A 56,571-nucleotide genomic window follows, 5' to 3' on the forward strand; every position below is an offset into this window, starting at 1 on the left:
GGCGGAACGCCGGGTCGACCGCGTACGACGTCGGCCGGGCGAGGTAGTCGGTCTCGTACTGGAAGGTCGTCCCCTGCAGCCGACCGCGGCTCCGCTGGAACTGCGCTCGTCCGACGAACACCGTGGTGTCGTCGAGTTCGATGTGCACTTCGACCTCGTCGCGACCCGTCATCGGATCCGCTTCCGGAGGAGCATGTCCGCCCTCGCCCTGCCGAGATCGGTGCGCAGCGGATCCAGCGCCTCGGTGAGGGTGTCGAGGATGCCGAGCGCGCGGGCGACACGGAGCACGATGTGGAAGCCGACGCTCGGATCACCGTGCTCGAGCTTCCGGAGGGTGTCTCGGGTGATGTCGGCGCGGTCCGCGACCTGCTCGGCCGTGAGTCCGAGGATCCTGCGCCAGCCTGCGAAGTCCGCGCCGATGTCCCGAGCGGACCGCGCGACCGCTGTGGGCAGTGCTCGCCCGGTGCTGCTCCTCGGTTCGTCCATGACGACCACAATACGCACTAACGGCATTAAAGACGAGTACCATCGTCATTGTTGGTCAAGAGGACTGGGGCTGCTGCTGGGTGATGCAGTGCAGGCCGCCCCCGCGTGCGAAGACCTCGCGGGCGTCGACCGACCGGATCTCACGGCCCGGGTACACGTCCGCCAGGATGCCCCGTGCGCGGTCGTTGGCCGCTGCCTCGGCGTCGCCGAAGGCACACGCGATGACCGCGCCGTTCACCACGACGTGGTTGACGTAGTTCCAGTCCACCGGGCCGTCGTCGTCGGTCAGCGTCGCCGGCGCCGGGATCTCGACGACGGTCGCGTCGGTGGCGGCCTCGATGGCCCGCCGGACCTGCGGCATGACGACGTGGTCGGGGTGCGCGGCGTCCGGCTGCGCGTGCAGCAGGACGGTCGCCTCGTCCGTGAACGTCGCGATCATGTCCACGTGTCCGCGGGTCCCGAGGCCGTCGTAGTCCCGCGTGAGCCCCCGGGGGAGCCAGATCACGTCCGTCGCCCCGATCGTCCGCGCGAGCTCCTCCTCGACGCGGGCGCGGTCGGCATAGGGGTTCCGCCGCGGGTCGAGCTGCACGGTCTCCGTGACCATCACCCGTCCCCCGCCGTCGACGTGGATCGCCCCGCCCTCGTTCACCAGGAGCGACGGGATCCGCTCGACACCGGCGGCCCGTGCGACCGTCGCGGCGATCTCCGCGTCCCGGGTCCACGTCGCCCAGGCGTTGGCGCCCCAGCCGTTGAAGACCCAGTCGACGGCGCCGATCGCTCCGGTCTCGTCGTCCACGACGAAGGTCGGTCCGATGTCGCGCATCCAGAAGTCGTCGAGCGGGGCTTCGAGCACTTCGACGGCGCTCGAGAGCAGCCGCGCAGCGTCCGCACGGGCGACCGGGTCCACCACGATGGTGACCGGCTGGTACTCGCTGATCGTGTTCGCGGTCGCGGCCCATGCCTCGCGTGCCGCCTCGGCGCTCGCCGCGTCGTCACCGAGCGTGTGTCCGGGACGGGGGAACGCCATCCAGGTGCGTTCCTGCGGAGCAGTCTCCGCCGGCATCCGCCAGCTCACGACCGCACCGCCGTCGCCGTGTGGTCGGCGGTCGTCGCGGTGGCGGTCCCGTCCGTGGTCGGCTGGTCCGGTCGGGAGGCCAGGGTCGCCTCGACCGCGCCGTACCCGTCGCGGACGGGGTCGACCGCACCCACCAGTCCGTCGTACAGGTCGGGTCGCCTCGTCAGGTAGAAGGGGAAGAGCCGCAGCCACTCCGTCCGGGCGTCGAGGTCGAGGTCGGCGACCAGGACCACGCTCGCGTCGCGAGGGGCCTCGGCGAGGACCCGACCGAACGGGTCGGAGATGAACGACGAGCCGTAGAAGGTGATGTCGCCCTCGTCGCCCCACCGGTTCGGGACGACCATGAACTGGCCGGCCGTGATCCCGTTCGCCACGATGACGTGCCGCCAGATCGAGGCGGTGTCGAAGTCCGGGAACGTCGGTTCGGAGCCGATCGCCGTGGGGTAGGCGAGGACTTCGGACCCGGCGAGGCCGTAGGAGCGTGCGACCTCGGGGAACCACTCGTCCCAGCACGTCGGCAGTCCGACACGGGCACCGAGACCGGTCGGCTCGTACACCGGGAACGCATCGTCGTCGGCGCCCGGGCGGAAGTAGGTGTCCTCGTAGTACCCGGCGCTGATCGGGATGTGGGTCTTCCGGGTCCGGCCGACGAGCGTGCCGTCCGGGGCGACGAGGATCGCCGTGTTGTAGCCGCGGGGGTCGTCGGGCTGGTCGTCGTCCGCCGGGCGTTCGTAGAGCGAGGCGTGCACGAACAGGCCGTGCTGCTGCGCCTGGTCCCGGGCGAAGGTCATGGTGGGTCCGTCCGCGAGGTCCTCGGCGAGGTCCTTCGGCACGCCGCTCGCGGGGGTGTCGCCCGGGTACCGGAGCAGCGTCAGCTCGGGCAGGAACACCGCGCGGGCGCCGTTCGCCGCCGCTGCCGCGATGCCCTCCGCGAGCTGTCGGCGGTGCGCCTCGGGATCCTCGAGCCAGCGCATCTGCACCAGGGCGACACGGGTCGACCGGCGGGGTTCGCCGGTGTCCTCGTGGAGGGGGGAAGCGACCGGGGGAGCGATGACGACGTCCATGGCGCCATTGTTGACCACGCGATCAACTACCGCAAGGGGTCACCGTGGTCGAACGCTGCGAGGGCATCGGCCAGCATCCGGTGCCCCTGGTCCTCGAACCGCTCGTCGCCGACCGCGTACGCCCACACCGCGGTGCCGACGGCTTCGCGGAGCTGGAGCCAGCGCCAGGCCTCCGGGTCACGTGGGTCGTCACCGTAGCCGTCGAAGAAGGCCCGTTCGAGCGCCGGCTCGTGCTGCCAGTGCAGGACGGCGAGCCGTGTCAGGTCGAGGGCTCTCGGGCGCAGGGCGAAGCGCCCGAAGTCGATCATCCGCAGGCGGCCGTCGTCGACGATCCAGTTCCGGGGGTGCCAGTCGCCGTGCGTCGGTACGAGGGTGACCGGGCCGGCGTCGAACGACAACAGGTGGGCTCGTGCCCGCGCGGCGATGTCGTCCGGGATCCGGTGCTCCGACGCCAGCGCGTCCAGGGCCTTGCGGGACTCGCGGACCAGGAAGTCGTCGGACGGGGCCGCGTTCTGGTCGTGGAAGCGGCGGAGGAGCGCGCCAGCCTGGCGGTGCACGTCCGGTGACGTCTCGTCGGGGCTGCCGAGGGCGAGGTGGCCGGGGACCCGGTCCAGCACGAGGACGCGGCGTTCCTCGTCGGCTGCCACGAGTGCCGCGGTGTCGCCGGTGCGCACGAAGGGGGCGGTCCACCGGCGGTGCGCGAGGAGCTCCCTCGGGAAGTGGGTGTTCTCCGGGCCGGCGGCCTTCACCGTGTACTCACCCGCTGTTCCCGCGACGTGCAGGACGACCGTGTCGAGGAGTCCCCACGAGTCGTTCGCCAGCACCCGTGCCCCTGGCACCGAGGCGCGGACGACCTCGACCTGCTCGTCGCTGAGACCTGTGCTCCCCCACCGCATCCCGAAAACCTACTCGCCTGCCCAACCGCGCCGATTGACGGGCCCCTGGTGTGCCGTATCGTTTCCCGCAAGAGCGTCGGGCTTGGACCGACGTGCATACCCCGGGAACCCCTCGCGCTGCGAGGGGTTCCTTGTTTCTGCGAGGCGCCCCGCATCGAAGCCGGAAGTGTCCGAAGGGCGCAGCCGTCACCCGGGCGTCCAGGTCGCACCGACCGGGGCGGCGTTGCCTGGTCGGCGTCAGATCTCAGGAGGACACATGAGCAAGACCTGGTTCATCACCGGCGCATCGAAGGGCTTCGGCCGCGAGTGGGCGGAGGCCGCCCTGGAACGCGGGGACTCCGTCGCCGGCACCGCCCGGAACACCGACGACGTGCAGGCCCTCGTCGAGCAGTACCCGGACACGTTCCTCGGACTCCAGCTCGACGTCACGGACCGTGCCGCCGACTTCGCCGCGGTGCAGCGGGCAGCCGAGCACTTCGGCTCGCTCGACGTCGTCGTCAACAACGCCGGCTACGGCCACTTCGGCATGATCGAGGAGCTCACCGAGGACGAGGTCCGCGGCCAGCTCGAGACGAACCTGTTCGGTGCGCTCTGGGTCACCCAGGCGGCGCTGCCGATCATGCGTGCCCAGGGCTCCGGGCACGTCATCCAGGTGTCGAGCATCGGCGGGATCAGTGCGTTCCCGACGGTCGGCGCCTACCACGCGTCGAAGTGGGCGCTCGAGGGCTTCTCGCAGTCGCTGTCGCAGGAGGTCGCCGGCTTCGGCATCTCGGTGACGCTGGTCGAGCCCGGCGGGTTCTCGACCGACTGGTCCGGCCCGTCGTCGAAGAAGAGCGAGGAGAACCCCGCCTACGCGGCGGTGCGAGAGGCCGCGTCGAAGCGTCCGTCGGCGGCGGACCCCGGCAAGCCCGAGGCCACCCGCTCCGCGATCCTCAAGGTCGTCGACGCCGAGCAGCCCCCGCTCCGGGTGTTCTTCGGCAAGGCGCCGCTCGGCATCGCCGAGAAGGACTACGAGTCGCGTCTGGCGACGTGGCGCGAGTGGCAGCCGGTGTCCGAGGAGGCGCACGGCGCCTGACGCGGGCCGTCAGGCGATGATGTTGACCGCGCGCGAGATGACCAGCGCCATCAGGATGAACCCGCCGACCGACTGGTAGGCCATGATCATCTTCGCGCGGACGGTCATCGGCATCGTGTCGGTCGGGCTGAACGCCACCATGTTGGTGAGCCCCACGTAGAGGTAGTCGAGGTACACCGGACGCCACGACGCCGTGCGCTCGTCGGTCTCCTGGGGGAACTGGAAGTCCGCCTCGTCGGACTTCCAGAGCCCGGGACGCCGCCGGGCCACGGGGCCGCCGCGGTCGAGCTCCCAGTAGACGAGCCCGAAGGCGATGATGCTGCTGACCCACACCTGCAGCGCGGTCAGGAGCACGGCGCCGCCGTCCGCGTGCCCGTTGAGGAGCTCCATGACGGTACGGATCACGGTGAGCTGGTTCGCGACGGTGAGCATGATCGCGAGGCCGAACGACAGCCAGCGTGACCAGGTCGTCTCGCGCGACAACCGCCGCGGGTTGAACACGATCAACGGCATGAGCAGCAGGACGCCGAGCAGCGGGACGACCCACGACGGGAAGAACAGCACCTGGCTCGGCAGGAACAGGGCGAGCGCGAGGTTGACCAGGATCGCGGCGGCCACCGGGAAGCGGTGTTCGTGCTGGTGTCTGACCTTCGGCGGGCTCACGCGCCGAGTGTAGATGCCAGTTCCGCCGGCGTGACCTGCCTGCCGAGGATCCGCGACGCCGCACGGAGCCCCGAGTTCAGCGCCCCGTGCACCGTCGCGGGGTCGTCGCCCCACGTGGCCTCGCCGGCGAGCTGCACGCGTCCGGACGGTGTCCCGAGCAGGTCGTGGTCGTCGGTCGACGCGCCGACGTGCAGGTACGAGTACGAGCCGCGTGCGAAGGGGTCGGCGGCCCAGCGGGTGATGCGGAACGCCGTCGGGTCGGGGACGGCATCGCCGAACATGCGGCGGAGCGCGGTGACGCCCAAGGCCACGATCTCGTCGTCCGTCAGGGTCTCGATCCGCCGTGCGCCGGCACCGCCGAGCAGCGCGGCGAGCACGGGCTCCCCGGTCACCCGGGACATGTCGTACCAGGAGTGCCAGTCGACCCCGGCGGGCCCCTGCTGCCGGATCACCCACGTGTCCCAGAACTGCTCGGGGAACCGCAGGAACACCTTGTCGTAGACGCCCATGCCGAGTCGGTCGAGCGCTCCGGCGGCCGGACCGGCCAACGGCGGGTCGAACACGACGTCACCGGCCCTGAGCACGCCGAGCGGCACGGTCACGACGACCTCGGCGGCGCAGAACTCCGAACCGTCGGTCGTGGTCACCTTGACCCGCTCGTCGTTCTGGTGGACCACGGCGACGACGGCGTCGGTGCGCACGTCCAGTCCGCCGGCCAATGCCGCGGCGTACTGCCCGTACCCGCCGGGGAAGACGACCTCGTCGCCGGGGACGTGCTCCTCCTCGAGCCCGTGGGCGTCGAGGTCGGTGACGGGGGCGCCGCAGAGGTCCTCCGACCGGTGGGCCATGTACTCCTGCACGCGCAGGGCGCGCGCACCGGTCCAGCCGAGCGACGCCAGCACGGCGGCGACGGCCTCGGCGTACGTGGTCCCGGGGGCGGCGTCCGCCACGACGGACTCCAGCAGCCCGTCGACGGTGTGCAGATCGGCCACGAACGCACCCGGGTCGGCCACCGGCGCTCCGGACGGGTCGTGCCAGGCGATCGGCCGCCCGTCGAACTGGAAGCTGCCGACGGTGAACTCGACGGTGTCGATCCCGAACGCGGACGCCAGGGACCACAGCGGGTTGCCGTCGATGCCGTGGATCCACGAGGCGCCGAGGTCGACGGGCACACCGAGCGCGGAGTCCGTCCAGGTGCGACCACCGATGCGGTCCCGGGCCTCGAGCACGACGACGTCGCGGCCGGCGAGGGCCAGGGCGCGCGCGGCGGCCAGCCCGGCGACGCCGGCTCCGACGACGATCACGTCCGAGCCCATCAGTGACCCCCGGTCAGCGGCGCCATCAGCCGGGCGGCGAGGCTCGCACGCCCGGTCAGCCGTTCCTCGCGGTCGGCGAGGTCGGTGGCGACGAGTCCGGCGTTCGCCCCGAGGAACCGCAGCGGCTCCGGCTCCCAGTCGGGGGAGCGGTGTCCCACCCACGGCAGCGCGGTCAGCGGCGTCGAGACACCCCGCACGAGGTCGGCGAGCGTCCGTCCGGCCAGGTTCGTCGTCGAGAGGCCGTCCCCGACGTACCCGCCGGCCGAGCCGACCGATCCGTCCCAGGTCACCGAGGCGCACCAGTCCCGCGGCACCCCGAGCGGGCCGCCCCAGGTGTGCGTGATCGCAGCGTCCGCCACCACCGGGAAGAGCTCGACGAGCGATCGGCGCAGGTGCTGGAAGACCCGGGGGACCCGGTCGTACCCGGGGGTGATCGAGGACCCCCAGTGGTAGCGGGCGCCCCGCCCACCGAAGGCGAGCCGGTCGTCGGCGGTCCGCTGCCCGTAGACGAGCAGGTGCCGGTAGTCGGAGAAGGTCTGTCCGTGTTCGAGGCCGATGCGCTCCCACGCGGACGCCGGCAGCGGCGCGGTCGCGATCATCAGCGAGTACAGCGGCAGGATCCGCCGCTTCGTCTGCTCCAGCGACGCGCCGTACCCCTCTGTGGCGACGACGACCGCGCCGGCCGAGACGGTCCCGCGGGTGGTGACCACACGCCCTGGAGCCCACGACACGGCGGGCGTGTGCTCCGCGATCACGACGCCACGGGCCTCCAGGGCGGCTGCGAGCCCACGGACCAACGCGGCCGGTTGCACCCGCGCGCAGTCCGGGGTCCACGCCACACCGAGGGTGTCCGTCGCGTCACCGCGACGACCGTCCCGGTAGGTCATGTCGTCGCCCCAGTCGGACGACGACGCGACCTCCGCGCGGGCCGCGCGGTCCTGGACCTCGGAACGTGCGTAGAGGACGGTGCCGCCCTTGACGTAGTCGCAGTCGATGTCGGCCTCGGCCGCTGCGCGACCGACCTCGTCGACGGTGTCGCGCATGGCCGCGCGCATGGCGAGCGCGGCCTCGCGGCCGTCGTGCTGCGCGATGGACTCCGCGGACCGCGGGAAGAGCGCCGAGCACCAGCCGCCGTTCCGTCCGGAGGCGCCGAACCCGGCGATCTCGCGTTCGACGACGACGATCTGGAGGCTCGGATCACCCTGGTGCAGGTACCACGCGGTCCAGAGACCGGTGAGTCCGCCGCCGATGATGCAGACGTCCGCCGAGCGGTCGCCGTCGAGGGGCGGCCGGGGCGTCAGGTCGTCGCGGCCGGATGCCACGAGCTGGTCCAGCCAGAACGAGACGCCCCGGTAGCCCGTCACGATCAGATCTTCGAGGACGCCTCGGACAGCACGCTCCGCAGGATCGAGGTGATCTCGCGGAACTCGGGCTGCCCGATGGTGAGCGGCGGTGCGAGCTGCACGACGGGGTCGCCGCGGTCGTCGGCGCGGCAGTACAGCCCCGCGTCGAAGAGCGCCTTGGACAGGAACCCGCGGAGCAGACGCTCGGACTCGTCGTCGTCGAACGTCGTCTTCGTGGCCTTGTCCTTCACGAGCTCGATGCCGTAGAAGTACCCGGCACCGCGGACGTCACCGACGATCGGCAGGTCGAGCAGGGTGTCCAGCTCGGCCTTGAAGAGCGGGGCGTTCTGCTGCACGTTCGCGAGCAGGCCCTCTTCCTCGAAGATGTCGAGGTTCTCCATCGCGACCGCTGCGGAGACCGGGTGCCCGCCGAACGTGTACCCGTGGTAGAAGGTCGTGTCGCCCTTCGAGAACGGCTCGAACAGCTTGTCGCTGATGATCGTGGCGCCGATCGGGGAGTACCCGGAGGTCATCGCCTTGGCGCAGGTGATCATGTCCGGCACGAAGTCGTAGGTGTCGCAGGCGAACATCGTGCCGATGCGGCCGAACGCGCAGATCACCTCGTCGGAGACCAGGAGCACGTCGTACTCGTCGCAGATCTCGCGGACCCGCTGGAAGTACCCGGGCGGCGGGGTGAAGCAGCCGCCGGAGTTCTGCACCGGCTCGAGGAAGACGGCGGCGACGGTGTCGGGACCCTCGAACTCGATCATCTCGCGGATGCGCTCGGCGGCCCAGTAGCCGAACTCCTCTTCGCTCTGCCCGGCGAAGCCCATCTCGTCGGCGCGGTAGTAGTTCGTGTTCGGCACACGGAGGCCACCGGGCGTCAGCGGCTCGAACATCTGCTTCATCGCGGGGATGCCGGTGATCGCGAGCGCTCCCTGCGGGGTGCCGTGGTACGCCACCGCACGCGAGATCACCTTGTGCTTCATCGGCTTGCCGCGGAGCTTCCAGTAGTACTTCGCGAGCTTGAAGGCGGTCTCGACCGCCTCACCACCACCGGTGGAGAAGAACACCTTGTTGAGGTCGCCGGGCGCCAGGTCGGCCAGGCGGTCGGCGAGCTCGATCGCGGCGGGGTGCGCGTAGGACCAGATCGGGAAGAAGCTCAGCGTCTCGGCCTGCTTCGCCGCCATCTCGGCCAGGCGCTTCCGGCCGTGCCCGGCGGCGACGACGAACAGGCCGGAGAGCCCGTCGATGTAGCCCTTGCCGTGGCTGTCGTAGACGTGGTGGCCCTCGCCGCGCACCATGATCGGCACGTCGGCACCGGCCTGGTTCGCACCGTGCCGGGCGAAGTGCATCCACAGGTGGTCGCGGGACTTCTGCTGCAGGGCTGCGTCGTCCACCGGGGCGAACGGGTCGTAGGAGCCGAGCCGCGTGGGCTGTTCGGTCTTCTGGTCGGAGATGGTCATCGCGTTCCCCAGTCGTAGAGCTGTTTGCGGAGTTGCAGGTAGACGAAGGTCTCGGTGCCGGTCACACCCGGGATGGCCCGGATCGTGCCGTTGAGCAGTTCGATGAGGTCGTCGTCGTCTTCGCAGACGACCTCCACCATGAGGTCGAAGCTGCCGGCGGTCATCACGAGGTAGTCGACCGCCAGGAGCTTCTCGAGTTCGTCGGCGACCTTGCGGGTGTCGCCGCCCACGCGGATGCCGATCATCGCCTGCCGGTGGAACCCGAGCTGCATGGGGTCCGTGACCGCGACGATCTGCATGACGCCGGTCTCGGTGAGCTTCTGCACGCGCTGCCGGACCGCCGCCTCGCTGAGACCGACCGCCTTGCCGATCTCGCCGTACGGACGGCGCCCGTCCGCCTGGAGCTGTTCGATGATGCGCTTGGAGATGTCGTCGATCGGTCCCGGACGTCGTGGTGCTGCCGCCATGCCGGACAGCATGGCAGCGCCGTCGTCGAGAAAGCAAGGGATTCCGTTGTGAACAACGTGTTTCGCGACGATTTCCGTTGTTACAAGTCTTCCGAACCATGGGAAAGCGTGCCAGTATCGCCGCCATGCTGGACAGCACGAACACGTCGACGGCCACGGCGACGCGGGAACTCCGGAACTTCGTCGGAGGCGCGTCCGTCGAGTCACGCTCGGACACCGCGTTCGGCCTGGTCGACCCGACGACCGAGGCCGAGTACGGCAGGTCGCCGATCTCCACCGCCGCGGACGTCGACGATGCCTTCACCGCCGCGAGCACCGCGTTCGAGACCTGGCGCCGCACGACCCCGGGGGAGCGCCAGCTCGCGCTGTTCCGGATCGCGGACGCGATGGAACAGCGTGCGGAGGAGTTCGCGGACCTGGAGTCACTCGACACCGGGAAGCCCCGCGCCACCCTGGTCGAGGACGAGATCCTGCTCTCCGTCGACCAGATCCGCTTCTTCGCCGGAGCCGCCCGGAACCTCGAGGGCCGGAGCGCCGGCGAGTACATGGCCGACCACACGTCGTTCGTCCGGCGCGAGCCGATCGGCGTCGTCGCCCAGGTCACCCCCTGGAACTACCCGCTCAACATGGCGGTGTGGAAGTTCGCCCCGGCGCTCGCCGCTGGGAACACCACCGTCCTGAAGCCCAGCGACACGACGCCCCTGTCCACGCTGCTCCTCGCCGAGGTCGCCGCGGAGTTCCTGCCGCCCGGCGTCCTCAACGTCGTCGTCGGGGACCGGACCACCGGCGCCGCGATGATCGACCACCCGACGCCGCAGCTCGTGTCCATCACGGGGTCCGTCCGCGCCGGCATGGAGGTCGCCCGCGCCGCCGCCGGTGACCTGAAGCGCACGCACCTGGAGCTCGGCGGGAAGGCCCCGGTGATCGTGTTCGACGACGCCGACATCCCCGCCGCGGTCGCCGGCATCGTCGCCGCCGGGTTCTTCAACGCCGGGCAGGACTGCACCGCGGCCACCCGGCTGCTCGTGCAGGACGGCATCCACGACGAGTTCGTGGCGGCGCTCGCCGAGGCGGCCAGGACCGACGCGCAGACCGGCCCGGACGCCTCGACCCCGTACTTCGGCCCGGTCAACAACGTGAACCAGCTCACGCACGTGCAGGACTTCATCGACACGCTCCCCGACCACGCCACGATCGAGCTGGGTGGTGCGCGGCAGGGCGACGTCGGCTACTTCCACCAGGCGACGATCGTGTCCGGGCTCCGGCAGGACGACCGCGCCGTGCAGCAGGAGATCTTCGGCCCGGTGCAGACCGTCCAGCGGTTCAGCACCGAGGCGGAGGCGCTCCGCTGGGCGAACGGTGTCGAGTACGGCCTGGCGAGTTCGGTGTGGACGACCGATCATGCGCGGGCGATGCGCTTCGCCCGCGACCTCGACTTCGGGTGCGTGTGGATCAACACCCACATCCCGATCGTCGCCGAGATGCCGCACGGCGGCTTCAAGCACTCCGGCTACGGCAAGGACCTGTCCCAGTACGGGTTCGACGACTACACCCGCATCAAGCACGTCATGTCCTACATCGGCTGAAGCCGACCACTCCCTGGAGGCACCATGGCAATGACCGGCACGTTCGCCGAATCGGGAGCCGACCTGCGGCTCGAACAGATCACGAAGGCCTTCCCGGGCCACACGGCGGTGGACGCCCTCGACCTCACGGTCCCCGCTGGATCGTTCTTCGCCCTGCTCGGCCCGTCCGGCTGCGGCAAGACCACGACCCTGCGGCTCGTCGCGGGACTCGAGGAACCGACGAGCGGCACGATCACGATCGGCGGGAAGGACGTCACCGAGACGAAGCCGTACCAGCGGCCCGTGAACACGGTGTTCCAGAACTACGCGCTGTTCCCGCACATGAGCGTGCTCGACAACGTCGCGTTCGGGCTGAAGCGCCGACGGATCCCGGACCCGATGACGAAGGCCCACGAGGCGCTCCGCCTCGTCGAGCTCGAGGCCTCGGCGTCCAAGCGGCCTGCCCAGCTCTCCGGCGGCATGCAGCAACGCGTCGCCCTCGCCCGGGCGATCGTGAACCGGCCGGCGCTGCTGCTCCTCGACGAACCGCTCGGCGCGCTCGACCTGAAGCTCCGGCACCAGATGCAGCTCGAGCTGAAGACGATCCAGGCCGAGGTCGGGCTGACGTTCCTGCACGTCACCCACGACCAGGAAGAGGCGATGACGATGGCCGACACGGTCGCCGTCATGAACGGCGGCCGGATCGAGCAGATGGGCAGCCCCCAGGACCTCTACGAACTGCCGAAGACCGCGTTCGTCGCGAACTTCCTCGGCCAGTCGAACCTGCTCGAGGGCGACGTCCGTGGAACCGAGGGCGAGCTCATCGTCGTCGCGACCGCCGCGGGCACCATCGCCGTGCCGGCCGCGCGTGCCGTCGCGACCTCCGGCCGCGTGGTCGTCGGGGTGCGCCCCGAGAAGCTCAAGATCCGCACCGCGGAGCCCTCGCACGAGGCCGGACGCAACATCCTCGGCCCGGGACGCGTCGTCGACGTCTCCTTCTCCGGCGTCAGCACGCAGTACCTCGTCGACGTCCCCGGCGCCGGCCGGGTCTCCGTCTTCGCCCAGAACTCGAAGGGCGGGCCGCGGATCGCGACCGGCACCGAGGTCTGGCTCACGTGGGGCGTCGACCACGGATTCGGTCTGGAGGCACCCGACGCGTCCGACGCGAGCGTCACCACCCAGGCCGCGCCGGGCCTCCAGGCCGTGGAGACCGCCACCGCAGGTGCGGTCGCGTGAGCGCCCGACCCGACCTGGTGCGCGGACTGACGTCCGCCCGGGTCAGCCGGCGGGGGTTCCTGGCCGGAGGCGGCGCGGCCGCCGTCGCGGCACTCCTCGCCGGCTGCAGCATCAAGGGCTCCGCCGCCTCGATGGGTCCCCCCGTGGACTGGACCGCCTTCTGGAAGGACGCGAAGGCGACGAAGGAGCTCAACTTCGCGAACTGGCCGCTGTACATCGACTCCGACCACGGCAAGTCCGAGTCGCTCGCGCTCTTCAAGGAGGCGACCGGCATCGCGGTGGACTACCAGGCGGTGATCCAGGACAACGCGACGTTCTACGCCACCGTCTCCCCGATCCTCCGCGCGAAGGGCGCCACCGGGTACGACCTCGTCGTGATGACCAACGGGTACGAGCTCACCGAGATGATCAAGAACGGGTTCGTCTGCGAGCTCGACCACAGCCGGCTGCCGAACTTCGCCGCGAACGCGTCCGACTCGGTGAAGGACCCGAACTACGACCCGGACAACAAGCACTCCGTCGTGTGGCAGACCGGGTTCACCGGTCTGGCGTACAACCCGAAGTACACCGGGCGGAAGATCACCTCGTTCAAGGACCTCCTCGATCCCGCCTTCAAGGGCCGCGTCGGGCTGATGAGCGACAACACCGAGCTCGGGTCGCTGGCACTCCTCGCCCTCGGGATCGCGCCGGAGACGTCGACCGCCGCGGACTGGCGGAAGGCCCAGCAGTGGCTCCGTGAGCTGCGCCCGAGCGTCACCGGGTTCTACGACCAGAGCTACATCAACCGGCTCGAGAACGGGGACACCTGGATCACCCAGGCCTGGTCGGGCGACGTGTTCCAGGCGCAGCAGTCGGGGTTCCCGGACCTGGAGTTCGTCACCCCGGAGGAGGGGCAGATGACCTGGCACGACAACATGCTCATCCCCCGGCAGGCGGCGAACCCGGTGTCGGCGCTGGCCTGGATGGACTTCTACTACACGCCGAAGGTCGCCGGGATCGTCGAGGACTGGGTCAACTACGTCTGCCCCGTCCCCGCCGCCGAGGACTACGTCCGCGACCAGCTCGACGACGCGACGGTGGCGGACAGCCCGCTCGTGTTCCCCGACTCCTCGGTGTTGGAGAAGTCGCACGAGTTCCGCGTGTTCAAGAACTACGACGAGTACTCGGAGTGGAACGGCATCTTCAACGCGGTGGTGCAGTCGTGACCGCCGTCGCCCTGGGTGCCCCGCCCGCTGCACCCGTTCGTCGCGGGCGGCGTCGCAGCACGCCGTTCCTGCTCGCGCTGGTCGGCACCGCGTACCTCTGCGTCTTCTTCGTCATCCCGCTCCTGTCCGGGCTGATCGTCTCGCTCATGTCGGGGAACCCGGACGACGGGTACACGTTCACGTGGAACTGGGGGATCTACTCCTCGCTGTTCGTGAACCCGCAGGTGCCGTACCTCACGTTCCTGCTCCGCTCCCTCTGGTACGGCGCAGCGGCAACGGTCGTGACCATCATCGTCGGTTACCCCGTCGCGTACTTCATCGCGTTCCGGGTGTCCCCGCGGTGGAAGAACCCGCTGCTGATGCTCGTCTTCGTGAGCTTCCTGGTGTCGTTCATCATCCGCACCGACATGTGGGCGTTCGTGCTCGCGTCGCAGGGGCCCGTCGTCACCTTCCTGCAGGGGATCGGGCTCGCCGGCAAGGACTTCCACATCCTCGGCACCGGCGGGGCCGTGATCTTCGGGGACGCGTACAACGACCTGGCGTTCATGGTGCTGCCGATCTACGCCGCGCTCGAACGGATCGACCCGCGCCTCGGTGAGGCCGCGAACGACCTCTACGCCGGCAAGGTCCGGGCATTCTGGCACACCACGCTGCCGCTGTCCCGCTCCGGCATCTTCGCCGGTGTCCTGCTGGTGTTCATCGACTGCGTCGGCGACCCGGTGAACTCGGCGCTCCTCGGCGGCACGAACACGTACACGATCGGGCAGGCGATCCAGGACGCCTACTCCGGCAACCAGCAGTACAACGTCGCCGCCGCGCTCTCCACCGTGCTCATGGTGGTGCTCGGCATCATCCTGTTCATCTACGCCCGTGTGTCCGGCACCGACGACCTCGAGGACCTCGTATGACCGCCGTCGCACCACCCCGCACCACCGTCCCCGCGTCGCCCGTCTCCGCTCCGGTCGTGCACCGGCACGGCGTGAACCGACGCGGGCCGTGGCTCGCGATCGTGTACTGGGTGGTCATCGCGATCACGCTCGTGCCGATCATCTACATGATCGTGTACTCGTTCAACGACGCCCCGACGAACCGGTTGTCGTTCGCCTGGAACGGGTTCACGACGTACTGGTACGCCAACCTCGTGAACGTGTCGGGGCTCGGCGCGGCGTTCGTGACCTCGGTCGTCATCGCGTTCCTCGCCGCCATCGTCTCCGTCGCGATCGGCCTGCCGCTCGCGCTCGCCCTCGAGCGGTACAAGTTCCCCGGCCGTGGCGCCGTGAACGCCGTCGTGTTCGCGGACATCGCCGCACCGTCGATCGTCGTCGGCTCCGCGTCGCTGTCGTTCTTCCTGTCGATCGGGCTGGGGACCGGCTTCCTCACCGTGCTGCTCACGCACGTGGCGTTCGACGTCGCGTACGTCGTCGTGGTGCTGCGGGCGCGGATCGCGGGGACCTCACGCGCGCTCGAGGAAGCGGCCGGCGACCTCGGCGCGACGCCGTTCCAGGCGTTCCGGCTCGTGACCCTGCCGCTCTTGGCGCCGGGCATGCTCGCGGCGGGGCTGCTGGCGCTCGCCATGTCCATCGACGACTACGTGATCACCTCGTTCGTCGCCGGGCCCTCGGTGACCTTCCCGCTCTTCGTGTACGGCGCCGCGAAGGCCGGGATGCCGCCGCAGGTGCTGTGCTTCGGGACGCTGGTGTTCGCGGTGGGGCTGCTCGTCGCGCTGCTGAACGGGGCGCTCAACCGGCGGTTGGCGCGGACGCGCGGCTGACCGGTCGCCCCGGAACGTGCCGCACCGATCGAGGTCGGTGCGGCACGTCCTTGTCTCAGTCCTTCCGGACCAGGTCGACCAGGAGCCTGGCGGGCGGGCGATCGGGCCGGAGCTCGATTACACTGGACCCGAGCGTTACGACTCGGGAACGGCTGTTGCCCGTCCCGGCTTTCCACTCGGAGAGCAACCGAAGCCCATCACCGTTCCTGCGGTGGTGGGCTTCACGCTTGCCCCAGGGTCGCCACCCGGCGGTGTCACGACCCACACGGTCAGCCTATGTGGAATGTCACCGGATACCGTGCTCCCGTACGCTCGGTGCATGGACGCCACCGAGGTCGACGAGCGGGACAGCACGTGGGAGAACCACCACCCGCGGTTCCGCGTCTACGTGCAGGAACCCTCTGGCGAGACGTACACCACCGCGACGTACGACCTGACCGGAGCCGACGTCCTGCAGGCGATGGACTGGGCGCAGCGCCAGGCCGCGACTCGTTCGGACGCCGTCTGGGCGCTCGCGCTGGTCGGGCAGGACAGCCGCGGACTCCGTGGCCTCACGTGGCTCGTCGGCATGGACGCGAACGATCCGCCGTCCGACGACCACGAGATCGACCTCCGGTTGCGGATGACCAGCAGGACTGCCAGGCCCGTCGGTGTCCCCTCCCGCGACCAGTGGCGGCCGGAGGGCTCGAGTGCGGCCGTCGTGCACGCGAACCCGTGGTTCACCGTCACGGAGACGGTGGACGCCTCGGAGCGCAGCTGGTTCCGGCTCCGCTCGTCGGACAGCGTGATCGTCGCGGCCATGGTCGACGATCGGATCGTCTTCGTGCACGGCGTGCGGGACACCACCGGTCCCGAGCCGCGCTACGAGTTGCCGTCGGGTGGGATCGAGCCGAGCGACGACTCCGCGGCGGCCGCCGCCGCCCGTGAACTCCTCGAGGAGACCGGCGCTGTCTGCGGTGAACTCACCGAGGTCGGCACCTTCGTGGCCGAACCCGGGGTCTCGGACGTCCGGACACGGGTGTTCGTCGGGACGGTCACCGAGCGCCGCGAGACCGCACTCGAGCCGGGCGAAGACTGGACCACCGTCGAGCTCGAACCCTCAGAGGTCGACGCCGCAGTCTCGGCCGGGGAGGTCACCGACGGCGCGACGCTCGCCGCGCTGCTCTTGCTCAGGAGGCCGTGAGGAGCGCCTCGTCGCGGTCGGCCGCGGCGTCGTCCCGCAGCAGGCGGTCGGCGGTGCGGAGCGAGAGCGCCATGATCGTCAGCGCCGGGTTCGCGATGAGGGAGCTCGGGAACACCGAGTTGTCCACGATCCACAGGTTCGGCACGTCCCACGACCGCCCGGCAGCGTCCACGACGGAGCTCGCCGCGTCGGCACCCATCCGTGCGGTGCCGACGGTGTGCGCGGTCCGGTCGAGGACCCGCACGTCACGGCCGCCGGCAGCTTCGACGATCGCGGTCATCGTCCGGATCGCATGCCGTGTGATGGCTTCCTCGTTCGCGCCGGGGGAGAAGGACACCCGCGCCTTCGGTACCCCGTTGCCGTCGAGTTCGTCGCTGAGCACGAGCCGGTTCTCGTCGTACGGCAGGCACTCCGCGTTCATGCCGACACCCGCCATGGACGGGTAGTCCCGGATCGCGGTCACGAGGGCGGCACCGCGGAGTCCACCGCCCCAGACGAGTGAGGTGGCGAGGGTGAGGGGCTGCACACCGAGACTCTGGATGAGGTAGCCGCCCGCGAAGTCGGCGTCGGCGGGACGGACGAAGTCCTCGGTGATGATCGACGACGGGTACCCGCGGTAGGACCGCATCGACGCATCGAACGTCGCCCAGACCTGGGTCCCACCGTGCGCGGTGAAGTTCCGTCCGACCTGGTCGCTGCTGTTCGCCAGCCCGGTGTGCAGGAGCAGGCGCGGGGTCTCGATGCCACCGGCCGCGAGGACGAGTGCGCGGGTGCGCTGCCGGTGGTCTCGCCCGTCCTGGCGGTAGACGACGGCCTCGACCTCGCCGCGGGCGTCGAGTTCGATGCCGTGCACGAACGCCTCGGCGCGGATCTCGGCGCCGAACGCGACGGCGGCGGGCAGGTAGGTGGTGTCCATCGACACCTTCGCGCCGTTCCGGCACCCCTGGTGGCAGGAGCCGCAGGACACGCAGGCCTGGCGGAGCCCGTGGTGCTCCTGCATCCGGTCCTCGGTGGTGAGCCCCACGGGTGCGTCGGTCGCGGTGATGCCGACCTCGGCCGCGCCGCGGATCATCATGTCCGAGGACGCGTTCCGGGGCGGCGGTCCCATCCGGTACCGGCGGGCCGGGTCCCACGGGTAGTGCGCAGGGCCGGCGACGCCGACGTCGTGCTCGGCCTGTTCGATGTACCGGACGAGCTCGGCGTGGTCGATCGGCCAGTCCTCGCCCTGCCCGGAGTCGGTGCGGAGCCGGATGTCGTGCTCGTTCGGCCGCGGGGTGAACGCGCCCCAGTGCAGGGTGGAGCCGCCGACACCGGTGCCGCTGTTGTTCGGACCGAACGCCGTCGGTGCGGCGCCGCCGCTGATCCGCTCGTCCATCCAGTTGATGTCGCCGGGTGCGGCGACCTCGTCGGGCGTGTGGTCGCCGGGCTCGGTGTTCGGCCCGGCTTCGAGCGCGACGACCCGCAGGCCCTTCCGGGCGAGGGTTGCGAGCAGGGGTGCGCCGCCGGCTCCGGTGCCGACGACGACCACGTCGACGACCTCGTCCTCGGCGTACCGGCGCTGGTGGTCGAGTCTCATCGTGTGGCTCCCGCCGGTTCCCATGCTTCGCGCTGTCCCGCTCCGAGGAGCTGGAAGCCCTGCTTGCGGACGCCGTCGCCGCCGTTGGCGAAGCCGTCGTAGTCGATCTCCGACATCGTCGCGGGGTGCGCGACCCACTGCTTGACGAGGTCGACGCTGGCGTCCTCGGCCCAGACGCGGAGCTGCTCGGCCTCGAACGGGCCGCTGGAGGGGGCGTGTCGGCCCGCGGTGACGGCGTCGAGCACGGTGGCGAGGTGGTCGTCCCCCTGTGCCGCCTCCGGTTCGAGGGCGTCGAGACCGGCCCGGTAGGCGTCGACGTCCGCCGGCAGTCCGTCCGGCCGCCAGCCGTCGCCGAGTCCGGCAGCGAGCTGGGCGTCCACGCGGAGGGCGACGTCCACGGGGCGACCGCCCGGCTGCGGCACGACGACCCGCGCGACCGCCCGGAGCGTCGCCAGCTGGGTGTCGGTGAGCGCCAGGGGTGCCGCGTCCGGGTCGTCCGGGAGCGACCGCACGGCCAGGAGTCCGCGCGTCCGAGCGCTGACGCGGGGCGACGCGATCACGCGGGCGGTCGCCGCCGGGACCACGGGTCCACGGTCGACACGGCGGTCCCAGAAGGCGCGGATCCGCTCGGCGACCTCGTCGGGGCGCTCCCACGGCAGCAGGTGTGCGGCACCGGGCACGACGTCGAGCGTTCCGTTGGACCAGTGCGGCAGGTTCAGATCTCGCTGCGCGTCCTCGCCGAGGTCGCCGTCGGCGGCTCCGGCCAGGATCAGCGCCGGGACGGGGTTCGGCCCGAACGCGGCGGACCAGTCCTCGCGGCTGCCGCGGACGAGCCAGTCGGTCCAGGCCCGGGGGTCGGCGCGTTGTACGTCGTGCACGGCCATCGCGTGCGGTTCGGGTGACAGCTGGGCGTCGGTGTTCGCCGCGACGAAGGTGTCCGCCTCGTCCGGCCCGATCGTGCCGCCCTTCGCCCAGCCGAGCATCGAGCTCCGTCGTTCCTCGTCCATCGGTTCCGGGGAGAGCGGGGACGCGGCGAGGAGGACCACCGCTCGGAGGCCGAACAGGCCGTTGGAACCGTCGATCGTCCGGGATGCGACGACCGACGCGACCTTGCCGCCCATCGAGTGGCCGATGAGCACCCACTCGGTCGCACCGCTCCGGCCGATCGCCCGCTCCACCCGTTCGGCCATCTCCTCGACGGTGGTGCCCGTCGCGGCCGAGCTCCGGCCGAACCCGGGGAGGTCGATGCCGATGAGGTCCAGGGTGCCGGCGAGGCGTGCGCGCAGCGTGGCGAACTCCTCGGAGCTCGACCCGAGGGCGTGGAGGCAGAACGCGGTCGCCGTCATTCCTCCACTTCTACGTGATGCCCCGCGGTTTCTCACAGCGCGGCGTACCCCGCCGCGCGGACCACAGGTGTCGCGGGTAGGTTCCACACATGAGTGCAGAGCTGACGCTCGGCGCCGAGGAAGAGCTGCACCTCATCGACCTCGAGTCCGGCCGACTTTCCGCGAAGGCCCCCCGCCTTCTCCCCAAACTGCCTGCAGACCGCTTCGGCGCCGAACTGCAGCGCACGACGATCGAGACGAACACCCCGGTGGTGACGACCCTCGACGACCTCCGGCGTGTGATCGTGGACCTCCGCAGCGAACTCGCGACGGCGATCGCGCCGGCGGGCGTGACCATCGCCGCGGCGGGCACGGCGCCGCGGTCGGAGTACGCCGACTTCGAACTGACCTCCGGTGGCCGCTACGGCCGCATGCAGGAGCAGTACCGGATGCTCGTCGACGAACAGCTGATCTGCGGCCTGCAGGTACACGTCGGTGTGAGCGACCGCGACCTCGCGGTGCAGATCGCCCAGCGCGTCGCGTCGACGCTGCCCGTGCTGTTGGCACTGAGCGCGTCGAGTCCGTTCTGGAACGGCCAGGACACCGGGTACGCGTCGTTCCGGAGCATCATCTGGCAGCGCTGGCCGTCCGCCGGCAGCTTCGGTCGGGTCGAGAGCGCGGCGGAGTACGACAAGGTCCTCGACGACCTCATCGCCTCCGGTGTGATCGCCGACAAGAAGATGGCCTACTTCGACGTCCGACCGTCGTCGCACGCGCCGACGCTCGAACTGCGGGTCTGCGACGCCACCCCGGTCGTCGACGACGCGGTCCTCATCGCCGGGCTGTTCCGCGCCGCGGTGCGGAAGGCCGAGATCGCGGTCGAGTCCGGTGCCGAGTGGCACCCCCGCAGCGAGCCCCTGCACCGCGCGGCGATGTGGCAAGCGGCGCGGAGCGGGCTGAGCGGTGACCTCCTCGGCCTCGGGCAGCACCCGGAGCGGCTCCCGGCGGAGATCGCCGTGCGTCAGCTCGTGTCGCGCCTCCGCCCCGAGCTCGAGGAACTGGGCGACTGGGGGACGGTGAGCGACCTGCTCGAGGACACCCTCGCCCGCGGCAACTCCACCGACCGGCAGCGCACCGCGTACGCCGAGCGCGGTGAGCTCGACGACGTCGTGGCACTCGTGGTCGAGGACACGGCGGGAACCCCGTCCGGGCGGGACGACCACCCGGTGATCGCGATCCCGTCGTACCGGGTCCGTGCCGGTGACGAAGCCGTCGGACCGGGCGCTCGTCCCCGGCCGGCGTTCCGCGACCTCGCGGCCTTCTTCCGCGGGTGGGACCCCGAGACGACGATCGAGCACTGCACCGCGCGTGACGCCTGGACCCGGGAGCACGAGGTGGGCTTCGTCGTCGCCGGTGCGACGCAGGAGTTCGGCTGCGACCTGGTCCCGCGCACGATCAGCGCGTACGAGTGGTCCCAGCTCGAAGCCGGGCTGGGGCAGCGTGCCCGCGCGATCGAGCTGTTCCTCCGTGACGCGTACGGCGAGCGGCGGATCGTCGCGGACGGTGCGATGGACGAGCGCGACTTCGTCGGTGCGAACGGCTGGGACACGGACGCGTCCCGGCTGCCGAAGGACGCCGTCCGGGCGCCGGTGATGGGGTTCGACCTGGTCCGGAACGAGTTCGGTGGCTGGCGGGTGCTCGAGGACAACGTGCGCTCACCGTCCGGCGTCGCGTTCGGGGTGGCGCTCCGTGAACTCATGGACGAGGTGGTCCCGGACGCCCCGCGTCCGGCGGGTCTGCGCGACCCACACTCCGTCCTCACCCGCGTCCGCGACACGCTCCGCACCAACGCGACCGCGGTCACCGGCCAGGCCGACCCGGTGGTGGCACTGGTCAGCGACGGCCCCGCCGCCGGCGCCTGGTACGAGCACCGCAGGATCGCCGACGGGGCCGGACTGCGCCTCCTGACCGAGTCGGACCTGGACGTCCGTGACGGACGCGTGATCGAGGTGTCCACCGGCGACGTCGTGGACGCGCTCTACCTGCGCGTCGACCGTGACGCGAGCGCCCTGACCAACGACCGCACCCCGGACCTCGGCGCACGGATCCTCGACGCCGCCGAGGCGGGGCGCGTGTACCTGGCCAACGCGCCCGGCAACGCGCTCGTCGACGACAAGGCGATGTACGTCAACGTGCCGGACCTGATCTGGTACTACCTCGACGAGAAGCCGCTGCTCGAGTCGGTCCCCACGTACCGCACCAGCATCGAGGGCGAACGGCTCTCGGTGCTCGACCGTGTCGGCGAGCTCGTGACGAAACCGGTCGACGGCGAAGGGGGTCGTGACGTCCTGATCGGCCCGAGCGCGAGTGCTCCGGAAGTCGCCGAACGCCGCCGTGAGATCGCGGCGAACCCGGCCGGGTGGGTCGGGCAGGAAGTCGTCCAGCTCTCCTCGCACCCGACGATCGGTCCGGCCGGCCTCGATCCCCGGCACGTGGACCTGCGGGCGTTCGTCTACGTCACCGGCACCGGGCCGGACGACACGCACCTCGCCGACGTCGCGCTCACGCGCGTGGCACCGGAGGGCAGCATGGTCGTGAACTCCTCACGGGGTGGCGGCGCCAAGGACACCTGGATCATCGGCAAGGGAGAGGACCGCTGATGTGTGGACTCGCGGGCGAGATCCGGTTCGACGGGACGTCCCCGGACGTCGGTGCGGTCGCCAGGATGACCGGGTGCCTCGTGCACCGGGGTCCGGACGGTGACGGGCTGTGGGCGCGTGGGCCGGTCGCGCTCGGGCACCGCCGACTGTCCATCGTCGACCTCTCCACCGCCGGCGCGCAGCCGATGGTGGTCACCCGGCTCGGGCTGACCATCGCGTACAACGGCATGGTCTACAACTACCGGCAGCTCCGCGACGAGCTGCACGGCAAGGGCCACCGGTTCGACTCGACCTCCGACACCGAGGTGATCGTCGCCGCGTACGCCGAGTGGGGCACCGCGTTCGTCGAGCACCTCATCGGGATGTTCGCGATCGCGATCTGGGAGCACGCGAGCGGACGGCTCGTGCTGGCCCGCGACCGGCTCGGCATCAAGCCGCTCTACGTGGCGGAGGTCCCCGGTGGGCTCCGGTTCGCGAGCTCGCTGCCGGCGATCCTGGCGGGCAACGGCCCCGGGGGCAGCGTCGACACGTCAGTCGACCCGGTCGCCTTCGCGTCCTACATGAGCTTCCACTCGATCGTCCCGGCGCCCCGCACCATCCTCTCCGGCGTCGGCAAGCTCCCGCCCGCGACCGTCCGGGTCGTCGAACCGGACGGCTCGTCCACCGACACCACCTACTGGGAACCCCGTTTCGAGCGCGACCCGGCGAGGGCCGACTGGACCGACGAGGACTGGCAGCAGGCCTTCATCGACTCGCTCCGCACCGCGGTCGAGCGGCGCATGGTGGCCGATGTTCCCGTCGGGGTGCTGCTCTCCGGCGGCATCGACTCCTCCCTCGTGGTCGCCCTGCTCGCCGAGGCCGGCCAGCAGGACCTCGCCACCTTCAGCATCGGCTTCGAGTCGGCGGGCGGCGAGTCCGGGGACGAGTTCGAGTACTCCGACCTGGTCGCACGGCACTTCGGCACCGACCACCACCGGATCCGGATCCCGTCGTCGCGGCTGCTCGACGGCATCGACGGTGCCGTCGCCGCGATGAGCGAACCGATGGTCAGCCACGACTGCGTCGCGTTCTACCTGCTCTCGCAAGAGGTCTCCCAGCACGTCAAGGTGGTGCAGTCCGGGCAGGGCGCCGACGAGGTGCTCGGTGGGTACGACTGGTACCCACCGCTCGCGGACGTGCCGCGCGACCAGGCCGCAGAGGCGTACCGATCCGTCTTCATGGACCGCAGGTGGTCGTCGCTGCAGCCGATGCTCGGGGAGCGGTGGCGGAGCGACGACGACACCCCGTCGGCCTTCGTGGACCGCGAGTTCGCCCGCCCAGGAGCATCGACGAGCGTCGACGCAGCGCTCCGGAGCGACACGACGATCATGCTCGTGGACGACCCGGTGAAACGGGTCGACAACATGACGATGGCCTGGGGGCTCGAAGCGCGCGTCCCGTTCCTCGACCACGAGTTCGTCGAGCTCGCCGGGACCATCCCGCCGGCGCTGAAGCTCGCGGACGGTGGCAAGGGCGTGATGAAGCGCGCAGCACGCGGGATCGTGCCGGACGCGGTCATCGACCGCACCAAGGGTTACTTCCCGGTGCCGGCGATCCGCCAGCTCGAGGGCCCGTACCTCGAACGCGTCCGCGACGCGCTCATGGCGCCGGCTGCCCGGGAACGCGGGCTGTTCGACCCGGGTACGGTCGAGCGGATGCTCCAGGACCCGAACAGCACACGGACCGAGATCGGCGCGAACGCGCTCTGGCAGCTGGGCCTCATCGAGATGTGGCTGCAGCAGCAGGGGGTGCGGTGAGCGGGGCCGCTCCGGTCCGGCCGGGAGGCCCGGCTCGCGTCGACCCGTCGGGTGCTGCCGAGCAGACGGTCGCCACCACGGCCGCGGTCGACCTGGGCGAGCGGCTCACCGCCGCCTGGGGATCGTGGGGCCCGACCATGACGCGGAACGCGCGCCGGGTGGCGTTCGTCAGCGACCGGCACCGTACCCCCGAGGTGTTCGTGCAGGACGTCGTCGTCGACGGTCCGTTGCCCGAACCGGTGCGGATCTCGCTCTCCGATGATCCGGTCATCCGGGTCACGTGGTCCTCCGACGGCGAGTGGCTGGCCGTCGCGATCGCGACCGACGGCGGCGTCAAGCAGCAGGTCTGGGTCGTCCGGCCGGACGGCACCGACGCCGCGCAGATCGCCGGGTCCCGGTACCAGCACGCCGAACTCGGCCCCTGGAGCCGCAGCGGCCACCGCGTCGTGATCACGCTGCCATCCACCGAGGCCGACCAGCCCGCACGCTCGTACCTCGTCGACCCGGTGTCCGGCGACCGCGACGACCTGGCCGTCGGCGAGCTCATCCACATCCTCGACCTGTCGGTGGAGGAGCGTCTCGTGGTGCTCCGCGACGGCCAGCGCGGGCACGAGTTCGTCGTGGTCGTGGACCGTCTCACCGACGAGAGCCACCCGCTGCTCACCGACCCGCAGTCCGGGTCCGCGGAGATCGCGTTCCTCCGGCCGTCCCCCGCGAGCGAGACGAGCCCACTCGTGGCCTACGTCGCGACCGAAGCGGGCGCACCGCGTCGGCAGCTCATCGCCCAGCCGGTCGGCCCGCACGGATGGCGCGGCGAGCCCCGGCTGATCATGGGCCGCGCGGACGCCGAACTCGAGTTCCTCGACGCCGACGACGCCGGGCGGACGCTGCTCCTCGGCTGGAACGTCGACGGCCGGAGCGAGCTCGACCTCATCAACACGCACTCCGCCTCCCGGACCCCCGTGCCCGGCCTCCCCGGGTACGTCGTCACCGACCCCGTGCTCAGCCGCGACGGCCGGAGCGTCATCCTCACGGTCGAGGGACCGACCCGGCCTCGGGAGCTCTGGCGTCTCGACACGAACGAGCTGACGTGGAGCCGCGTGACCGACGTCCCGGCGCTGCCGTCCGTGGCGCTCGTCGAGCCGACGCTCGAGCGCTTCGCGGCCCGCGACGGGCTCGAGCTGACCGGATGGCTGTACCGGGCGTCCGAGCCCGGCGCGGCGATGATCCACCTGCACGGTGGGCCCGAGTCGCAGGAACGGCCGACGTTCTCGCCCCAGCACCAGGCACTCGCCGCGGCCGGGGTCACCGTGTTCGCGCCGAACATCCGCGGGTCCTCCGGGTACGGCACCGAGTTCGTGCACGCCGACGACCTCGGCCTGCGGTGGAACGCGCTCGCCGACGTCGTGGACTGCGCACGGTGGCTCGTGGCGAACGGGTACGCCGACCGTGAGCGGGTCGCGGTCGAGGGCCGCTCCTACGGCGGGTACGCGACGCTCGCCTCGCTCGCGTTCACGCCCGACGTGTTCGCGGCCGGGGTCGCGGTGTGCGGGATGAGCGACTTCGCGACGTTCTACCGGGACACCGAGCCGTGGATCGCGTCGGCGGCCGCGACGAAGTACGGGCACCCCGTCGACGACGCCGACCTGCTGGCGTCGCTCTCGCCGATGCGCGCCGTGGACGACGTCACCGCGCCGTTGCTCGTCGTGCACGGCGAACTCGACACCAACGTCCCCATCGGTGAGGCGCACCAGGTCGTCGCCGCCCTGCGTGAGCGCTCCCACGACGTGGCGTACCTGGAGCTCGAGGGCGAGGGGCACGAGTACCGCCGCGCTTCCTCGCGCGCCCTGCTCGTACGCGAGATGGTCGCGTTCCTGGCCGCTCGCCTCGGCTAGCGCCTGCGAGGGTCAGCGTTCGTGGATTCTCTAGGATCGAGGGTGTGACGACCACGGTGCCCGGCTTCCACGCGCAACCCATCACGCAGCGCGGCCTCCGTGACCGCGTCTACGACCGGGTGCTCGACGTCCTGATGGGCCACGACGTCGAACCCGGCATGCGCCTGTCGATCGACGGCCTCGCCCGGACGCTCGGCGTCTCACCGACCCCGGTGCGCGAAGCCCTCGTGCAGCTCGAACGGACCGGACTCGTGGTGCGCGAGGCGAACAAGGGCTACCGCGTCGCACCCCCGCTCGCCGGCGACCAGCTCGAGGCACTCTTCGACGCCCGGCTCATCGTCGAGAGCGGTGCCGTGGAGCTCGCGGCCCGCGGTGACGTCGCCGCACTGCGCGAGCGGCTGAGTGCGGCGCTCGCGGACCAGGCTGCCGTCGCGCGGGAGATCGCGTCGGTGGGGGTCGGTGCCGCGTCCGAGGAGCTGATGGCCCGGTTCTTCCGGAGCGACTGGCAGTTCCACCAGCTGGTCTTCGACGCCGCCAGGAACCCGTTCCTCCTCGAGATGTCGGAGATCATCACGACCCGAGTGCACCGGATGCGCCAGATCGTCGAGGGCGGTGGCGACGACTCCGACCGTGCCGTACACGAGCACCGCGCGATCCTGGACGCGCTCGCCGAGGACCCGGCGTCGGCCGTGGCCGCGATGCGGGTGCACATCGACGCGGTCCGGCTGCGGTCCCGCGCCGACGCATCGCACGCGGGCTGAGCCGCGTCGCCGTGGACGCGTCGCACTCGGGCTGAGCCGCGTCCACGTGGACGCATCGCACGCGGGCTGACCGGTCCCGCGTGCGCGTCCTGAGGGCACGGACGCCCGTGCCGAGGTTCGGGTCAGCGGCACGGGCGTCCTGATCCTCCGAGCCCGGACTCCTTCGGAGCCCCCGTACGGGGGGTTTGGTCGAGGTGGTTGCGCTCTGCCCCAGAGCATGTATCTTTCCTATAGGAAAGAGGTTCATCGCCGAACCGCGACATGCAAGGGAGCATTCCGTGAACCACGCACAGGACTGGGTCCAGCAGGACTGGGACACCGCGACCTGGACCGCCGAGACGTGGCCGATCGCCGCGTGCCTGCACGGCTTCCCGCCGGTCGGCGCCGACGGCACCGCCGTGCACGACGCCGCTCCGGAGGTCTGGGACGACATCCTCGGCCAGGTCGCCGCCGCGGGCTTCTCGCTCGCCGAACTCGCCGACAGCCACATCCGGCCCGCCGACCTCGAAGCCTCCCGCCGGGACGAGTTCTTCGACATCGCCCGGTCCCACGGGATCGGGATCCCGTCGGTGCACCTGCAGCGCAAGAGCGTCATCCAGCCGGGGCGCGAGGAGGACAACCTCGCGTACGCGCACCGCACGATCGACGCGGCGGCCGAGTGGGGCATGCAGGTGTTCTCGACCGGCCTGCACCAGCCGTTCAACGAGGCCCAGCAGCGTGCGCTCTGGTTCTGGACGGCGCAGGGACCGAAGGACCCGGACGACCCCGAGGTCTGGAACGCCGCGGTCAGCCGCCTCCGTGAACTCGGCGAGCACGCCGCGTCCGTCGGGCTGCCGATGGCGCTCGAGCTCTACGAGGACACCTACCTCGGCACCGCCGACAGCGCCGTCCGACTGGTCGAGGAGATCGGTCTCGACAACGTCGGCCTGAACGCCGACGTCGCGAACCTCATCCGCCTGCACCGTCCGGTGGAGGACTGGAAGGAGCTGTTCGCGAAGACCATGCCGCACACGAACTACCTGCACGTGAAGAACTACACGCGCGACGAGGCCGCCGACGGCAGCTGGGCGACGTCCGTCCCGAGCACCATGGAGACCGGGCTCATCAACTACCGGCAGGTCCTCCGCGACGCCGTGGCGAACGGCTTCCGCGGCATCCTCATGACCGAGCAGTACGGCGGGGACAGCCTCGGCGTCTGCGCCACGAACCAGCAGTACATCCGATCCGTCCTCGCGACCACGAAGCTCGGCGAGACCGCCGCGACCGCCGGGACGACCACCGAAGGAGCAACTCGATGAGCACCCTCGACATCGCCGTCGTCGGATCCGGCTACATGGGCGGCGGGATCGCCCAGGTCCTCGCCCTCGCCGGCCACACCGTCCGCATCGCCGACATCTCCGCCGAGATCGCCGCATCCAACCGAGCACGGCTCATCACCGAGACGGAGCAGTTCGTCGCGGACGGTCTGTTCCCTGCGGACGCCGTGTCCCGCGTCGACGCGCACCTCAGCGCCGCCGAGTCCATCGAGGAGGCGGTCGCCACGGCCGACTTCATCGAGGAAGCGGTCCCCGAGAAGCTCGAGATCAAGCACGACACCCTGCGCCGGATCAGCGCGGCCGCCCGCCCGGACGCGATCATCGGCTCGAACACGTCGACGATCCTGATCCAGTCCCTCGCCGAGGCCGTCACCGGCCCGGAGCGCTTCCTCGGCGTGCACTTCTCCAACCCCGCCCCGTTCATCCCGGGCGTCGAGCTCATCCCGCACCCCACGACGAACGACCACGCGGTCGAGGTCGCCGAGGCCGTCGTCGCCGCCACCGGCAAGCAGTCGGCGCGGGTGAAGGACGCGACCGGGTTCGTGCTGAACCGCTTGCAGTACGCCCTGTTCGAGGAGGCGACGAAGATCGTCGACGAGGGCATCGCGACGCCCGACGACATCGACACGATCGTCCGGACGACCTTCGGGTTCCGCCTGCCGTTCTTCGGCCCGTTCGCGATCGCGGACATGGCCGGACTCGACGTCTACGCGTTCTGCTTCGAGTCGCTGCAGACCCGATGGCCCGAGCGGTTCGCCACCCCGTCCTCGCTGCAGCAGCACGTCGACGCCGGCGAGCTCGGCACGAAGTCCGGCTCCGGGTACCTCGACGTCCCCGCCGACCGCACGCCCGAGCTCGTCGCCTACCGCAACCGCGCCTACGTCGCCATGCAGAAGCTCCTCGACGAGCTCGGCCCGGCACCGATCCACTGACCAGGAGGGAACGACCATGAGCAACCAGCGCAAGACCGTCGTCCTCACGGGCGCAGCCTCACCGCGCGGCATCGGCCGCGCCACCGCCCACCACCTCGCCGAGGCCGGCTGGGACATCGGGATCATCGACCTCGACGACGCCGCCTCGCAGGCGGTCGCAACCGAGATCCGCGAGCAGCACGGTGTCCGCGCGGTCGGCGCCGGAGCGAACGTCGCCGACGAGTCCGCCGTCCGAGCGGCCTTCGACACCATCGAGTCCGAGCTCGACCCGATCGTGGCCCTCGTGAACCTGGCCGGGGTCTCCTCGGCGCACGAGTACCTCGACCTGCCGGAGGGCGAGTGGCACCGGGTCCTGTCGATCAACCTCGACGGGGTGCACTTCGCCAGCCTCCGGGCCGCCGAGTCGATGGTCCGGAACGGCTACGGCCGGATCGTGAACCTGTCCTCGGTGTCGGCGCAGCGCGGCGGCGGCACGTTCAGCAAGACGCCCTACACCGTCGCCAAGGCCGGTGTGATCGGCCTCACGCGTGGGCTCGCCCGCGAACTCGGGCCGAAGGGCGTGACCGTCAACGCGATCGCCCCCGGGCCGATCGACACCGACATCATGGGCGGCACGCTCACCGAGGAGCGGAAGACCGCGATGGCCGCCGACGGGGTGCTCCCGCGCATCGGCACCCCGCGGGACATCGCCGCCGCGATCGCCTACCTGATCAGCGAGGACGCCGGGTTCGTCACGGGCCAGACGCTCAACGTCGACGGCGGCCTCTACATGCACTAGGGCCGACCGCCCGCGGAACGTGTGCCGACCCGGCGACGCGATCCGTGCCTCCCGTCCGGATCTCCGGACCCACCGAACTGCACCGTGCTCGCGAAGGAGCGAACCGTGTCCCTCCCCAACGCCCCCGCGCTCGGGTCGACCAACGACCCCGGCCTGAAGTCCGCCATCGGCAAGGCGACGAAGCACCTCATGCCGATGCTCGTCATCCTGTACTTCGTCGCCTTCCTCGACCGCACCAACGTCGGCTTCGCCGAGGAGGCCCTCAGCGTCGACCGCGGGATCTCCGACGCGGCCTTCGCACTCGGTGCCGGCATCTTCTTCATCGGCTACGCGATCTTCGAGATCCCGTCGAACCTGCTCCTCAAGCGGTTCGGTGCGCGGTTCTGGCTCGCCCGCATCGCGATCACGTGGGGCATCGTCGCCGCACTGTTCGCCTTCACGACGAACGACACGATGTTCATCGTGCTGCGGTTCATCCTCGGCGTGACCGAGGCGGGCCTGTTCCCCGGCGTGATCATGTACCTGTCCGAGTGGTTCCCGAACAAGGTCCGCGTGCGGATGTTCGCGATCTTCTACCTGGCGCAGCCGTTCTCGCAGATGATCGGTGCACCGCTCTCCGGCGGGCTCCTCAGCTTCGGCGACAAGGCCACCCCGTTCCACGGCTGGCAGGTGATGTTCGCGGGTGAGGGCATCCTCGCGGTGCTCGCCGGGATCGCGGCGCTGGTGTTCCTGACGAACAGTCCGCAGAAGGCGAAGTGGCTGGAGCCGGGGGAGAAGGACTCGCTGACCGCGGCGATGGCCCGCGAGGACTCCGCGCGGAGCGAGGACGGTCCGCAGGGCATCTGGCGGGCGATGGCGAGCGGCCGCGTCTGGTACTTCACGATCATCTACTTCTGCCTGCAGGTCGCCGTCTACGGGACGACGTTCTACCTGCCGCAGCAGGTCTCGTCGCTCCTCGGGCAGGAGGTCGGCTGGCAGGTCGGGCTCGTCTCCGCGATCCCGTGGCTCGTCGGGCTCGTCGCCTGTTACCTCGTCGGTTCCCGCGCGGACACCGTCGGCCGTCGCCGTCGCTGGGGCACGATGTTCTACATCACCACCGGTCTCTCGATCCTCGGGTCGGCGTGGGCGGGCGCGAACGGCCAGCCGATCCTCGGCATCGTGTTCATCACGCTGGCGGTCGCGAGCTTCCTGGCCGTCGGACCGATCACGTGGGCGTACCCGACCGCGTTCCTGACGGGTGCGGCCGCGGCCGCGGGCATCGGCCTGATCAACTCGCTCGGCAACCTCGGCGGGTTCGTCGCACCGATCATGCGCACCGCGATCAACGAGGTGATCCCCACCGACAGCGGGGCGTTCGGCATCGTCTCGCTCGGCGTGCTGGCGTTCGTGGCCGCCGTGATGATCTTCTGTACCAAGTTCTTCCGGGGGTCGCGTGCCGACGACCTCCTCGACACGAGCCACGTGCGCACGACCGATGCGGAGGCAGGACGATGACCCGACTGTTCAACGACCCGGCGGACTTCGCCGACGAGGCGGCCGACGGGTTCGTCGCCGCGAACCAGGCCTGGGTGCGACGGGTGCACGGCGGTGTCGCCCGTGCCACCGCCAGCCCCGACGGCACCGTCGCCGTGGTGATCGGCGGCGGCTCCGGCCACTACCCCGCGTTCGGCGGCCTGGTCGGACACGGCCTGGCAGCCGGGGCGGCGATGGGGAACCTGTTCGCCAGTCCGTCCGCGCAGCAGGTGGCGGCGGTCGCCCGTGCGAGTGAGCACGGCGGCGGGGTCCTGCTCTCCTACGGCAACTACGCCGGCGACGTCCTCAACTTCGACGCCGCCACCCGCGCCCTGAACGACGAGGGCATCGAGGTCAGGACCGTCCGTGTGACCGACGACGTCACGTCGGCACCGGCGTCCGAGGTGGAGAAGCGTCGCGGCATCGCCGGCGACCTCTGCGTGTTCAAGGTCGCCGGTGCCGCGGCGGAACGCGGGGACACCCTCGACGAGGTCACCGCCATCGCGAACCGTGCGAACGACCGCACGCGCTCGTTCGGGGTCGCGTTCTCCGGGTGTTCGCTGCCCGGGGCCGAGGAACCGCTCTTCACGGTCCCCGAGGGTCGCATGGCGATCGGGATGGGGATCCACGGTGAGCGGGGCATCGACGAGACCGACGTCCCGTCCGCGTCCGGCCTCGCGTCGCTGCTCGTCGAGAAACTCCTCGGCGAGCTGCCCGACGGTGTCGAGGTCGACGGTGCCAGGGTCGTGCCGATCCTGAACGGGCTCGGGTCGGTGAAGTACGAGGAGCTGTTCGTCGTCTACGCGACGGTCCAGCGGCTGCTCGAGGACGCGGGCGCCGTGATCGTCGAACCGGAGGTCGGGGAACTCGTCACGTCGTTCGACATGGCCGGGGTCTCCCTGACGCTGTTCTGGCTGGACGAGGAGCTCGAGGAACTCTGGGCAGCGCCCGCCGACACCCCGGCGTACCGGAAGGGCGGTGCCGTGCACCAGGAGCGTCTGCCCGAGGACGTCCTCGCCGCGGACGTCGCCGCACCGGTCGGCCCGGCGTCCGAGGACTCGCGGTCGTTCGCCGCCAGGATCGCGACCGCCCTCACCGCGGTCCGTCAGGTCCTCGACGAGCACGCCGACGAGCTCGGGCACATCGACGCCGTCGCCGGTGACGGCGACCACGGCATCGGCATGCAGCGTGGATCGGCGGCCGCCGACGCTGCGGCAGCCGACGCCGTCGCACGGGGTGCCGGAGCCGGCACCACGCTCGCGATCGCCGCGGACGCCTGGTCCGACAAGGCCGGTGGCACGTCCGGTGCGATCTGGGGCGCCGGCCTGGAGGCCATGGGTCGCGTCATCGGGGACGAGGAACGTCCGGAGCCCGCCACCGTCCAGAGCGCGGTGCACGCCGCGGTCGACGCGGTCCTGGCCTTCGGCGCGGTCGTCGGGGACAAGACCATGGTCGACGCCATCGTGCCCTTCGACGACGTGCTCACCGAACGCATCGCGGCGGGCGACCCGCTCGCCGGGGCCTGGCGGGCCGCGTCCGATGCCGCTCGGGAGGCCGCTGACGGCACCGCCGCACTGCTGCCGAAGATGGGCCGCGCACGGACGCACGCCGAGCACGCCGTCGGCACGCCGGACCCCGGGGCGGTGTCGTTCGCGCTCATCGTCGACGCGGTCGCGCCGTGACCACGATCGGCGTCTCGCTCAAGACCTACTTCGGCCACGCGCAGACGATCGCGTGGGCCGAGGCCGTCGCCGACATCGCTCGTCACCACCCGGCGGTGACGAGCGGTGCGGTCGAGCTGTTCGTGGCCCCGACCTTCCCGTCGCTCGTCCCGGTGCGCGCAGCGCTGATCGGATCAGGGGTGCTGCTCGCTGCCCAGGACGTGGCGGAGGAGGACGCGGGGCCGTTCACCGGTGAGGTCTCCGGCGCCGAGCTGGCCGAGGTCGGGGTCGAGATCGTCGAGATCGGTCACGCCGAACGACGGTCCCTGTTCCACGAGGACGACGCAACCGTCGCGCGGAAGGTCGCGGCGGCGTACCGCAACCACCTGCGGCCGCTGGTCTGCGTCGGGGAGGCGACCCGAGCCTCCCGTCAGAGCGCGATCGAAGACGTGACCGGGCAGCTCGACCGGGCCGTCCTGCCGGACGCCGCCGGTCCCGTGATCGTGGCCTACGAGCCGGTCTGGGCCATCGGCGCTCCCGAGCCCGCGCCGGACGACCACATCGTGGGGGTCCTCGCGGGCATCGAGGCGTACCTCCAGGCGCGGCCGGAACTGGCTGGCAGCGTCGCGATCTACGGCGGCAGCGCCGGACCCGGCCTGCTCACGCGGGGACAGGGCCGCATCGGTGGGCTGTTCCTCGGCCGGTTCGCGCACGACCCCGACGCACTCCGGTCCGTCCTCGACGAGGCGGAGGCGCTCACCGGCTGACGGTCACGGGCGGGCCCCGGCGAGCCCGTGGTCGTTCGCGTACACCACGAGCTGCACGCGGTCGCGCAGCCCGAGCTTCCCGAGCACGCTGCTGATCTGGGTCTTCACGGTCGACTCGGTGACGAACTCACGGCCCGCGATCTCGGCGTTCGAGAGCCCTCGCGCGGCCCAGCCGAACACGATCCGCTCCCGCTCGGTCAGCGAGCCGAACTCGGCGGGCTGCGGCCTCGGAGCCCGTTCGACGTCCTGGCCGAAGAGCTGGGCGAGGTCGTTCGGCGCGATCACCGAACTGCCCTCGTGCACCGCACGGACCGCGGCGAACAGGAACGACGGGGTCGCGTCCTTGAGCAGGAACCCGCTCGCACCGAGCCGGATCGCCGTCGCGGCAGCGGGGTCGAGGCCGAACGTCGTGAGGACGATGACGCGGGGGACCGGCTCCGACACCGCGCCGTCGAACAGCCGGCGGACGGTCTCGAGGCCGTCCATCCCGGCCATCCGCATGTCGAGCAGCATGATGTCCGGGCGGAGCTCGGGGATGCGTGCGAGCGCCTCCGCGCCGTCGGAGGCCTCACCGACGACCGTCATGTCGTCCTGTGCGTCGAGGACCACGCGGAGGCCGGCACGGAAGAGCGCCTGGTCGTCGGTGAGCAGGATCCGGATGGGTTCGGTCATCGTTCGGTCATCGTCCGTGGTCGTCTCGGTCATCGTGGGGTTCCGTCGTGCAGGGCGAGGGGGATGCGGGCGCGGGCCGCGAACAGGTCGTCGACGACGGCGGCGTCGAAGGAGCCGTCGAGCGCCGCGAGGCGTGCGCGCATGCCGTCGACACCCCGGCCGGACCCGCTCGTGGTCTCGCCCGACGTCCGCACGACGTTCTCGACCTCGAGCACCAGGTCGCCCGAGCGCCATGTCTCGCGCACCACGACCGGCAGCCCCGGCGCACCGTGGCGCAGGGCGTTCGTCAGCATCTCCTGGAGGACGCGTCGCGCCGCCGTCCCCGTGTCCTTGCCGAGCGGGCGAGGGGTCCCGCGGACGGTGTGGTCGACCTGCACCCCGGCTTCGCGGATGCCCTGCACGATCTCCTCGAGCGAGGCCGGGTCGACGCGGTCCCCGGACCCGTCGATGTGCCCGAGGACCTGTCGGACCTCGACCAGGGAGCTGCGCGCCGTGCTCGCGATGGTCGCGCTGACCTCCCGGATGCGGGCCTCGTCCTGCAAGAACGGCACCGAGTCCGCCTGGGCGATGATCACCGCCAGCGAGTGGCCGACGACGTCGTGGACGTCGCGGGCGATGGCTCCGCGGATGCGCTCCGACTCCGCCTCGTCGACGGCGCGGGTCGCGACCGCCTCGGCCTCGACGCGGCGCTCGGACTCGCGGTTCCGCGAGGTCCACGAGCGCACGGCCAGGCCGCCGGCCCACACCGCGAGCAGTGCCGTGACCGGGGCGGCCGCGGCGAGGAGCGCCTGGTCCGGCGGGCCGCTGATGATCAGGGCGAACCGGTACCCGGTGTACGCCAGGTAGACCGTCGCTCCGATCCCGGCGACCAGTGCCAGCACGCCGGAGAGCACCACCTCGGCCTTCGTGCCGACGATGGCCGACGTCCCGACCACGACGAAGAGTGCGATGTCGACGAGAGACGGTCGTTCGTAACCGGTGACCTGGACGAACCCGAGCAGGACGGTCGTGACCATCGCGCCGGACGGTGAGAGTCGACGGAGCGCGATCGCGGCCGCGGCGAGGAGGACCGCGGAGAGGCTGGCGTGTTCGAGCTCGACGTCCACCGGAGCGACGAAGACGAGTGCCGCGACGACGGCCCATGCCACGTCGACGACGATCGACCGCGTGGCGAGGGGTCTGAAGATCACCCACCGCTCCGTCACCACTGGATCATCGCACGGTCCGCGCTCCCGGTGACGGCTGCATCGAGCAGCGCAGCGACGAGTTCGTCGTACCCGAGGCCGACCGCGGCGAACATCCGCGGGACCTGCGACTGCTCGGTGAACCCCGGCGCGGTGTTCACCTCGTTGAGGACGACGCCCGCGGCGGTCACGAAGAAGTCGAACCGGGCGACCCCCGCACACCCGAGCGTCTCGTAGAGGCTCCGCGCTGCCTGCTCCAGCGCAGCGTGCGCTTCTGGTTCGAGCCGCGCCGGGACGAGGAAGGGTGCGCTGCCGTCGTACTTCTGCTCGCGGTCGAACACGGCTCCGTCGGCGACGGCGATCTCGAGCGTCGCACCGGCACGGAGCACGCCGTCCCGGTCGCGGAAGAGGGCGATGTCGACCTCGCTCCCCGTCACGAACTCCTCGACGAGCACCGCGTCCCCCGCGGCGAACGCACGGTCGAGTGCCGGAGCGAGTTCCCCGGGTGTCCGGACGACGGAGACGCCGTTGCTCGAGCCGCCGGTCGTCGGCTTGACCACGACGGGCAGCGGTTGGTCACCGGGCTGTTCGCTCGGACGGACGAGCGTCCCCGGAGCGGTCCGGACGCCGGCGGCCTCGGCGAGGAACTTCGTGACCCACTTGTCCATGCCGAGCGCACCGGCACGGACGGGGGAGCCGACGAACGGCGTGCCGAGCATCCGGAGGAGCCCGGCCACGGCGCCGTCCTCGCCGTCGACACCGTGCAGCGTCGGGAAGACGACGTCCGCGGCAGTGAGGACCGTGACCGCGTCGGGTGGGGACAGCGCCGGGCCGTCCGTGGACCGCCAGCCGCCCGAGCGGTCGATCGTGAGCGCGGACACCTCGTGCCCGAGGCGTCGGAGCGCGCGGGTGATCGCGGCGGCCGACGCGACGGAGACGTCGTGTTCGTCGTTCGCGCCGCCGCCGATGACCGCGACCCGAATGCGTCGTTCAGACACTGGCTGCCTCTTCCGTGTTCGTGCTCGTGCTCGTGTTCGTGTTCGTCCGGAGGACCCGGGACACCCGACTGCCGATCCGAGTCACGATCTCGTGCTCGATCGTGTCGGCCCACGCCGCCCACTCCGTCACCGTCGGTTCGCCGGCGTCGCCCGGCCCGAAGACGATCGCCTGCTCCCCGGGGCAGAGCACGTCGTCGCCCGTGTCGACCACGACAGAGTCCATCGAGAAGCGCCCCACGAGTGGACATCGGCGGCCGCGGACGAGCACCGACGCCCGTTCCGAGGCCGCCCGGGGCAGGCCGTCCCCGTAGCCCAGGGGCAGGAGCGCGAGGTTGGTCCGCCGATCGGCGACGTGGTCGAGCCCGTACCCGATGCCGGTCCCGGCGGCGAGCGGACGGGTGGCGATGACGGTCGTCGTCAGCGACAGTGCCGGGCGGAGTGCCGCGGAGGTGTGTGACGGGTCGATGCCGAACAGTCCCGCGCCGATCCGGTGCAGGTCGTACCCGGCCCCGACCCCGGTGATCGTGGCTGCCGTCGCGGCGAGGTGCCGCACCGATGGGGCCAGCCCGCGGCGCCGCGCTGTCCGGACCGCGTTCGCGAAGACCAGGCGCTCTCGCCGGTTCTGCTCGTGCTCCGGCCGGTCGGCCGAGGACATGTGCCCCATCAGACCGACCACCCGGACAGCTCCGGCTCGCTGTGATCCGCTGGCGAGTTCGCAGAGGGACGCCCAGGTGTCGGCAGGTGCGCCGTCCCGCGCCATGCCGACGTCGACGTGCAGGTGCACGCGGGCGCGCTGCCGGACGCGCAGCGCCGCGCGTCCGATCGCGTGCAGCAGCGCGGGGCTCGACACCGCGAGGTCGATGTCCGCGGCGATCGCCGACTCGAAGTCCGCGTCGACGGGGTTCAGCCAGCTCAGCACTGGTGCGTGCACGGCGGCCGCCCGGAGCCGCAGGGCCTCATCGATGGACGTCACACCGATGGACCGCGCCCCTGCGGCGAGCACCGCGCGGGCGACGTCCCCGTGGCCGAACCCGTCGGCCTTGAGCACCGCCATCACCCGCCCACCCGTGAGCGCGGTGAAGTACGCGGTGTTCGCGCGGATGGCATCGTCGTGGACGGTCAGTTCCGTCGTCGCGTGCTGGAGGGCGGTCATCCCGCTGACCCGTCGGGCAGCGTCGCGGGGCAGTCGCCGCCGGGAGTGGTGGCGAGTTCGAAGTGCCACATCTCGTTGGCGTACGTCCGGCAGAGCCCGAACCGCGAGCCGTGCTGGTCCATCCAGCTCATCGCGTCGGTCGGCCCGACGTCGACGGCCTGCCCGCGGACGTGCGAGGACTTCTCCGGCGTGTTCACCCACCGTCGCGCCGCTTCGAGGGACCCGTACTGCTCGATGCCCTGGTCGAGGAGCGCCTGCTGGTAGTGCTTGCTGCGCCACCCGGAGTTGACGAGTACGTCGACGCCGTCCGCCGAGGCCGCGCGGGTCGCCGCTTCGAGCGCGCGGCGGAGGTCCGCGTCGAGCCCCGTGATCGCGGGAGTGTCCTCGAGCTCGGAGATCGGCGCGCTGTCGATGAGCCCGTCGCGGGACGTGACGAGCACGCCGCCGATGGTCTCGCTCGCCGTCACGGTGACCGGGGCGGACGGAGCGTGGTGCGTGGGTCGGTTCGGCGCACCGGTCGCCGGCGCGTCCGCGATCCCGGTCCCGATCGCGCACCCGGCGAGGACGATCGTCGCGGTTGCGAGCAGGCCGGTCGCGATGGTCATCCTGGAGGGCTTGGAGGTCATGAGACCATCGTCCGACATACCGGATGCTGGAACATCGGCCGGAAGACCCAAGTCCTTCCGCCTCCCGGACGAGGCCGGACTCAGTCCACGAGCCGGGCAGCCCCTGACGTCAGATCGTGACGGACCCGAGCACCCGGTGCGCGATGGAGATCGACTCGCCCGACACCGCGGACAGCGGCGAGGACAGGAACGCGATGAGGTCGGCGATCTGCTCGGGGCTGGACTCGCCACCGGACCCGCGCTGGACCTCGGCCGCGGGCTCGTCGGTGACGGTGCCCGGGTTCACCACGTTCACCGAGACACCGGTCCCCGCGAACTCGTCGGCGAGGTTCTTCGCGATGACGCTCACCGCCGTGTTGCGGAGGGACGCCGTGATGTTGCCCGAGAAGTAGGCGTTCTGGCCGCTCACCACGACGACCCGGCCGAAGCCGTTGTCGCGCTGCGTCGGGAGCACGGCGTTCGCGACCCGGAGGAACCCGAGCGCCTTGCCGTCGATCGCCGACGCGATCTGGTCCGGGTCGGACTTCTTCGCGCGGTCGAGCGTCCCGGCGCTCGGCGCGGCCGTCACCACGAGGACGTCGATGCGCCCGTGCTGCTCGACCACCGAGGCCACACCGGCGTCGACCGACCCCTGGTCGGCCGTGTCGATCGAGACCCCGTCGTCGCCGGCGCTCCGGGATGCGACCACCACCGTGGCACCCTCGGCTCGGAGCCGATCGGCGACGGCACTGCCGATGTAGCCCTTCCCTCCGACGACGAGCGCGACACGGTCCTTGAGCTGGAGATCCATGCGTCGACGCTATCCCCGCGTGCGCGCTTCGGCCCGCAGTGCTCCCACGGCCTCGAACAGCGTTCGTTTCGTTCGTTTGACTCACAAGCGTGATGCCACGCCCAGAGCGGCCACGCAGGCGGGTCGGAGACCGCAGCCCCTCACGCCAGCAACGGTTCCAACCGCGCGACCGCCGCCCGCAGGGACGCCAGCGCGGAGCCGGGGGCCTCGATGCGGGAGGACGGCGCGGAGAGCGTCAGCCCCGCGACGAGCTCACCGCGCTCACCGAGGACCGGCAGCGCCAGGCACCCGAACCCCCGCGCGAAGGTCCCCACCTGCACCGCCGACCCACCACCCGCCGCGTGCAGCCGCCCCATCGCGCTCCGCCCCGGGGAGGACCGCAGCGCCGCCTCGTCGAGCAGCGGGAAGTCCGGGTCGACGTCGATGTCGGTGATCCCGGTGGCGTCGTAGCGGGCGAGGTGCACGCCGGCCCGGACGGCGGACCGCACGTCACCGAGTACCGCACGCACGGCACGGGGGAGCGGCGACGCGGCCGGCCCCGGTACGGCGGCGGATCCGACGCCCGCCAGCTCGGCGACCTTGTGTCCGAGTGCGAACCCGCGCAGGTCCGGCAGCCGCACCAGGTACTCGTCCTCGACGAGCAGCGTGATGAGCCGGTACGTGGTCGCCCGGGGCATCCCGAGCACGTCCGAGATCTGCTGTGCGGTGACGCCCGGTCCGGCGTGCGCGACCGCCTCCAGCACCGACAGGGCGTTCTGGATCGCCTTCGGTTGCCGCGCGCGGAGACCGGGTTCGCTCACCGCGCCTCCGACCGTTCCCCGGTGGCCGGTCCGGAGGCTCCCAGCAGGTCCGCCACGACGGGCACGTCGTACACGGCCCGGCTCGCACCCCGCCGCCACGGTCGCCGTCGGGTCGCCACCAGGAACGCGACGACCACCGCTGCCACCACCCCCACGGCGAGGACCACGGCCGGCCACCGGGACGACACCGCCTCGACCCCGAGGTACGTGACGAGGACGAGCGCGAGCATGGTCCCCGTCGCGACGGACACCACTGCGACCCGGGTGGTCAGTTCCCCGATCCGGCGCAGGAACACGGGCGCCGCGAAGCACGTCATGGCGTACGCGGCGATGTACCCGAGCGCGGCGACGACGAGCTCGGCCTCCATCAGGGACCACGTCGGGATGCCGAGGGCGAGGGCGATCACGGGCAGCACGGTGAGCACGGCGCAAGCGAGGAGCCCGGCGACGAACGGCGTCCGGAAGCGTGGTGACGTCCGGCCGAGGACCCGGGGGAGCACCCCTTCTCTCCCCATCGTGAACAGCACCCGGACGAGCGCCGTCGTCGAGGCGATCGCGCACGCCGCGAAGGACGCCGCGATGCCGACGTCGAGCAGCCACCCGATCCACTGCATCCCGTACGCGGTCGCGAGCTCGTTCACCGGGGAGGCACTCGTCCCGAGGTCGGCGCCCATCGCGGCGAACCCGAGCTGCTGCGCCGCCGCACTGACGAGGTACAGCGCGCCCGCGACGAGGACGGTCCAGGAGATCGCCCGTGGGATCGTGGCGAACGGCCTGCGCGCCTCGACCCCGAGGACCGACGCGCTCTCGAAGCCGACGAAGGCGGTGACGGCGAGGGCGGTCCCGACGGCGAAGTCGTCCGGACGGGTGGGGCCGAGCGCGATCGCGGAGACGTCGACGGGGTGCGCACGGAGCACGAGCGCAACGATGAAGACCACGATGACGGCGACGGAGAGCGCCTCGACGAGCAGGGTGAGGCGGGTGGAGAGCCGCACCCCGATCGCGATCACGGCGAACACCGCAGCGCCCATCACCGCGACCACCACCATCGTGACGAGGGCGTTGTCGCCGGCCGCCGGGACGAACCGGGACAGCAGGTAGTCCAGGTAGTAGCCACTGCCGGTGAGCGAGAACATCGCGATGAAGCCGTAGCCGAGGAGCAGTGCGGCGCCCGCGACGACTCCGGCGACCGGGCCGAGCCCGAGCGACACGTACGTGTAGAGCGACCCGGTGCCGGCGACCCGTCGGACGAACTGGTTCACCGTGCGCCCGACCAGGAACGACAGCGCCATCGCGGCGAGCAGGGACCACGTCGCACCGGATCCCGCGACGCTGGCGACGAGGACCGGGATCGTCGTCGCCGCCGCCGACGGTGCCACCGCGGAGACGGACTGCGCGAGCACGTCGACCGGTCCCACGGCACGGCGGGACAGCCCGTCGACCGGGGAACGCGTGCCGATGCCGGGCACCCGGGGCGGGTCGGCGATGGCACGGTCGAGCGCGGTCATGCGGCAACCGTACGGGGAGGTCGTTGCCCGAGTGTCTCGCCCGTGTTTCCGGTGCGATTCCGGCAAATGAGACACCGCGACGGCCGGCGTCCCATTCGGGTGCGACGGGGTTTCACGCCGACGGAACAGCGGCGCAACGGCGGCACGGGACCGTTGGGGCACCACCACCCGAGACCCACCGAACCGGAAGGCCCGCCGATGTCCAGCATCACGAAGGACCCCGCGTCACTCGGAGCCGTGCCGGCCCCGCACACCAGGACCATGCGCGGCTCGCTCGGCGTCACCGCGATCGTCTTCATGGTCGTCGCCGCGGCCGCACCCCTCACCGTCGTCGGCGGTGCCGCACCGCTCGGCATGCTGCTCGGCAACGGTGTCGGCTTCCCCGCGCTGTACGCCGCGTCCGCCGTGATCCTGCTGCTGTTCTCGGTCGGCCTGGCGGCGATGACCCGGCACATCCCCCGACCGGGGGCGTTCTTCACGTTCGTCGGGCACGGCCTCGGGCGCCCGGCAGGCGCCGGCGCCGCGACCCTGGCGCTCCTGACCTACACGACGATCCAGGTCAGCGTGCACGGGTACATCGGGTACCTCCTCGGCGTGACCGTCTCGGGTCTCGGCGGTCCGGACATCCCCTGGTACGTCTGGTCCCTCGTCGTCGTGGCACTCGTCGGACTGCTCGGCTACCGGCACATCGACCTGTCGAGCAAGGTCCTCGGCGTGCTGCTCGTCGCGGAGGTCGGCATCGTGCTGGTCCTCGTCGCGGCGATCGTGGTCCGCGGCGGCGCCGACGGACTCTCGCTCGCACCGTTCGAGCCGTCGGCGATCATGTCCGGTTCGCCTGGTGTCGGCCTGATGTTCGCGATCGCCGCGTTCATCGGCTTCGAGGCGACCGCGATCTTCCGCGACGAGGCGAAGGACCCGGAGCGCACCATCCCGCGGGCGACCTACACGGCCGTGATCGGCATCGGCGTCTTCTACACGCTGGCCTCGTGGGCGCTCGTGATGGCGTGGGGTCCGAACGGGGTGCTCGCCGAGGCCGCGAAGGACCCGGGTTCCCTCATCCTCACCACGGCCGCTCGGTACATCGGCGGTGCCGGCGAGGCCGTGCTGAACGTGCTGCTGCTGACGAGCATGTTCGCCTGCGTCCTGTCCTTCCACAACGTCATCACCCGGTACCAGCACTCGATGGCGAACGCGTCCCTGCTCCCTGCCCGCCTCGGCGCGGTGCACCGCAAGCACGCGTCGCCGCACACGTCGAGCATCGTGCAGACGATCACCGCAGCGGCCCTCATGGTGCTGTTCGCGGTGCTCGGCCTCGACCCGGTGCTCCAGGTCTTCAGCTGGTTCGCCGGCGTCGCGACCCTGGCCGTCGCGATCCTGATGGCCGCGACGAGCCTCGCCGTGATCGTGTACTTCCGCCGCACCCGCTCCGACACCCGCGTGTGGAACACGATCGTCGCGCCGGTCCTCGGGTTCGTCGGGCTGGTCGCCGCCGCCGCACTCATCTGGGCGAACTTCCCGACGCTCGTCGGCGACGTGGACGCGAAGGGAGCGAGCGTGTTCGGCGTCGTCAGCATCGTCCTCACCGGGCTCGTCGTCCTCGCGGCCGTCGTCGGCGTCGTCCAGGCCGTGGTGCTGCGCCGCACCCGACGTGCGCAGTACGAGGTGATGCTCGACCGCCTGGCGGTCGAGAGCTGACCCCGAGAACCCGACCCGAGCCTCCAGACCGAGCAGAAGGAACCACGCGCATGACCCTCACCGATCCCGTCACCACGACCACCCACCCGCTCGCGAACCTGTCCGCCGACGAGTTCACCGCGATCCGCGACGTCGTCACCGGGCACCCGGACTGGACCGACACCACCCGCTTCGCCTACGTCGGCCTCGAGGAGCCGCACAAGCGCGACGTCCTCGCCTGGCAGGACGGCACCGCCGCGCTGCCGGAGCGCGTCGCCCGCGTGATGCTCCTCGACATGGCGACCGGCCGGTCCACCGACAACCTCGTGTCGCTCACCACGGCGACCCTCACCACGACCGAGGTGCTCGACGGCTCCCGTGGCCAGCTCCCGGTGCTCATCGAGGAGTTCGACGCCGTCGGCGAGATCGCGTCGGCCGACGAGCGGTGGGTGGCCGCGCTCGCGGAACGCGGGCTCACCGTGGACGAGGTGAAGTGCGTCCCGCTCTCGGCCGGGTACTACGACTTCCCGGAGGAGCAGGGTCGCCGCATCCTCCGGGTCCTGGCGTTCAAGCAGGACCACCCCGCCGACCACGTCTGGGCGCACCCGGTCGACGGTCTCTCCGTCTACGTCGACGCCGCGAACCGGACGGTCACCCGCATCGTCGACGCCGGGCACCTGCCGGTGCCGCAGACCTCCGGGAACTTCGACGACCCGGCGATGCAGGGCGAGCCGCTCGACCTCAAGCCGATCGTGATCACCCAGCCGGAGGGGCCGTCGTACCGGGTCGACGGGGAGTTCGTCGAGTGGGCGAACTGGCGGTTCCAGGTCGGGTTCGACTCCCGTGAGGGGCTCGTGCTCCGGCAGCTGTCCTGGCAGGACGGCGACACCACCCGTCCGATCGTCTACCGGGCGTCCATCGACGAGATGCTCGTGCCGTACGGCGACCCGTCGCCGGTCCGGTTCTGGCAGAACTACTTCGACACCGGGGAGTACCTGTTCGGGCGCTTCACGAACTCGCTCGAGCTCGGGTGCGACTGTGTCGGCGAGATCCGGTACTTCGACGCCGTGCTCGCCGACGAGCTCGGCAACCCGCAGACCATCCGGAACGGGATCTGCATGCACGAGGAGGACTTCGGCACCCTCTGGAAGCACGGGGACATCTACACCGGCTCGCAGGAGGTGCGCCGGTCCCGCCGCCTGGTGATCTCGTTCTTCACGACCGTCGGCAACTACGACTACGGGTTCTACTGGTACCTCTACCTCGACGGCACGATCGAGTGCGAGGCGAAGCTCACGGGCGTCCTCTTCACCTCCTCGTACCCGGGGCGGTCCGCCGACGGGGCCGACTACCCGTACGCCTCCGAGGTCGCTCCCGGCCTCGGCGCCCCGTACCACCAGCACCTGTTCTCGGCACGGCTCGACATGATGGTCGACGGGCTGTCCAACGCGGTCGACGAGGTCGACGCGGTGCGGGTCCCCGTCGGGCCGGGCAACGAGCACGGGAACGCGTTCACCAAGTCGGTGACCCGACTGGCGTCGGAGTCGTCGTCCGGCCGGCTCGCCGACGCATCCGTCGCCCGCACCTGGTTCGTGTCGAACACGGAGCAGCAGAACCACCTCGGTCGTCCCACCGGGTACGTGCTGTACCCACAGGACGCGCCGGTGCTGCTCGCCGACGACTCGTCCTCGGTCGCGTCCCGAGCCGAGTTCGCCCGGAAGCACCTGTACGTCACGCAGTACGACCCCGCAGAGAAGTACGCAGCAGGGGACTTCGTGCACCAGAACCCGGGGGGCGACGGGCTGGCCCGCTTCGTGCAGGCCGACCGCCCGCTCGACGGGGAGGACATCGTGCTCTGGCACACCTTCGGTCCGACGCACTTCCCCCGTCCCGAGGACTGGCCCGTGATGCCCGTCGACTACGCCAAGTTCACGCTGAAGCCGTACGGGTTCTTCCCGCGGAACCCGGCGCTGAACGTGCCGGCCCCCGGCTCCTCCGGGTCGGCGGACGCGCACTGCTCGCACCACGGCGGCTGAGATGACGGACGTGCTCGGGCTCGCGGCGATCCTGCCCGCGTCCGCCGGGGCGTGCTGCACGGTCGGGGCGTGGCGCCCCGGCCGTGCGGTCGACGTGGTGGCGGCGCTCGTGATGGTGGCGGCGATGGTGGACGGGGTGTTCGGGCCGCGGGTGCTGCCGGGGGTCGTCTGGTTCCTGGTGCTGGCGCTGCTGGCGGTGGCGCTCGCCGCGACCTCGCGGTTCCAGCGGGTGGGTCCGGGCGCTTTGGTCGCTGCGGGCGCTGCGGGCGGTGCGGGCGGTGCGGGCGCCGCGGGCGCTGCGGGCGCTGCGGCCGGGAGGCCCGGGTCGGGCCCGGCAGGGCGGCCGACGGGCGCGCACGGCCGCCTCCACGGCGCGCTCGGCCTGCTGGTGATGGGAGCGCTGGGCATCGGCATGACGCACGGCTCCGGAGCGTCGGACACGGCCGGGATGGCTGGGATGCACCACACCGGGACGGTCGACGTCGTGTGGCAGCTCGTGGTCGGGGGACTCACCCTCGGGTACCTGCTGCTGACGGCCCACCTCGTGCGCGACGGGCTCCGTCGCCGGACCCGTGTGCTGCCGGTCCTCGAGGCGCTCACGATGGGGATCGCCGTGGCGGTGATGGCCGCCGCGATGGTGTGATGGTCGAACCGTCCGTACAGTTCACTGCGCGAAACGTACAGCCCGTGAATCGTTCATTGCGCGAATCGTTCATCTTCTGAAAGACTTCCCCCGTCCAGCCCGGACACGAAGGCGATCAGGAAGGTGGACGACGACATGCGCAGCACGTACCACGGGGCCCAGCGGAACCCCGGACTCTTCGGCTCCCACCCGCGCGTCGGGCTCACCGCGCCGCACGTCATCGCGGCGTACGTCAACGCCCGTGTCGAGGACCCGTCGCTCCTGTCGCAGCAGACCGAGCCGTCCTACGCGGACTTCTTCACCGTCCCGCAGGCCTGACAACCGGAGTTCATGACCACATGCCGTTGACCGTCGTCCGCCGCGAGCACGTCCACCTCTACGCCCAGGAGCCCCGCTCGACCGCCGCGAAGAGCGCCGTCGATGCCCTGCTCCGCCTGCAGCACGCCGAGGAACGGCAGATCGAGCACGCCCGCATCGAGAGCGGCCTGTCGAAGAACGAGTTCCTCACCGTCCGCTACATGCTCCAGGCACACCGCGACGGGCGCGCGATGGGGCCGAAGGACCTCGCCGTGATGCTCACGGTGTCCAACGCCTCCGTCACCAAGATCGTCGACAGCCTCGTCGCGAACGGCGACCTGGTCCGCACGGCGCACCCCTCCGACCGCCGAGCACAGGTGCTCGAGCCGACGGAGCAGGCTGCGGCGAAGATCGACGCGTCCTACGGGCCGTTCCACGAGATCGTGGTCGAGGTGCTCGACCGTCTGCCGGCCGCCGACAACGACGTCGTCGCGAGGGCCCTCGGTGAGATCGTCGAGGCACTCGGCCGAGCCGTTCCCGAGCCCGCCGACGAGTACACGGTGGAGCACACCACCGCCTGAAACCTTCCAGCGGTAAGTTGTCTGCATGACCGCCGCCGAGGACGCCGAGACCGCGCCCCGGCGCGGGTACCGCAAGGGCGCCGAACGGCGGGTGCAGATCCTCGACGAGATGATCCGCATGGTCGCGGAGCAGGGGGTCGACGCATCCTCGTTGCGCTCCGTCGCCGAGGCACTCGGCATCACGCACGCCGCGCTCCGGCACTACTTCCCGTCCCGTGACGAACTCCTGCTCGCCGTCTACCGCGAGCACGAGGTCCGCGAGCAGGGCGCTCCCGACCGGCTGGAGTCCGCGATCGGGGACATGCGGGAGAGCGCCGGGCGGAACCGGGACGTCCCGGGACTCGTGCAGCTCTACACGACCCTGTCCGCCGACGCCGTCGGGGAAGGACACCCGTCCACGCGGGAGTTCATGCGCGAGCGGTTCGCCCGGCTCCGCAGCGAACTCGCCGACCTCATCCGGCGCGACCAGGAGGCCGGGCGCATCCGAGCCGACCTCGACCCGACGGACCTGGCGTCCCTGAGCATCGCGGCGTCCGACGGCCTGCAGGTGCAGTGGCTGCTCGACCCGGACGCGGTGGACGGCGAGCGGGTGCTGAGCCTGCTCGAGCACATCGTCCCGCCGGCCGGCTGACCGGCGGGAACGCCGGAACGGCCGGCTCCCGGGGGAGTCGGCCGTCCTGGTCGTGCGTGGTGCTGCGTGGTGCTGCGCTGCTACGCGGTGAGGACCGCGGCCGCGGGGTCGAAGTCCTCGGGGAGCGGCGGGATGTCGGCGACGGTCGACGTGATGTCGACGGCCGAACCGTTCGCCGCGGCGTCGCGGATGCCGAGCAGCACGTCGAGGACGTGCAGCGCGGTCGCACCGGAGGCGCGCTCCGGGCGGTCCTCCGCGATCGCACGCGCGAGCTCGACGACACCAGTGCCACGGCCCCAGGTGGAACCGACGGCGCTGATGGTCTCCGGCTCGTCCTGCCCGTAGCGCCAGAGGGTGGAGTCACCCTCGAACGTGTTCGGGTCCGGCAGCGAGATCGTGCCGAGCGTGCCGTTGATCTCGACGAAGCCCATGCGCGGGAGCGCGTGCTGGAACGAGAACGTCGACTGGGCGGACTGCCCGCCGGCGAACTCGATGAGCGCGGCGTGGTGCGTCGGGACCTCGACCGGGAACGTCTCGCCGGCACGGTCACCGGACGCGATGGTCCGGCGGTCGAGCGACTTCGACGACACGGCCTGCACGCGGGTGGCGGCACCGAGGGCGTGCACGAGCGTGGTCACGTAGTACGGGCCCATGTCGAACAGCGGACCGGCACCGGTCGCGAACAGGAAGTCCGGGTTCGGGTGCCATGCCTCCGGCCCCGGGACGTGGAACATCGTCGTCGCGGTGAGGGGCTCGCCGATGTCGCCGCGGGCGATGGCCCGGAGCGCCGTCTGGATGCCGGCACCGAGCACAGTGTCCGGCGCCGTCGCGACGCGGAGGCCCTTCGCCTTCGCGGACTCGAGCACCGCCGCAGCGGAGTCGTGGTCGGTCGCGATCGGCTTCTCGCTCCACACGTGCTTGCCGGCGTCGACGATCTGCTGGTCGACCTCGGCGTGCGCCGCCGGGATCGTCAGGTTGATGACGATCTGCACGTCGTCACGGGCGAGGAGTTCCTCGACCGTCCCCGACGCGGCGACGCCGTACGTGGACGCCTGCGCGGCGGCACGGTCGAGCAGGACGTCGGCGACGAAGCGGACCTCGACGTCGGCGAACTTCGTCAGGTTCTCCAGGTACTGCGTGGAGATGTTGCCGGCACCGATGATGCCGATCCCGACACGACTCACTTGTCGTTGGCCTTCAGCCAGGTGAGGGACTCGGAGATGCCCTCGAAGACGTCACCCTTGTACGCGTCGAACTCGACCACGCGGATGGCGTTCGGCGCGGCGGCGAGGATCGCCGGCACGTCGACGTCGCCCTGGCCGGCGGGCGTCTGGTTCTCGAACGCACGCTGCAGTGCCTCGGGGACGATGAGGGCGCTCTCCGAGGAGGGCAGGGCGGTGCGGATGTCACCGTCGACCTTGCCGTCCTTCACGTGGATCGCGACGACGCGGTCGCCGAGGCCCTTGAGGACGGCCGGGGCGTCGGCGCCACCGACGGTCGCCCAGAAGGTGTCGAGCTCGAGCACCGTCTCCGGGCTGATCTGCGACACGAAGTGGTCGTAGACCGTGCGGCCGTCGACCTTGTTCGTGAACTCCCACTGGTGGTTGTGGTAGCCGAACTGCAGGCCGCGGGCGGCTGCTTCGGCGGTGAGGACGTTGACGCGCTCGGCGATCTTCGCGACGTCGTCGGCGGTCTGCCAGCGGTCGGTCGGGATGAACGGGTCGATGACGGTGCGGATGCCGAGGCGCTCGGCGGCGTCCCAGATCGGAGCCGTGTCCTCGGCGTCGATGACGGCCACGTGACCGGACGGGGCCTTCAGGCCGGTCGCGGCGAAGGCACGCTCGAGGTCGGTGGCGCGCTCGACGAACGCGTAGGGCTCGACGTTCTCGTAGCCGATCTCGCGGACGCGGGCGATGGCGGCGTCGAGGTCTTCGGCGATGGCGTCGCGCAGCGAGTACAGCTGCACAGAGGTGGTGGGCATTGCAGAGGCTCCTTCGATCCTGGCTGGGGTGGTGCCACCCGCCGGGACGCGATGCTCCGCGGCGAGATCGATGACGACGCTACACGGAAAACCATCCGGTGTGTAGTTTTTGCTGCGCCGTGTTTCGTCCGGGGTCCCATGTCCTGACCTGTCGATGTATGCTCGCCTCTGTCAAAACCTTGCTCAGCAAGGTTTTCATCGACTCAAGGAGGCGTCATGAGCACACCCGAACCCGCGGAGACCCCGGTCCTGCTGCACCCGGAAGAGGGCATCACCCAGCCGGTCAGCACGATGAAGGTCGGGCTCGGCTACCAGATCGCGCTGTTCCTCGGACAGTTCGGCCTGTTCGTGGCGCTCATGGCCCCGGTCTACGTCAGCATGCAGCTGAAGGCCGAGGCGCTCGTCGGTTCGGATGCCGCCAACGTCATCGGCTCGGTCCTGCCGATCGGCGCGTTCGGCGCGCTCATCATGAACCCGCTCGCCGGTGCGCTCTCCGACCGGACCCGCACCCGCTGGGGTCGTCGTCGCCCGTGGATGCTCACCGGGGTCGTCGTGTTCGCGATCGCGCTCGCGTGGATCGCCTTCGCCCCGGACACCACCCAGCTCACCCTCGGGTGGCTGCTCGCCCAGCTCTCGGCGAACACGGTCCTCGCGACCCTGACCGCGAGCTTCGCGGACAACGTGCCCCAGTTCCAGCGCGGGAAGTCCTCCAGCATCATCGCGCTCGCGCAGAACATCGCCGTCCTCGCCGGCACCTACCTGTCGGTGTTCTTCGTCGCGAACCTGCCGGTGCTGTTCATCGCCCCCGGCATCCTGGCGATCATCCTCGTCGTGGTCTACGCCGTCGTCGCCCGGGACGACCTGCCGACGTACAAGCTCAAGAAGTTCACGTTCCTCAACCTGATCTCGTCGTTCTGGACGAACCCGATCAAGAACCCGGACTTCGCGTTCGCCTGGTGGTCGCGCTTCCTGATCATCTTCGCGACGTTCATGTTCACGACGTACCGCCTGCTCTACATGAAGGAGCACATCGGGATCACGAGCGACAAGGAGGCCACAGCGGCCGTCGCGTTCGGTGTGCTGCTCTACACGATCGCCCTGCTCGTAGCGCCGCGCTCTCCGGGTGGGCGTCCGACCGGCTCGGGCGTCGCAAGGTCTTCGTCGGCGGATCCACCGCGCTGTTCGCCGTCGGGCTCGTGGTCCTCGCCCACGCCGACAGCGTGCACGGGTTCTACGTCGCCGAGGTCGTCATGGGCTTCGCGTACGGCATCTACTCGGCCATCGACACCGCGCTCGTGGTCGACGTGCTGCCGAACGCCGACCGTCCGGGCAAGGACCTCGGGGTGATCAACATCGCGAACGCACTCCCGCAGTCGCTCGCCCCGGCCGCGTCGCTGTTCTTCCTGAAGTTCGGGACCAGCGGATCGCCGGACAACTACGAGCTGATGTGCTGGGCCGCCGGGATCGTCGCGATCATCGGTGCCCTCGTCGTGATCCCCATCAAGCGCGTGCGCTGATACGTTCTGGCGTCATGACGAACCCGACGGTCGACGTCGACCAACGGCACCTCGCCCGGTGGCGGAACGCGATCATCGTCGCGTTCGCCCTCGGCGGCATCAGCCTCGCTGCATGGGGCCCCCGCCTGCCCGAGCTCCGCGCCGAGCTCGGCGTCGACACCGGCACCATCGGCCTGATGCTCGGTGGCGTCACGATCGGTTCGATCGGTGGTCTGCTGTCCGCCGCCCCGCTGCTCCGGCGGTTCGGCGGCCGGAACGCCCTGACCGCGGTCGTGGTCCTCGTGCCGGTCGCCATCGCCGTCCTCGGCATCGCGGCGGCGCTGCACTCCGTGCCGCTGGCCGCGGTGGCCTTCGTCGTCGCCGGTGCCGGGATCGGCTCGCTCGACGTGATGGCGAACATCGAGGGCACGGCCATCGAGGTGCTCGCCGGACGCACGACCCTCCCGTTGATGCACGCCGCATGGTCGGGAGGCGCGGCGCTCGGTGCCGGCATCGCCGCACTCTGCGCGGCGCTCGGCATCACCGCGTCGACCCAGTTGGTGGTGGAGGCTGCGGTGCTGCTCGTGGTCGGCGTGCTCGCCATGCGCGCGATCCCGGACGGCACCCGTGCCGAGGAGCACGACGACACGATGACGGCCGGGCAGCGCATCCGCGCCTGGGCGAAGGGGTGGGCAGACGTCCGACTGCTGATGATCGGGCTCGTGATGCTCGGCGTCGAACTCGGCGAGGGGTCCGCGAACAACTGGCTCGCGCTCGCCACCACGGACGGGCACGGGCAGTCCGCGACCATCGGCGCGCTGTTCTTCACCGTGTTCGCGGTGTCCGAGGCGGCGACCCGCGTCTTCGCCGGCCCCGTCGTCGACCGGCTCGGACGGGTGAGCACGATCCGCTGGACCACGGCGCTCGGCATCGTCGGCGCCGTCCTGTTCATCGTCGGCGGCTCGTGGTGGCTCACCCTGATCGGCGTCGTGCTCTGGGCGGTCGGCGTCTCGATGGGCTTCCCGCTCGGGATGTCCGCGGCGGCGCAGAGCGGGCCGAACCCGGCCGCGCGGGTGAGCGTCGTGGCGTCGATCGGGTACTTCGCGAACTTCGCCGGGCCGCCGGTCATCGGTGCCATCGCCGAGCGCGTCGGCGCCCTGAGCGCGCTGTGGCTCGTCGCGGTGCTGTTCATCGCGGCCTTCGCCGCGTCCGGTTCGCTCCGGCCGGTGGAGCGCCGCGACTGACCACGGCGGTGGGCCCGCGCGGCCACCTGCGCGGGCCGGCGCGCCGGGCCGGCACCGAGCCTCCCGGGCTAGCGTGGCCGGGTGAGCGACGACGGAACCAGGACCTTCGACAGCCCAGCCGGACGCATCCGCGGATCGCTGGACGGCGACGTCGTCCGCGTGCTCGGCGTCCCCTACGCGCAGGCGGACCGCTTCCGACCGCCGCAGCCGATGCCCGTCTTCGACGACGTGTTCCATGCCGACTTCCCCGCGCCGGTCGCCCCGCAGCCCGCCGCGACCGTCGTCGACCAGCTGCTCCACGTCATCGAGGCCGAGGTCGACGAACGCTGCCAGGCGCTCTCGATCACGATCCCGGGCGACATCAGCCCGGACGAACGCCTCCCCGTCATGGTCTGGGTGCACGGCGGCTCGTACGTCATCGGCGGCGGCGACCTGCCGATCAACGACCCGTACGACCTGGTCCGCGAGCAGCGCGTGATCGTCGTCACCGTGACGTACCGGCTCGGCGTGCTCGGGTTCCTCGGCGACGGGGAGCGGATCCCGGCGAACCTCGGGCTGCTCGACCTCGTCGCGTCGCTCCGCTGGGTGCGGGAGAACATCGCGGCGTTCGGCGGCGACCCCGACCTCGTGACGCTCTTCGGCCAGTCCGCCGGCGGTGACGCCGTCGCGCACCTGATGATCAGCGACGGCGCCGAGGGGCTCTTCCGCCGCGCGATCGTGCAGAGCGCGCCCCTCGGGCTCTCGCGGAACCGCGCGCGGATGAACCGGGCGATGGTCGACGCCGTCGGCGTGGTCACCGAGGAGACCCCGCTCGAGGACCTGCTCGACCGTCAGGCGCTCGGCACGAAGGTCGCCGCCCCGTACGGGCTCCGTGGCGGGATGCCGTTCGGGACGCAGTACGGGCACGCGCCGCTCCCCGCCGAGCGCGACCTCGCCGACGCCTGGCGCCGCGTCGCCCCGGAGATCGACGTCCTCATCGGGTCCGCGTCCGACGAGGCCGGCATGTACGTGCCGGTCATCCCCGTGCTGAAGCGCATCGTGCGGCACCGGGTTCCGCGTGCGCTGGTGCGGTGGTGGCTGGTCCGGCCGCTGACGGCGGTGATCTACGGCCGCGATGCCCGGGCGTTCGCAGCACGGCATCGCGCTGGCGGTGGGAACGCGACCGTCTACCGACTGCTCCGCGGCGCGACCGTCCGTCCGACGGGTGCCGTGCACATGAGCGACCTCCCGCTCCTGCTGGGCCGGAAGGCCGCGTGGGCGGGCAGCCGGTTCGTGCCGGAACGGGACTGGGCGGAGGTGGAGCGCCGCGGACCCGGCGTCCGGGCGATCTGGGCCGAGTTCGCCAGGACCGGACGGGTCACGGCGCCCGACGACGAGACGCTGGTCTTCGAGCACTGAGCGGAGTCCCCAGAACGGGCGGTCGCGGCACACCCCCGCCGCACCGGACAATCGACGTCATGCCCGCGTCCGACCACGACCTCCGCGCCAGCATCGTCGCCGCCGGCATCGCCGCGTACCGCGAGGCCGACTTCCACGACGTCGGGCCGACCGACGTCGCACGGCTGTCCGGCATCGCCGAGGAGGAGTTCCGTCGCGTCTTCCCGCTCTGGGACCTGTTCGTCGTGGCCGTCGTCGACCGCTGGAACAACGGCACCCGTCGGGCGCTCTGGGCACTCGCCGAGGAGCACGGTGCGGTCGCGTACGTCCGCGCGCGCCTGGAGTCCGGCATCGAGGAACCGGCACTCGTCCGGCTCCGCATGGCCGTCATGAGCGCCGCGTCGAGCCCGTCGCACGCTGCCGCCGGGTGGTTCCGCGGCCAGTACACACGGTCGTTCGAGGACCTCACCCTGGCCCTGGCCCGGGACGTCGTCGCCGGCCGTGAACCCCGGGGACTGTCCCCGCGGCACGGTGCGGAGCAGCTCTTCGCGCTCTACGAGGGACTCCAGCTGCAGTCGATGCTCCGGGACGACGTCGACCTGCTGCCCGGGTTCGACCGTGCCGTCGCGCGGATGCGGGTCGGCTGGGGTGCCGGCGCGACGGTCTGACGGTGCGCCTGTCTGAGGCCGCGGTCTGACGCCGCGGTCTACAGGTCCAGCCGCATCACGTACCGCCGTGCCGTCGGGTGCGTGAGCTCCCGGAACCCGGCGGCCACGAACGCCGACCGTGGACCCACGAAGAGCTCGCCCCAGACGTCCTCCTTCCCCGGCGCGAACTGCATCGGGTAGCCCTCGACCGCGCGCGCCCCGTTCCGCCGCGCGTGCTCGACGGCACCGACGACCAGCGCGTGGCTGAGGCCCTGGCGCCGGAACCCCTTCCGGACCACGAAGCAGGGGATCGCCCACACGCTCTCGTCGGTGCGGTCCTCGTCCCGTCCCGCCCACGCCACGCGGGTCCTGCGCAACCGGACGAACGCCGGCCGTGGCTCGACGGCCGCCCACCCGACCGGTTCGCCGTCCCGGTAGGCGACGACCCCCGTGGTGTCGCGGGCGTCGGGGTCGTCGCACCCGACCTCGGCCCGGAACCGCCGGGTGCGCTCGTCGTTCGGCATGTCGGTGAACTCGCGGTCGAACGTCTTCAGCCACTGGCAGTGGCACGTCGCCGGGTCGCCGCGCTCGCCGAACACGAGGTCGAGGTCGTCCCACGGCACCTCGTTCGCGGGACGGAACGTGACCGCTCCGTCCCGGTTCGTGACCGTCGTCGTCATCGCACGCCGTCCCTCCCCGAGCGCCGCGGTGCCGCGATCCCTGCGGCTGGCACGCTCGGATGGGGCTCACGATAGCGCGCCGGGTTCCGTCGGGACGGCCTGGAGGCTCGGCGCGGCATGCGAGCGCCGGCTCCCGTTGCTGGGATGGTCGGGACATGGAGTACACCGAGTACGACACCAGGGTCGCTGCGTACGGCGTGGTCACGCACGAGGGGCGGGTGCTGCTCGCGATGCAGCGGTTCCCGGAGGCGGGGACGTGGGCGCTGCCCGGCGGCGGCGTCGAGTACGACGAGAGCGTCGAGCAGGCCGTCGTCCGCGAGTTCATGGAGGAGACCGGCTACGAGGTCGCTGTCGATGGGCTCCTCGGCGTCCGCCACCACCTCGTCCCCGCGGAGCGACGGATGCACGAGAACGGTCGCCCGATGAAGGCGCTGCAGGTCGTGTTCCGCGTGACGGTCACCGGTGGGGAGCTCCGCGACGAGGCGGACGGTTCCACGGAGCGGGCCGACTGGATCCCGATCGCGGACCTCCCGCACCACCGGCACGGCCTGGTCGTCCCGATCGCCCTCGGTTGGGCGGGCGCCCTCACCCCCTGACCACTCAGGCGCTGACGCGCTCCCGCCCCGGTCCCTCCACGAGCCACCCCATGCTGCGCAGTTGGGCGGCGGCCTCCTCCGGATTCTCCCGCGCGACGAGTCCCGCCTGCGTCGAGACCCACCGGGCTTGGCCGTCGGCGATCGCGGAGCGCCACCCGGGCAGTGAGTCCACTCCGCACTCCTCGATGAGGAACACCAGGAACTCTTCGATGGACGGCCGGAACCGGCTGCCGCCGACCGGGTAGTGCAGTGTCGACAGCCGAGATGGGTCTCGCTGACGTCGGCCGGCCGCGGACGCCGTTGCGAGCATCGTGGTGAAGGCGCCGCGCTCCGAGTGGACGTGCCAGTGCGCAACCGGGGCACCCGACTTCGTGCGCTCGTACTCGAACCGTGCAAGGGGCTCGCGATCCGGTCGCATCAACAGCCGGAACTGCGACGTCTCGGTCCGGAATCGAGCGCTGGCGGGTTCGCTCGAGAGTGCGAACCGCACGTCGAGGTCAGCGACGACCGCTCCGCCCACGCGCAGGGGGATCGTCGAGGGATCCCCGTCGTCACGCTGTGTACGCACGAGGAGCACGTTGTCCGAACGGCGTTCGAAGAACCGCACGCCGTGTTCCGGCAGCACGCCGTCGATCAGCTGCTGCAGATCGCGCACGAACCCGAAGGCCGTCGCGGCCTTGACGGTTCTCACGGTGCGTCGCTCAGCACGAAGTCGATGGCGTCGAGTTCGGCCTCGGCCTGCCACTCGTCGCCCTGGAGTTCCCGCAGTTCCATCACGGGCCCGAATCCCCTGTCGTCCAGGCCCCAGTACTGCAGGATCAGGGAGCGACGCGCGCGGAGCGCTTCTGCTCTCATCGGGTCGATCTTCGGCATGCGCATGGTCTGCTCCTTCTTCGTCGGTGCGGAGAAGGTAGATCGCCGCCGCTCCCGGGCGCCAGCTTTCTGGATGCGACATTTCGCGGGGCGGGCTACTCCGCGATGACGCTGAAGACGTTGCCCGAGGGGTCGGTGAACCACGCGATGAGCGGGCCGCCCTTGCGGTTGATGCCCTTCTCGTCGGTCATGCCCTCGTAGTGCAGGAAGCTGACGCCCTTGGCGGCGAGCTCGTCCACGGCCGCGTCGACGTCGGGCACCGGGAAGTTCAGGATCGTGAAGGACGCCGGCTCG

54 protein-coding genes and 1 pseudogene (2 of these 55 only partly in view) are annotated in these 56,571 nt (G+C 71.2%); 29 read left to right on the forward strand and 26 right to left on the reverse strand.

Features of this window, described 5'->3' with window-relative positions:
- The 5 genes in view from EDF24_RS02695 to EDF24_RS02715 are tightly spaced (at most 55 nt apart) and all read right to left on the reverse strand, a layout consistent with a single transcriptional unit that may run on beyond the window.
- Positions 1–172, reverse strand: the 5' end (the start) of a protein-coding gene (locus EDF24_RS02695; RefSeq protein ID WP_123701019.1) for a type II toxin-antitoxin system HipA family toxin. 1,073 nt of this gene lie to the left of the window's left edge; 172 of the gene's 1,245 nt are visible here — the first part of the coding sequence; it begins with the start codon at positions 170–172; its stop codon lies off the left edge, out of view.
- Positions 169–486 (reverse strand): helix-turn-helix domain-containing protein, encoded by a 318-nt coding sequence (locus EDF24_RS02700; protein ID WP_123655051.1) that lies wholly within the window; start codon positions 484–486, stop codon positions 169–171. The genes EDF24_RS02695 and EDF24_RS02700 overlap by 4 nt, the downstream gene beginning before the upstream one ends.
- 55 nt (positions 487–541) lie before the next feature.
- Complete coding sequence (locus tag EDF24_RS02705; RefSeq protein ID WP_123701020.1) at positions 542–1,561, reverse strand: agmatine/peptidylarginine deiminase; 1,020 nt, start codon at positions 1,559–1,561, stop codon at positions 542–544.
- Positions 1,558–2,625, reverse strand: a complete 1,068-nt coding sequence (locus EDF24_RS02710) for a nitrilase-related carbon-nitrogen hydrolase (protein WP_123701021.1) — start codon at positions 2,623–2,625, stop codon at positions 1,558–1,560. Before EDF24_RS02710 ends, EDF24_RS02705 begins: the two co-directional genes overlap by 4 nt.
- 26 nt (positions 2,626–2,651) lie before the next feature.
- Positions 2,652–3,521, reverse strand: coding sequence for an aminoglycoside phosphotransferase family protein (locus tag EDF24_RS02715; protein WP_123701022.1), 870 nt, complete (start codon positions 3,519–3,521; stop codon positions 2,652–2,654).
- Positions 3,522–3,777: 256 nt separating this feature from the next.
- Between EDF24_RS02715 and EDF24_RS02720 the strand changes: the two genes are divergently transcribed.
- On the forward strand, positions 3,778–4,596 hold the full coding sequence (locus EDF24_RS02720) for an SDR family oxidoreductase (protein ID WP_123701023.1): 819 nt from the start codon (positions 3,778–3,780) through the stop codon (positions 4,594–4,596).
- 9 nt (positions 4,597–4,605) lie between these two features.
- Here the strand turns inward: EDF24_RS02720 and EDF24_RS02725 are convergent, their stop codons facing one another.
- Genes EDF24_RS02725 through EDF24_RS02745 form a run of 5 tightly spaced genes read right to left on the reverse strand, consistent with a single transcriptional unit; the run spans position 4,606 to position 9,863 of the window.
- Entirely contained in the window at positions 4,606–5,259 is a 654-nt protein-coding gene (locus EDF24_RS02725; RefSeq protein ID WP_260233337.1) for a DUF1345 domain-containing protein, read from the reverse strand.
- A complete protein-coding gene (locus EDF24_RS02730; protein WP_123701024.1) occupies positions 5,256–6,575 on the reverse strand; it encodes an NAD(P)/FAD-dependent oxidoreductase in 1,320 nt (439 codons plus the stop codon). The genes EDF24_RS02725 and EDF24_RS02730 overlap by 4 nt, the downstream gene beginning before the upstream one ends.
- Positions 6,575–7,939, reverse strand: coding sequence for an FAD-binding oxidoreductase (locus EDF24_RS02735; RefSeq protein WP_123701025.1), 1,365 nt, complete (start codon positions 7,937–7,939; stop codon positions 6,575–6,577). Before EDF24_RS02735 ends, EDF24_RS02730 begins: the two co-directional genes overlap by 1 nt.
- Before the next feature lie 2 nt (positions 7,940–7,941).
- The gene (locus EDF24_RS02740; protein WP_123655058.1) at positions 7,942–9,384 is read right to left on the reverse strand and encodes an aspartate aminotransferase family protein; all 1,443 of its coding nucleotides are present in this window, start codon (positions 9,382–9,384) and stop codon (positions 7,942–7,944) included.
- Entirely contained in the window at positions 9,381–9,863 is a 483-nt protein-coding gene (locus EDF24_RS02745) for an Lrp/AsnC family transcriptional regulator (RefSeq protein WP_395867234.1), read from the reverse strand. The genes EDF24_RS02740 and EDF24_RS02745 overlap by 4 nt, the downstream gene beginning before the upstream one ends.
- Positions 9,864–9,976: 113 nt before the next feature.
- Between EDF24_RS02745 and EDF24_RS02750 the strand changes: the two genes are divergently transcribed.
- The 6 genes from EDF24_RS02750 to EDF24_RS02775 all read left to right on the forward strand — a co-directional run bounded on the left by EDF24_RS02750 (position 9,977) and on the right by EDF24_RS02775 (position 16,811).
- On the forward strand, positions 9,977–11,437 hold the full coding sequence (locus tag EDF24_RS02750; RefSeq protein WP_123701026.1) for a gamma-aminobutyraldehyde dehydrogenase: 1,461 nt from the start codon (positions 9,977–9,979) through the stop codon (positions 11,435–11,437).
- Between the two features lie 24 nt (positions 11,438–11,461).
- On the forward strand, positions 11,462–12,652 hold the full coding sequence (locus EDF24_RS02755) for an ABC transporter ATP-binding protein (RefSeq protein ID WP_123655061.1): 1,191 nt from the start codon (positions 11,462–11,464) through the stop codon (positions 12,650–12,652).
- Complete coding sequence (locus tag EDF24_RS02760; RefSeq protein WP_123655062.1) at positions 12,649–13,857, forward strand: PotD/PotF family extracellular solute-binding protein; 1,209 nt, start codon at positions 12,649–12,651, stop codon at positions 13,855–13,857. The genes EDF24_RS02755 and EDF24_RS02760 overlap by 4 nt, the downstream gene beginning before the upstream one ends.
- On the forward strand, positions 13,854–14,765 hold the full coding sequence (locus EDF24_RS02765) for an ABC transporter permease (RefSeq protein ID WP_123655063.1): 912 nt from the start codon (positions 13,854–13,856) through the stop codon (positions 14,763–14,765). The genes EDF24_RS02760 and EDF24_RS02765 overlap by 4 nt, the downstream gene beginning before the upstream one ends.
- Positions 14,762–15,628 carry an ABC transporter permease gene (locus EDF24_RS02770; RefSeq protein WP_123701027.1) on the forward strand — a complete coding sequence of 289 codons (867 nt, stop codon included), beginning with the start codon at positions 14,762–14,764 and terminating at the stop codon, positions 15,626–15,628. Before EDF24_RS02765 ends, EDF24_RS02770 begins: the two co-directional genes overlap by 4 nt.
- A 319-nt stretch (positions 15,629–15,947) precedes the next feature.
- Positions 15,948–16,811, forward strand: a complete 864-nt coding sequence (locus EDF24_RS02775) for an NUDIX hydrolase (RefSeq protein WP_221180747.1) — start codon at positions 15,948–15,950, stop codon at positions 16,809–16,811.
- On the opposite strand, the gene EDF24_RS02780 is transcribed toward EDF24_RS02775, so the two are convergent.
- On the reverse strand, positions 16,798–18,387 hold the full coding sequence (locus tag EDF24_RS02780; RefSeq protein ID WP_221181335.1) for a GMC family oxidoreductase: 1,590 nt from the start codon (positions 18,385–18,387) through the stop codon (positions 16,798–16,800). The two genes, EDF24_RS02775 and EDF24_RS02780, sit on opposite strands and share 14 nt — an antisense overlap.
- Positions 18,384–19,733, reverse strand: a complete 1,350-nt coding sequence (locus EDF24_RS02785) for an alpha/beta hydrolase (protein ID WP_123701028.1) — start codon at positions 19,731–19,733, stop codon at positions 18,384–18,386. The genes EDF24_RS02780 and EDF24_RS02785 overlap by 4 nt, the downstream gene beginning before the upstream one ends.
- Positions 19,734–19,822: 89 nt before the next feature.
- On the opposite strand from EDF24_RS02785, the gene EDF24_RS02790 reads away from it, so the two are divergent.
- The 10 genes from EDF24_RS02790 to EDF24_RS02835 all read left to right on the forward strand — a co-directional run bounded on the left by EDF24_RS02790 (position 19,823) and on the right by EDF24_RS02835 (position 33,790).
- The gene (locus tag EDF24_RS02790) at positions 19,823–22,372 is read left to right on the forward strand and encodes a carboxylate--amine ligase/circularly permuted type 2 ATP-grasp protein (RefSeq protein ID WP_123701029.1); all 2,550 of its coding nucleotides are present in this window, start codon (positions 19,823–19,825) and stop codon (positions 22,370–22,372) included.
- Positions 22,372–24,168: an N-acetylglutaminylglutamine amidotransferase gene (locus EDF24_RS02795; protein WP_123655067.1), complete on the forward strand. Its 1,797-nt coding sequence runs from the start codon at positions 22,372–22,374 to the stop codon at positions 24,166–24,168. Before EDF24_RS02790 ends, EDF24_RS02795 begins: the two co-directional genes overlap by 1 nt.
- The gene (locus EDF24_RS02800) at positions 24,165–26,063 is read left to right on the forward strand and encodes a prolyl oligopeptidase family serine peptidase (RefSeq protein ID WP_123701030.1); all 1,899 of its coding nucleotides are present in this window, start codon (positions 24,165–24,167) and stop codon (positions 26,061–26,063) included. The genes EDF24_RS02795 and EDF24_RS02800 overlap by 4 nt, the downstream gene beginning before the upstream one ends.
- A gap of 44 nt (positions 26,064–26,107) precedes the next feature.
- Entirely contained in the window at positions 26,108–26,824 is a 717-nt protein-coding gene (locus tag EDF24_RS02805) for a GntR family transcriptional regulator (protein WP_123701031.1), read from the forward strand.
- Between the two features lie 278 nt (positions 26,825–27,102).
- Entirely contained in the window at positions 27,103–28,122 is a 1,020-nt protein-coding gene (locus EDF24_RS02810) for a sugar phosphate isomerase/epimerase (protein WP_123655069.1), read from the forward strand.
- Positions 28,119–29,072, forward strand: coding sequence for a 3-hydroxyacyl-CoA dehydrogenase family protein (locus EDF24_RS02815; protein ID WP_123655070.1), 954 nt, complete (start codon positions 28,119–28,121; stop codon positions 29,070–29,072). Before EDF24_RS02810 ends, EDF24_RS02815 begins: the two co-directional genes overlap by 4 nt.
- A gap of 16 nt (positions 29,073–29,088) precedes the next feature.
- Positions 29,089–29,850 carry an SDR family NAD(P)-dependent oxidoreductase gene (locus EDF24_RS02820; RefSeq protein ID WP_123701032.1) on the forward strand — a complete coding sequence of 254 codons (762 nt, stop codon included), beginning with the start codon at positions 29,089–29,091 and terminating at the stop codon, positions 29,848–29,850.
- Positions 29,851–29,955: 105 nt separating this feature from the next.
- Positions 29,956–31,344: an MFS transporter gene (locus EDF24_RS02825; protein ID WP_123655072.1), complete on the forward strand. Its 1,389-nt coding sequence runs from the start codon at positions 29,956–29,958 to the stop codon at positions 31,342–31,344.
- A complete protein-coding gene (locus EDF24_RS02830; protein WP_123701033.1) occupies positions 31,341–33,044 on the forward strand; it encodes a dihydroxyacetone kinase family protein in 1,704 nt (567 codons plus the stop codon). The genes EDF24_RS02825 and EDF24_RS02830 overlap by 4 nt, the downstream gene beginning before the upstream one ends.
- Complete coding sequence (locus EDF24_RS02835; protein ID WP_123701034.1) at positions 33,041–33,790, forward strand: triose-phosphate isomerase family protein; 750 nt, start codon at positions 33,041–33,043, stop codon at positions 33,788–33,790. The genes EDF24_RS02830 and EDF24_RS02835 overlap by 4 nt, the downstream gene beginning before the upstream one ends.
- A gap of 3 nt (positions 33,791–33,793) precedes the next feature.
- Here the strand turns inward: EDF24_RS02835 and EDF24_RS02840 are convergent, their stop codons facing one another.
- The 8 genes from EDF24_RS02840 to EDF24_RS02875 form a co-directional block, all read right to left on the reverse strand.
- Positions 33,794–34,462: a response regulator transcription factor gene (locus tag EDF24_RS02840; RefSeq protein ID WP_123655075.1), complete on the reverse strand. Its 669-nt coding sequence runs from the start codon at positions 34,460–34,462 to the stop codon at positions 33,794–33,796.
- Positions 34,463–34,491: 29 nt separating this feature from the next.
- The gene (locus EDF24_RS02845; RefSeq protein WP_132047336.1) at positions 34,492–35,652 is read right to left on the reverse strand and encodes a sensor histidine kinase; all 1,161 of its coding nucleotides are present in this window, start codon (positions 35,650–35,652) and stop codon (positions 34,492–34,494) included.
- An 11-nt stretch (positions 35,653–35,663) separates the two neighbouring features.
- Positions 35,664–36,644: a D-alanine--D-alanine ligase gene (locus EDF24_RS02850; RefSeq protein ID WP_123701036.1), complete on the reverse strand. Its 981-nt coding sequence runs from the start codon at positions 36,642–36,644 to the stop codon at positions 35,664–35,666.
- On the reverse strand, positions 36,637–37,797 hold the full coding sequence (alr, locus tag EDF24_RS02855) for an alanine racemase (RefSeq protein WP_123701037.1): 1,161 nt from the start codon (positions 37,795–37,797) through the stop codon (positions 36,637–36,639). The genes EDF24_RS02850 and alr overlap by 8 nt, the downstream gene beginning before the upstream one ends.
- Positions 37,794–38,423: a M15 family metallopeptidase gene (locus tag EDF24_RS02860; RefSeq protein ID WP_123655079.1), complete on the reverse strand. Its 630-nt coding sequence runs from the start codon at positions 38,421–38,423 to the stop codon at positions 37,794–37,796. The genes alr and EDF24_RS02860 overlap by 4 nt, the downstream gene beginning before the upstream one ends.
- A gap of 109 nt (positions 38,424–38,532) precedes the next feature.
- On the reverse strand, positions 38,533–39,213 hold the full coding sequence (locus tag EDF24_RS02865) for an SDR family NAD(P)-dependent oxidoreductase (RefSeq protein WP_123701038.1): 681 nt from the start codon (positions 39,211–39,213) through the stop codon (positions 38,533–38,535).
- Between the two features lie 140 nt (positions 39,214–39,353).
- Positions 39,354–40,013 (reverse strand): helix-turn-helix domain-containing protein, encoded by a 660-nt coding sequence (locus EDF24_RS02870; protein WP_243698184.1) that lies wholly within the window; start codon positions 40,011–40,013, stop codon positions 39,354–39,356.
- Positions 40,010–41,521, reverse strand: a complete 1,512-nt coding sequence (locus EDF24_RS02875; protein WP_123701039.1) for an APC family permease — start codon at positions 41,519–41,521, stop codon at positions 40,010–40,012. Before EDF24_RS02875 ends, EDF24_RS02870 begins: the two co-directional genes overlap by 4 nt.
- A gap of 198 nt (positions 41,522–41,719) precedes the next feature.
- Here EDF24_RS02875 and EDF24_RS02880 point away from each other — a divergent pair, with 198 nt between their 5' ends.
- The 6 genes from EDF24_RS02880 (at position 41,720) to EDF24_RS02905 (ending at position 47,383) form a co-directional block, all read left to right on the forward strand.
- Complete coding sequence (locus EDF24_RS02880; RefSeq protein ID WP_123655082.1) at positions 41,720–43,216, forward strand: APC family permease; 1,497 nt, start codon at positions 41,720–41,722, stop codon at positions 43,214–43,216.
- Positions 43,217–43,266: 50 nt separating this feature from the next.
- Positions 43,267–45,231 carry a primary-amine oxidase gene (locus tag EDF24_RS02885; RefSeq protein WP_123701040.1) on the forward strand — a complete coding sequence of 655 codons (1,965 nt, stop codon included), beginning with the start codon at positions 43,267–43,269 and terminating at the stop codon, positions 45,229–45,231.
- Between the two features lies 1 nt (position 45,232).
- The gene (locus EDF24_RS02890) at positions 45,233–45,874 is read left to right on the forward strand and encodes a hypothetical protein (RefSeq protein WP_123701041.1); all 642 of its coding nucleotides are present in this window, start codon (positions 45,233–45,235) and stop codon (positions 45,872–45,874) included.
- Positions 45,875–46,009: 135 nt separating this feature from the next.
- Positions 46,010–46,192, forward strand: a complete 183-nt coding sequence (locus EDF24_RS02895) for a hypothetical protein (RefSeq protein WP_123655085.1) — start codon at positions 46,010–46,012, stop codon at positions 46,190–46,192.
- A gap of 20 nt (positions 46,193–46,212) precedes the next feature.
- Complete coding sequence (locus EDF24_RS02900; protein ID WP_123701043.1) at positions 46,213–46,752, forward strand: MarR family winged helix-turn-helix transcriptional regulator; 540 nt, start codon at positions 46,213–46,215, stop codon at positions 46,750–46,752.
- A gap of 25 nt (positions 46,753–46,777) precedes the next feature.
- A complete protein-coding gene (locus tag EDF24_RS02905) occupies positions 46,778–47,383 on the forward strand; it encodes a TetR/AcrR family transcriptional regulator (protein ID WP_123701044.1) in 606 nt (201 codons plus the stop codon).
- A gap of 80 nt (positions 47,384–47,463) precedes the next feature.
- Here the strand turns inward: EDF24_RS02905 and EDF24_RS02910 are convergent, their stop codons facing one another.
- Positions 47,464–48,567 (reverse strand): Gfo/Idh/MocA family protein, encoded by a 1,104-nt coding sequence (locus tag EDF24_RS02910; protein ID WP_123701045.1) that lies wholly within the window; start codon positions 48,565–48,567, stop codon positions 47,464–47,466.
- A complete protein-coding gene (locus EDF24_RS02915; RefSeq protein ID WP_185017334.1) occupies positions 48,564–49,364 on the reverse strand; it encodes a sugar phosphate isomerase/epimerase in 801 nt (266 codons plus the stop codon). Before EDF24_RS02915 ends, EDF24_RS02910 begins: the two co-directional genes overlap by 4 nt.
- A 378-nt stretch (positions 49,365–49,742) precedes the next feature.
- Between EDF24_RS02915 and EDF24_RS19450 the strand changes: the two are divergent.
- The 5 genes and pseudogenes from EDF24_RS19450 to EDF24_RS02935 form a co-directional block, all read left to right on the forward strand.
- A pseudogene (locus EDF24_RS19450) lies at positions 49,743–50,417 on the forward strand (MFS transporter); the annotation flags it as partial.
- Positions 50,321–50,881 (forward strand): MFS transporter, encoded by a 561-nt coding sequence (locus EDF24_RS19455; protein WP_260233361.1) that lies wholly within the window; start codon positions 50,321–50,323, stop codon positions 50,879–50,881. The pseudogene EDF24_RS19450 and the gene EDF24_RS19455, both read left to right, overlap by 97 nt.
- 14 nt (positions 50,882–50,895) lie before the next feature.
- Positions 50,896–52,104, forward strand: a complete 1,209-nt coding sequence (locus tag EDF24_RS02925) for an MFS transporter (protein ID WP_123655090.1) — start codon at positions 50,896–50,898, stop codon at positions 52,102–52,104.
- Positions 52,105–52,185: 81 nt separating this feature from the next.
- The gene (locus EDF24_RS02930; protein WP_123701046.1) at positions 52,186–53,502 is read left to right on the forward strand and encodes a carboxylesterase family protein; all 1,317 of its coding nucleotides are present in this window, start codon (positions 52,186–52,188) and stop codon (positions 53,500–53,502) included.
- 59 nt (positions 53,503–53,561) lie between these two features.
- On the forward strand, positions 53,562–54,149 hold the full coding sequence (locus tag EDF24_RS02935; RefSeq protein ID WP_123655092.1) for a hypothetical protein: 588 nt from the start codon (positions 53,562–53,564) through the stop codon (positions 54,147–54,149).
- A 38-nt stretch (positions 54,150–54,187) separates the two neighbouring features.
- On the opposite strand, the gene EDF24_RS02940 is transcribed toward EDF24_RS02935, so the two are convergent.
- On the reverse strand, positions 54,188–54,808 hold the full coding sequence (locus tag EDF24_RS02940; protein WP_123701047.1) for a GNAT family N-acetyltransferase: 621 nt from the start codon (positions 54,806–54,808) through the stop codon (positions 54,188–54,190).
- A 155-nt stretch (positions 54,809–54,963) separates the two neighbouring features.
- Between EDF24_RS02940 and EDF24_RS02945 the strand changes: the two genes are divergently transcribed.
- A complete protein-coding gene (locus EDF24_RS02945; protein ID WP_123655094.1) occupies positions 54,964–55,404 on the forward strand; it encodes an NUDIX hydrolase in 441 nt (146 codons plus the stop codon).
- A gap of 4 nt (positions 55,405–55,408) precedes the next feature.
- Here EDF24_RS02945 and EDF24_RS02950 read toward each other — a convergent pair whose 3' ends face one another.
- The 3 genes from EDF24_RS02950 to EDF24_RS02960 form a co-directional block, all read right to left on the reverse strand.
- Positions 55,409–56,095 (reverse strand): hypothetical protein, encoded by a 687-nt coding sequence (locus EDF24_RS02950; RefSeq protein ID WP_123655095.1) that lies wholly within the window; start codon positions 56,093–56,095, stop codon positions 55,409–55,411.
- Complete coding sequence (locus EDF24_RS02955) at positions 56,092–56,283, reverse strand: hypothetical protein (protein ID WP_123655096.1); 192 nt, start codon at positions 56,281–56,283, stop codon at positions 56,092–56,094. Before EDF24_RS02955 ends, EDF24_RS02950 begins: the two co-directional genes overlap by 4 nt.
- Before the next feature lie 89 nt (positions 56,284–56,372).
- On the reverse strand, positions 56,373–56,571 hold the 3' portion of the coding sequence (locus EDF24_RS02960) for a VOC family protein (RefSeq protein WP_123655097.1). The gene runs 173 nt beyond the window's last position; only the last 199 of its 372 coding nucleotides appear in the window; the start codon falls outside the window, past its right edge; its stop codon occupies positions 56,373–56,375.

This window comes from Curtobacterium sp. PhB130, from assembly GCF_003755165.1.
GTDB lineage: Bacteria > Actinomycetota > Actinomycetes > Actinomycetales > Microbacteriaceae > Curtobacterium.

Excerpts from the sequence above, each read along its gene's own strand:
- EDF24_RS02700 (WP_123655051.1), bottom strand. The coding sequence starts at position 486 with ATGGACGAACCGAGGAGCAGCACCGGGCGAGCACTGCCCACAGCGGTC.
- EDF24_RS02710 (WP_123701021.1), bottom strand. The coding sequence starts at position 2,625 with ATGGACGTCGTCATCGCTCCCCCGGTCGCTTCCCCCCTCCACGAGGAC.
- EDF24_RS02715 (WP_123701022.1), bottom strand. The coding sequence starts at position 3,521 with ATGCGGTGGGGGAGCACAGGTCTCAGCGACGAGCAGGTCGAGGTCGTC.
- EDF24_RS02720 (WP_123701023.1), top strand. The coding sequence starts at position 3,778 with ATGAGCAAGACCTGGTTCATCACCGGCGCATCGAAGGGCTTCGGCCGC.
- EDF24_RS02730 (WP_123701024.1), bottom strand. The coding sequence starts at position 6,575 with ATGGGCTCGGACGTGATCGTCGTCGGAGCCGGCGTCGCCGGGCTGGCC.
- EDF24_RS02740 (WP_123655058.1), bottom strand. The coding sequence starts at position 9,384 with ATGACCATCTCCGACCAGAAGACCGAACAGCCCACGCGGCTCGGCTCC.
- EDF24_RS02745 (WP_395867234.1), bottom strand. The coding sequence starts at position 9,863 with ATGCTGTCCGGCATGGCGGCAGCACCACGACGTCCGGGACCGATCGAC.
- EDF24_RS02750 (WP_123701026.1), top strand. The coding sequence starts at position 9,977 with ATGCTGGACAGCACGAACACGTCGACGGCCACGGCGACGCGGGAACTC.
- EDF24_RS02755 (WP_123655061.1), top strand. The coding sequence starts at position 11,462 with ATGGCAATGACCGGCACGTTCGCCGAATCGGGAGCCGACCTGCGGCTC.
- EDF24_RS02770 (WP_123701027.1), top strand. The coding sequence starts at position 14,762 with ATGACCGCCGTCGCACCACCCCGCACCACCGTCCCCGCGTCGCCCGTC.
- EDF24_RS02775 (WP_221180747.1), top strand. The coding sequence starts at position 15,948 with ATGGACGCCACCGAGGTCGACGAGCGGGACAGCACGTGGGAGAACCAC.
- EDF24_RS02780 (WP_221181335.1), bottom strand. The coding sequence starts at position 18,387 with ATGAGACTCGACCACCAGCGCCGGTACGCCGAGGACGAGGTCGTCGAC.
- EDF24_RS02785 (WP_123701028.1), bottom strand. The coding sequence starts at position 19,733 with ATGACGGCGACCGCGTTCTGCCTCCACGCCCTCGGGTCGAGCTCCGAG.
- EDF24_RS02790 (WP_123701029.1), top strand. The coding sequence starts at position 19,823 with ATGAGTGCAGAGCTGACGCTCGGCGCCGAGGAAGAGCTGCACCTCATC.
- EDF24_RS02795 (WP_123655067.1), top strand. The coding sequence starts at position 22,372 with ATGTGTGGACTCGCGGGCGAGATCCGGTTCGACGGGACGTCCCCGGAC.
- EDF24_RS02815 (WP_123655070.1), top strand. The coding sequence starts at position 28,119 with ATGAGCACCCTCGACATCGCCGTCGTCGGATCCGGCTACATGGGCGGC.
- EDF24_RS02820 (WP_123701032.1), top strand. The coding sequence starts at position 29,089 with ATGAGCAACCAGCGCAAGACCGTCGTCCTCACGGGCGCAGCCTCACCG.
- EDF24_RS02830 (WP_123701033.1), top strand. The coding sequence starts at position 31,341 with ATGACCCGACTGTTCAACGACCCGGCGGACTTCGCCGACGAGGCGGCC.
- EDF24_RS02840 (WP_123655075.1), bottom strand. The coding sequence starts at position 34,462 with ATGACCGAACCCATCCGGATCCTGCTCACCGACGACCAGGCGCTCTTC.
- alr (WP_123701037.1), bottom strand. The coding sequence starts at position 37,797 with ATGACCGCCCTCCAGCACGCGACGACGGAACTGACCGTCCACGACGAT.
- EDF24_RS02860 (WP_123655079.1), bottom strand. The coding sequence starts at position 38,423 with ATGACCTCCAAGCCCTCCAGGATGACCATCGCGACCGGCCTGCTCGCA.
- EDF24_RS02865 (WP_123701038.1), bottom strand. The coding sequence starts at position 39,213 with ATGGATCTCCAGCTCAAGGACCGTGTCGCGCTCGTCGTCGGAGGGAAG.
- EDF24_RS02875 (WP_123701039.1), bottom strand. The coding sequence starts at position 41,521 with ATGACCGCGCTCGACCGTGCCATCGCCGACCCGCCCCGGGTGCCCGGC.
- EDF24_RS02880 (WP_123655082.1), top strand. The coding sequence starts at position 41,720 with ATGTCCAGCATCACGAAGGACCCCGCGTCACTCGGAGCCGTGCCGGCC.
- EDF24_RS02885 (WP_123701040.1), top strand. The coding sequence starts at position 43,267 with ATGACCCTCACCGATCCCGTCACCACGACCACCCACCCGCTCGCGAAC.
- EDF24_RS02890 (WP_123701041.1), top strand. The coding sequence starts at position 45,233 with ATGACGGACGTGCTCGGGCTCGCGGCGATCCTGCCCGCGTCCGCCGGG.
- EDF24_RS02895 (WP_123655085.1), top strand. The coding sequence starts at position 46,010 with ATGCGCAGCACGTACCACGGGGCCCAGCGGAACCCCGGACTCTTCGGC.
- EDF24_RS02900 (WP_123701043.1), top strand. The coding sequence starts at position 46,213 with ATGCCGTTGACCGTCGTCCGCCGCGAGCACGTCCACCTCTACGCCCAG.
- EDF24_RS02905 (WP_123701044.1), top strand. The coding sequence starts at position 46,778 with ATGACCGCCGCCGAGGACGCCGAGACCGCGCCCCGGCGCGGGTACCGC.
- EDF24_RS02915 (WP_185017334.1), bottom strand. The coding sequence starts at position 49,364 with ATGCCCACCACCTCTGTGCAGCTGTACTCGCTGCGCGACGCCATCGCC.
- EDF24_RS02925 (WP_123655090.1), top strand. The coding sequence starts at position 50,896 with ATGACGAACCCGACGGTCGACGTCGACCAACGGCACCTCGCCCGGTGG.
- EDF24_RS02935 (WP_123655092.1), top strand. The coding sequence starts at position 53,562 with ATGCCCGCGTCCGACCACGACCTCCGCGCCAGCATCGTCGCCGCCGGC.
- EDF24_RS02940 (WP_123701047.1), bottom strand. The coding sequence starts at position 54,808 with ATGACGACGACGGTCACGAACCGGGACGGAGCGGTCACGTTCCGTCCC.
- EDF24_RS02945 (WP_123655094.1), top strand. The coding sequence starts at position 54,964 with ATGGAGTACACCGAGTACGACACCAGGGTCGCTGCGTACGGCGTGGTC.
- EDF24_RS02955 (WP_123655096.1), bottom strand. The coding sequence starts at position 56,283 with ATGCGCATGCCGAAGATCGACCCGATGAGAGCAGAAGCGCTCCGCGCG.